A 56984-nucleotide genomic window follows, 5' to 3' on the forward strand; every position below is an offset into this window, starting at 1 on the left:
TCGGCATCAACGTCCCCATCCCCGTCCCCGTCGCCTACTACTCCTTCGGCGGCTGGAAAGACTCCGCCTTCGGCGACTCCAAGGCCTACGGCCTCCAGGGCTTCCACTTCTACACCCGCGAGAAAGCCGTCACCAGCCGCTGGCTCGACCCCGCCAAGCACGGCGGCATCAACCTCGGCTTCCCCGAAAACGACTAGACAGCTCAGCACTACGAGCTGCCCCACCACGACCATTCACCAGAAAGACTCACGAGCAATGTCCTCACACACATCAGCTACCCCTCGGGACGCTGCGGAGAACACCTGGTTCAGGGCCCGCGGAGCCCTCTCGCGAGACGGCTGGGAGAGCGTTGTCGATGCGACGCTCCCCGGCTGGGAACACACGGGCATCCGAGTCGCAGACCTCTCCGATGGTGTGCGCCTCGAGCTGCCCGCAGGCGACATTGAGCGAATGGTCATCCCCCTCCGCGGAGACGCGTCCCTCGAGCTCGACGGGGCGGATGCGCCCGCATCCGTCGAGCTCGAGGGCCGTGCCTCGGTCTTCGACGGGCCCGCGGACGTCGCCTACCTCCCCGTCGGCACCAGCGCCGTGGTCACGGGACGCGGCAGGGTCGCGGTCGCCGAGGCGCCGACAACCCAGGTCTTCCCGTTCCAGGTGCTCCGCAGGAGCGACGTGCCGGTGGAGCTCCGCGGTGCCGGTCGTTCGAGCCGTCAGGTGCAGAACTTCGGCATCCCCGGCTCGCTGCAGGCTGCCAAGCTCATCGTGTGCGAGGTCATCACACCGGCCGAGAACTGGTCGTCGTACCCGCCCCACAAGCACGACGAGCACCACCCCGGCCACGAGAGCCGCCTCGAGGAGATCTACTACTTCGAGAGCGAGCCCACGAAGAACGCCACCGTGCCAGAGGGCGCTGACGCCTTCGGCATGTTCGCGACCTACACGTCGCCGGCGGGCGAGATCTCGATCAACGAGATCGTGCGCACAGGAGACATCGCCCTCGTCCCCTTCGGTTACCACGGCCCCGCCGTCGCGGCCCCCGGCTACGACCTGTACTACCTGAACGTCATGGCGGGCCCGGACGAGGCACGCGAATGGCTCATCAGCGACGACCCCGCCCACGGCTGGGTGCGCGAGCAGTGGACCTCCCAGGAGTTCGACTCCCGCCTGCCGTACGGCACCGAGTAACCCGCCAGGCTTCTCCAAGCAACCAGCTCCACCAAAAGGAAATGACGCAGATGTCAACCAAGCGAATGACCGTCGGCCAGGCCCTCGTCGAGTTCCTCGGCAAGCAGTACACCGTCGACGGCGACGTGCGTGAGCGCACGATCCCAGGCATGTTCGGAATCTTCGGCCACGGCAATGTCGCCGGCATCGGCCAGGCTCTCAAGCAGGCCAACGTCGAGGACCCGAGCCTCATGCCCTACTTCCAGGCGCGCAACGAGCAGGCGATGGTGCACCAGTCGGTGGGCTACGCGCGCATGCGCCGGCGCCGCGCGACGTACGCGAGCGCCGCATCCGTCGGACCCGGCGCCGCCAACATGCTCACGGGCGCCGCACTCGCCACCGCGAACCGCCTGCCCGCGCTGCTCCTGCCGAGCGACACGTTCGCGACGCGCGTCGCCGACCCCGTCCTGCAGCAGCTCGAGTTCCCGCACGACACGGGCATCCAGGTGACGGATGCGTTCCGTCCCCTCTCCCGCTTCTTCGACCGCGTGCAGCGCCCAGAGCAGCTGTACTCGATCGCGCTCGCCGCCATGCGCGTCCTCACGGACCCCGCCGAGACCGGTGCCGTGACGATCGCGCTGCCCGAGGACGTGCAGGCGGAGCTCATCGACGTGCCGCTTGCCTTCCTCGAGGAGCGCGAGTGGCACATCCGTCGCCCCCTCCCGGAGGCCGGCCCGCTCGCGCGCGCCGTCGAGGCGATCAGGAACGCGAAGAACCCGATCATCGTCGCCGGCGGAGGCGTCATCTACTCGGGTGCCGAGAACGAGCTGCGCGCCTTCGTCGAGGCCACCGGCATCCCCGTCGGCACGAGCCAGGCTGGCGGCGGCGCCCTCGACTGGGACCACCCGCAGTACCTGGGCGGCATCGGCGCGACCGGAACGACCGCCGCGAACCGCCTCGCCGCGCAGGCCGACGTCGTCATCGGCATCGGCACGCGCTACAGCGACTTCACGACGGCCAGCCGCACGGTCTTCCAGAACGACGGCGTGCGCTTCGTCAACATCAACGTCGCCGCGTTCGACGCCTACAAGCACGGCTCGCAGCTGCCCGTCATCGCGGATGCGCGCGAGACGCTCGTGAAGCTCATCGGGGCCCTCTCCGGCTTCCGCGTGAGCGACGACTACTCGCGTCAGATCGCGGGCCAGAAGACCGAGTGGGATGCGGCTGTCGACCTCGCGTTCGAGCCGAGCGGCCTCGAGCTGCCCGGCCAGTCCGAGATCATCGGCGCCGTGCAGGAGTCCAGCGACCCCCGCGATGTCATCGTCCAGGCGGCGGGATCGCTGCCGGGCGACCTCCACAAGCTGTGGCGCGTCCGCGACCCGCTCGGCTACCACGTCGAATACGCGTTCTCCTGCATGGGCTACGAGATCGCAGGAGGCATGGGCGTGCGGCGTGCTGCCCCTGACCGCGATGTCATCGTCATGGTCGGCGACGGCTCGTACCTCATGCTCCACACGGAGCTCGTCACCGCAGTCGCCGAGGGCATCAAGATCATCGTCGTGCTCATCCAGAACCACGGCTACGCCTCCATCGGACACCTCTCCGAGACGGTCGGCTCCGAGCGCTTCGGTACCTGGTACCGCGCCTTCGACGAGGCGGGCTCCAACTTCCAGGGCGAGCAGATCCTCCCGGTCGACCTCGCGGCGAACGCCCGCAGCTACGGGATCGACACGATTGAGATCGAGCCGAGCACGAACGCCATCGGCGAGCTGCGCGAGGCGATGGCGAAGGCCAAGGCGTCCGACACCTCCACGCTCATCCACATCAACAGCGACCCCCTCCTCTACGCCCCCGACGGCGAGGGATGGTGGGACGTACCGGTCGCCGAGACCTCCACGCTCGACTCCACGAAGAGCGCGCGTGAGGACTACCTGGAGCAGAAGGCCGCGCAGCGGCCGCTGCTCGGCTGACCGACCCGCCGCAAGCACTCCTCCAACCGCACACGAACGACCCTCTACAGAAAGCAGACGACGATGTCGCAGAGCATCCGAATCGGGACCGCACCTGACTCCTGGGGCATCTGGCTCCCCGACCACCCCGGCCAGATCCCGTGGCAGACGTTCCTCGACGAGGTCGTCAAGGCCGGCTACACGTGGATCGAGCTCGGCCCGTACGGCTACCTCCCCACCGACCCCGACCAGCTCTCCGATGAGCTCGAGTCGCGCGGCCTCAAGCTCTCCGCGGGAACCGTCTTCACGGGCTTCCACAACGAGGACGAGAGCCAGTGGCAGCGGGCCTGGGATCAGGCCATCGCCGTCGCGGGCCTCGCGTCGAAGCTCGGTGCCGAGCACCTCGTGACGATCCCCGACATGTGGCGCGACGACATCACGGGCCAGGCCAAGGAGGCACGCACGCTCGACGCCGAGCAGTGGAAGCGCCTCGCAGCCGGGCATGACCGTCTCGGCAAGGCGCTCCTCGAGGAGTACGGCGTCAAGCAGCAGTTCCACTCGCACGCGGACAGCCACGTGGGCACGTACCGCGAGGTCGAGCGGCTCCTCACCGAGACCGACGCCAGGTACACGAACCTCTGCCTCGACACGGGCCACTTCTCCTACTACGGCGGCGACAGCCTCCGTCTCATGAACGCGTACCCCGAGCGCATCGGCTACCTGCACCTCAAGCAGGTCGACCCGGACAAGCTCTTCGACGTGCTCAAGAACGACGTGTCGTGGGCAGAAGCAGCCGCCGACATGATCATGGTCGAGCCCCCCAACGGCATCCCGGAGCTCGGGCCCATCGTCGCCCGCGCCGCAGAGATCGACCCGAACATCTTCGGCATCGTCGAGCAGGACATGTTCGGCTGCTCGGCCGACCGCCCGTACCCGATCGCCGAGCGCACGCTCAAGCACATCTGCGGCTCCACGCCCGCGGCCCGCGCCAAGTAGCACCTGAAGAAGAGGAACCATCACCATGACTTCAACTGACCTCCGCGTCGGCGTCGTCGGCGCCGGCCTCATGGGCGCCGACCACATCGCCCGCATCACGAAGCGCATCAGCGGCGCGATCGTCTCCGCCGTCATCGAGCCCGATGAGGGACGCGGCACCGCAGCCCTCGAGAATGCCCCGGGTGCGCAGTGGTTCACGAGCATCGAAGACGCCATCGCGGCGAACGCCGTCGACGCCGTCGTCATCGCGACGCCGGGCAAGTTCCACGAGCCCGTCCTCCTGCCCGCCCTCGCGGCGAAGCTCCCCATCCTGTGCGAGAAGCCCCTGACCGCCGACTCCGCGTCCTCGCTCCGGGTCGTCGAGGCCGAGATGGCCGCATCCGACCGGCCCCTCATCCAGCTCGGCTTCATGCGTCGGTTCGACGCGGAGTACGCCCGCCTGCGCGAGATCATCGCCTCTGGCGAGGCCGGCGAGCTCCTCGCGCTTCGCGCGGTGCACCGCAACCCCGACGTGCCCGAGTCGTACACGCAGGACATGCTCATCAACGACTCGGTGGTGCACGAGCTCGACGTCATCCCGTGGCTCGCGGGCAGCGAGATCCGCAGCATCGAGATCAAGTACATGCGCCGCAACCCGAACTCGCCGGAGCGACTGCGGGAGCCGATCCTCGTGCTCCTGGAGCTCGAGAACGGCATCCTCGTCGACGTCGAGATGAACGTGAGCATCAAGTTCGGCTACCAGGTCGCGACCGAGGCCGTCTTCTCGAACGGCCTCGCGCGAATCGGCCAGGCCAACGGCGTGCAGACCTGGTCGGACGGCGCGTTCGCGAAGGAGGAGCACCGCTCGTTCGTGACCCGCTTCGCTGCGGCCTACGACGTGCAGATCCAGCGCTGGGTGGACGCGGTCGCCCGCGGCACCATCGACGGCCCTGACGCGTTCCACGGCTACCGCGTGGCCCTGGCCTGCGAGGCGGGCGTCAAGGCGTTCGACGGGGGCATCGTCGAGGTCCAGCAGGTCGAGCGCCCCGCGTTCTACGACAAGGCATAAGGAGTCATCATGGTTCGCATCGCCCTGGACCCGACGCCGTTCCACCACGACGCCGGCTTCCTCGACTTCCCGGATATCGCTGCCCGCCTGGGTTACGAGTACCTGCAGATCACGCCGCACCCCGACTTCTCGTGGTTCTTCCGCCACCCGTCGGCCGACGACGAGTACGCGCTGAAGTTCAAGAAGCGCGCAGCGGATGCCGGCGTCACGATCCCCGCCATCCTCCCGGTCCAGCGCATCTCGGGCCCAGAAGAGGCGGGTCGCCTCGCCGCGGTGCGCAACTTCACTCGCGTCATCGAGCTCGCCTCGATCCTGGAGATCCCCGTGATCAACACGGAGTTCAGCGGTGAGCCTGCACAGTTCAACGAGTCAGAGGACGCCTTCCACCGTTCGATGGAGACGCTCCTGCCGATCCTCGAGCGCGAGGGCATCCAGCTCAACATCGACCCGCACCCCAACGACTTCGTCGAGGACGGGCTCGAGGGGTGGCGCGTCATCCGCGGGCTCAACAGCAAGAACGTGGGCTTCGTGTACGTCGCCTCGCACACCTTCCACTACGGCGACCGCGCGACGACGCTGCTCCCCGAGCTGGGCGAGCGCCTGGGCGCCGTCTACACGGCGGACACGTTCGACCATCACCGCTCGCACGGGCTGCGCTACATCTCGAACCCTCCGGGCAACGAGGCGCGCATCCACCAGCACCTGCGCATCGGCGACGGCGATGTCGACTTCGCGGAGCTGTTCACGACGCTGAAGCAGATCGGCTACCTCGACCGTGAGGACGCGCTCATCGTCTCGAACGTCTTCGCGGAAGACGAACGGGCCGACGAGGTCTCGAAGTTCCAGCTCGAGAAGATCCGGGAGCTTGTCGCCTCCTCCTGACACCGTGTGGCCCCGCAGCTCTGAGCTGCGGGGCCACACGCTCTTGCAGAATATTTGTCAGGACATATTCACATCACGTCATTCTTCGGTTACCATCAAGACACGCGTTCGCAGAAAACGCGCCCCCGCAGCACCCCCGCACAACCCCGCTCCACCTCGCAGCATCCATGACAAGGACGTCCAAATGGCCTCATCGCACCCGGCGGGCCCCACCGCCGAGAAATCACTTCCGCCCCTCACAGCTGGGCCGCACCGTTCGCGGCTCGGGCTGATCTCGATCGTCGCGTGCTTCGGCGGTCTCCTCTTCGGCTACGACACGGGTGTCATCAACGGCGCACTGAACCCGATGACCGAGGAGCTCGGCCTCACGCCACTCACCGAGGGCGTCGTCACCAGCTCCCTGGTCTTCACAGCCGCCATCGGCGCCATCTTCTGCGGCCGCCTCTCCGATGGCTGGGGCCGCCGCAAGACGATCATCATGCTCGCCGTGCTCTTCTTCCTCGGCACCGTCGTCGTCGTCTTCACCCCGAACTTCGAAGTGCTCGTCGTCGGCCGCATCCTCCTCGGCCTCGCCGTCGGTGGCGCATCGACGGTCGTGCCGGTCTTCCTCGCCGAGCTCGCCCCGTACGAGATCCGCGGGTCCATCTCGGGTCGCAACGAAGCAGCCATCGTCATCGGCCAGCTCTCCGCGTTCGTCATCAACGCCATCCTCGGCAACACCCTCGGGCACCTCGACGGCGTCTGGCGCATCATGTTCGCCATCTGCGCCATCCCGGCGATCTGCCTGTTCTTCGGCATGCTGCGTATGCCGGAGTCGCCGCGCTGGCTCGTCGAGAAGGGCCGCGACGCCGAGGCCCTCGAGGTCCTCAAGACCGTCCGCTCCCCCGAGCGCGCCGAGGCTGAGCTCGCTCAGGTCGAGAAGGTCGCCCTCGAAGAGGGTCAGGAGAAGCAGGTCGGCTTCAAGGCCATCCTCGGCAACAAGTGGCTCCGCCGCATCCTGCTGGTCGGCATCGGGCTCGGTGTCGCGCAGCAGCTCACGGGCATCAACTCGATCATGTACTACGGCCAGATCGTGCTCATCGAGTCGGGCTTCGACTCGAGCGCGGCGCTCATCGCCAACATCGCCCCCGGCATCATCGCCGTCGTCGGTGCCTTCATCGCCCTCTCCTACATGGACAGGTTCGACCGCCGCAAGACGTTCATCATCGGCTTCTCGCTCACGACGGCCTGCCACCTGCTCATCGGCTTCTCGTCCATGATCCTCGAGCCGGGCAACCCGCTGCGCCCCTGGGTCATCCTGTTCCTCGTCGTCGCCTTCGTCGGCTCGATGCAGACGTTCCTCAACGTGGCCGTCTGGGTCTACCTCTCCGAGGTCTTCCCACTGCACATGCGCGGCATCGGCATGGGGGTCTCGATCTTCGCCCTCTGGGTCGCGAACGGCTTCATCTCGCTGTACTTCCCCTCCGTGGTGGATGCGCTCGGCATCACGGGCACGTTCTTCGTGTTCGCGGGAGTCGGCGTGCTCGCGCTCCTCTTCGTCGCGACGCAGATCCCCGAGACTCGTGGACGCACGCTCGAGGCGCTGGATGAGGACGTCACGACCGGAGCGATCTTCCTCCCGACCGCGAAGAAGTAGCACTCCCGCTGCACCATCGAGCGATGGGCTCGGCCGAATCGGCCGAGCCCATCGCTTGTCTCGTCGCGTGCGGCGCAGAGCCGAGAATTGTGTAACAATCAGCCCATGACACCGCTCCTGCTCGTCCTCTTCGCCGCGGTCTGCTTCGGCACGACCGGGACGGCGCAGGCACTCGGCGCGCCCGAGGTGAGCGCGTTCTCGCTGGGCTCCGCTCGCCTCGCGCTCGGCGGCACGCTCCTCGGCGCCTGGGCACTGTTCGCCGCGCTGCGCCGCCAGGGCGCCCACGGAGGCCCCCCGCAGCCCACGCCGGACTCCGCCCGGATCCGCCGCCCGAATCGTGCCCATCTCGGACTCATCGCCCTGGGCGCGCTCGGCGTGCTCCTCTACCAGCCGCTGTTCTTCGCTGGGACGGCGGGCAGCGGCGTCGCCGTCGGCACCGTCCTGGCGCTCGGATCAGCCCCGGTCATCACCGGCCTCCTGCAGTGGGGGCTCGAGCGCCGCTTCCCCGGCCTGAGCTGGGGCGTCGCGACCGCGATCGCCATCCTCGGCGTCGCCCTCATCGCTGCCGCCGGGGCAGGGGATGCCGGCGGCGCGAACCTCGGCGGCATCGCAGCGTCGGTCGGCGCCGGCGCGAGCTACAGCATCTACACCCTCTCGGCGAAGGCGCTCATGAACCGGGGAATGAGCTCCGGCAGCACCATGGGCATCGTCTTCGGCGTCGCTGGCGTCGCCAGCATCCCCCTGCTCCTCGTGAGCGGCGCCGAGTGGATGCTCACGCCGGCCGGCCTCGCGACCGCGGCGTGGCTGGGCGTCGTCACCACCACCGTCGCCTACCTCTGCTTCGGCGCCGGGCTCGCGAAGCTGCAGGCCGCGACCGTCTCGACACTGACGCTCGCGGAGCCACTGACCGCGAGCATCCTCGGGCTGCTCGTGCTGCGAGAGCAGCTCGCCGGTCTCGAAGCCCTCGGCCTCATCGTGCTCGCGGCGGGGATCGTGGTCCTCGTTTTCGGCGCGACTCGGGCTCGCACACGCAGTGGCGGTCCGCTGCCCGCACGTGCAACGGACGCGAGCCAGGACCCGGCGGGCCGACGCGCGCGATGAACCACCAGAAGCCCCATCCCGAGGCCGCCGCGCTCACGCCGCGGCCGACCGCGTCGGCGAAGCTCGCGGCGACCCTCCGCGACCGGATCCTCGAGGGAAGCTACGTCCGCGGCGAATCGCTGCGCGAGGAGCACCTCGCCGCCGAGTTCGGGCTCTCGCGGCACACGGTGCGAACGGCGCTGGCCACCCTCGCGTCCGAGCGCCTCGTCCACTCAGCTCCCTACAAGGGAGTCGAGGTCACGAACCTCGACGACGCCGAGATCCGCGCCATGCAGGATCTGCGCTGCGCGCTCGAATCCGAGGCCGTGCGCATCCTGAACTCCCGCCACCCGGACGGCTGGCCGGACGAGGTGCGGGCGCCGATCCTGGCTCAGATCGCCCGGCTGCGGGAGCTCGAGGTGACCGATGCACATTCGTGGCGGCAGCTTGAAGCAGCTCACGCGGCCGTGCACCAGGCGATCATCGATACGGCCGGGAGCCCCCGGATCAGCGAGACTGCGCGCTCGCTCGAGAGCGAGGTGAGGCTCCTGCTCGCGGGAGCGCACGAGCACTACGGCGCCAAGGGGCTGGCCGAGGACCACGAGCGCTACCTCACCCTGCTCGAGCACGATGGCCCAACGGCGGTGCGCGCCCACCTCGACGCCCTCACGGCACATCTGCTTGCTGGCTCCCCCATCTGAGGCGCCCTCCGACGCCGAACCACAGCGACATCCGCACGAGAAGGGCGCGCCCGTTCAGCGTCGACGCAGAATCCCCACGCGGATGCACACGGGGCACGCACGCGAGAGACGCCGAACGGGCGGGCCGATTGCTCGGACCGCCCGTTCGGGATGCTGCGTGTGAGGCGCTGACTACTGGCCGGAGGACCAGCTGGCGCGACGCGAACCGCCGCGCTCGCCACCACGCGAAGGCGCGGCCGGCGAGGAGGTGCCGGCACGACGCGGACGAGATTCTCCGCGACGCTGGCCCTGAGCTGCGCCTTCGCCTGCCTGTCCGCGCGCTGGACGCGACGCGGACGAGCCCTGCGAGGAGGACGAGGCTGCACGACCGCGGCCGCCGCCGTTGCCGGAGCCGCCACGAGCTGCGCCACCGCGAGCAGGAGCAGCGTCGCGCTTGCGACGAGCGTTCGCTCCCTGCGACGTGCCACGGCCCTGGCTGACCTCGACGTTGCCGGATCCCGGTCCGCCCGGAACGGGGCGCACGGTCGGCGCGACTTCGCCGATGAGCTCGTTCACGAACGGCGAGTTGACGTTCGCACGCTGCGGGGTGACGCCGATCTTGGCGCGACGCAGCAGCATCTCGGTGTCCTTGCGCTGGCTCGGGAGCATGAGCGTGACGACGTCACCCTCGGAGCCCGCGCGGGCGGTGCGGCCGGAGCGGTGCAGGTACGCCTTGTGCTCGGCGGGCGGGTCGACGTGGACGACGAGCTCGATGGCGTCGACGTGCACACCGCGGGCGGCGACGTCGGTCGCGACGAGCACGTTGACCTCGCCACCGGAGAAGGCCGCGAGGTTGCGGTCACGGGCGTTCTGCGACAGGTTGCCGTGCAGGTCGACGGCGGGGATGCCGGACGCGGTCAGCTGCTTCGCGAGCTTCTTCGCCTGGTGCTTGGTTCGCATGAACATGATGCGACGGCCCTTGCCGCTCGCCAGCGCGTGGACGAGGGCGGTCTTCGCCTCAGGCGTCTCCGCCTCGTACACGTGGTGCGTCATGGCGGCGACGTGCGAGTTCGACTCGTCGACCGAGTGGAGGATCGGGTCGCTCAGGAACTTCTTCACGAGCTTGTCCACGCCGTTGTCGAGCGTGGCGGAGAAGAGGAGACGCTGGCCGGACTGCGGCGTCGCGTTCATGATGCGCGTGACGACGGGCAGGAAGCCGAGGTCGGCCATGTGGTCGGCCTCGTCGAGCACGGTGACCTCGACGGCATCGAGGTTCACGATGCGCTGCTTCATGAGGTCGTCGAGGCGGCCGGGGCAGGCCACGACGATGTCGACGCCGTTGCGGAACGCGGTCTCCTGGGGGCGCTGCGAGACGCCGCCGAAGACGGTCGTCACGGTGAGGCCGGCGGCCTTCGCGAGCGGCTCGATGACCGCGGCGACCTGGGTCGCGAGTTCACGGGTCGGGAGCAGCACGAGGCCGAGCGGGCGGCCCGGGCGGCGCTTGCCGCCGGACACTGCACCGGCGAGGCGTGCGACGAGCGGGATGGCGAACGCGAGCGTCTTGCCGGAGCCCGTCTTTCCACGGCCGAGGACGTCGCGACCCGCGAGGGTGCTCGGAAGCGTGGACTGCTGGATGGGGAAGGCTTCGTGCTTGCCGGCTGCGTCGAGCACGGTCACGAGCGACTTGGGGACGCCGAGTTCGGCGAAAGTTGAGGTGGTTTCCGTCATATGGAGGTCATGCCTTTCAATCGGCACGCAGAGAACGCACAACACTCGTGTGCTGCGCTCTTGCGGCGATGATGCGGGCGAATGTGCCCGTTCGCCGCAACTCGTGAAATCGTGCCGAGGCAGAAAAGGTGCCCTCGAACAACAAACGGTACGACGATCGTGGGAAATAGGACCCACAAGCTGTCGACCCTAGCACGCCGAGCGCCTCCCGACCAGGGGGACGGCCCACTCGCGGGGGTTTCGGCGCTCGTCCAGGACGCATTTATTAGAATCACCGTGCGCATGCACAGGGGCGGACGCCCATTCGCCCATGCCTGAGAAACGGTGACGAGATGAGCAGAGACCTGACGACGATCGTGTGCGACGGCTTCCGAGCCGCGTTCGAGCGAGAGCCCCTCGGAGTCTGGTCGGCACCCGGCCGGGTCAGCATCATGGGCGACCACACCGACCTGCAGGATGGCGTCGGGTACGCCTGCGCGATCCCCCTGCGCTCCAGCGCGGCGATCGCGCCCCGCGACGACGGGCGCATCCGCATCGTCACCGACCTCTCGCCGGACGAGGCGGTCACCGACCTGCGATCGATCGCCTCGGAGATCCCCGCACGCGACTGGCGCGCCTACCCGCTCGGCGCGGTCGCCAGCATGCTCCGCTTCGCTCGCGAGAACCCGCCGGAGGGCACGCGCGGCGACGGCGACGAGACCGACCCCGGAGTTCCCTTCTTCCTGGGTACGGGCCTCGACATCTTCCTCACGACGGACGTGCCCGTCGGCGCCGGACTCGCCTCCTCGGCATCCGTCTGCGCGACCATCAGCACCGCACTCAACGACTTCTGGGGCCTCGGGATGAACGTCGAGGAGCTCGCCGAGATCGGGCGCCAGACGGAGGCGGACATCGTCGGCGCGCCCAGCGGCCTGAGCGACCACATCACCGTGCACGCCGCGCGGAGCAATGAAGACGTGTTCTTCGATGCTCGCGGCTCCGACGTCTCGATCCTGCCTGCGCCGAGCTCCGTCGATTCCGGCTTCGTGCGCGTGCTCATCGACACCAAGGAAGCGCACCGCAACTGGTCGGCCGAGTTCGCGCAGCGGGCAGACGACTGCGCCCGCGCGGCCGAGACCCTCGGGTTCCAGACGCTTCGCGAGGTGCGGCCCGCGGAGCTTGACGCAGCGGCCGAGCGGCTCGACGACACCGTGTTCAGGCGCGCACGGCATGTGGTGTCCGAGATCGCCCGCACGCTCGAGTTCACGAAGCTCATGCGTACCGGAGAGGCGCCCGAATCCCGGAACCATCTCCTTGCAGAATCGCAGGTGTCGCTTCGCGAGGACTTCGAGGTCTCGACGCCGCGCATCGACTTCACCGTCGAGCTGGCCACCTACCTGGGCGCGGCGAGCGCCCGCATGACCGGCACGGGCCTCGGCGGCTCGGTGTTCGTCATGCATCCCGCAGACAAGTTCGACGAGCTGCGCGAGAGCGTCTTGGGAGCGTACGCCGAGCAGGGGTGGGAAGAGCCGCTCGTGCTGGCTTTCGAACCCGCTGCTGGGGCGCGTCGAGACCGCTGAGTCACAGCCGCCTGGCACTCGTGCTGGCTCGTAGCTGGAGAACCGGTGGCGGCCTCAGGTGTTCGTGGCGGTCGCCGCGGTCGCCGTCGAGCCGCGCACGGTGAGCGTTGGCTGGATGACCTTCCGGGCCGCCCGAGACGGAACCCCTGCCGCCCCGTCGCGTGCAGCCGTCCGCACCCCCTCGATGCGGGCGAGCAGGAGCTCAGCCGCGGCCCGACCGACCTCGGCGCTTCGGTCATCGACCGAGGTGAGCGAGAGGTGGTCGAAGCCCGCGAGGTGCGAATCGTCGTAGCCCACGATCGACACGTCCGAGGGAACGCGCAGGCCGAGCTCATCAAGGGTTCCGAGCACACCGAGCGCCATGACGTCGTTCGCCGCGAAGACGGCGCTCGTGGCGGGCCAACGCTCGAAGAGCTCTCGTGATGCGCGGCGCCCCTCGCCCTGGTCGGTTGCTCCCGAGCCGCCGATGACACGCGGCTCGAGCCCCGCGTCGCGCATGGCGCGCTCGTAGGAGCGCCGCCGGAGCTCGGCGGCGCGGCCGGTTCCCGTGACATGGCCGATCTGCGTGTGCCCGAGGTCGCGAAGGTGCTCGACGGCGAGCCGCGCGCCGGCTTCGTCGTCGTTCGCGACGAGGTCGGCGCCCGCCGGCACGATGGCACGATTGCCGGCGACGACCGTCGGCACGGGGAACCCCTCGGCGGGAACCGCGTCGACGTCGCCGCCGATGACGAGCCCCTCGACACCCGCCGCCAGGAAGCCGCTGATGGGCGACTGCTCGAGGTGCGCGTTGAGGTTCGCGTCGGCGACGGTGACGTGGAAGCCCGGCGCGTCGAGCACCGCCTGCATCCCCTCGAGCAGATCGACGAACCAGGGGTTCCGGAAGTCGTCGATCATGACGCCGATGGCACGTGTGCGGTTTCCGGCGAGTGCCGTGGCGGCCCGGCTCGGCAGGTACCCGAGCTCCTGGATCGCCGCGCGCACCGCTGCTCGCTTCTCGTCGCTGACGCGAGTCGAGTTCTGCAGCACGAGCGAGACGAGAGATTTCGAGACTCCGGCGCGTTCGGCGACGTCGTAGATCGTCGGGCGCTTCTGGCGCGGGGAAGGGGGCATTCGACACTCCGGACGACGATCGTTTGACAGGACATTGTTTCATGACCTACCTTCCAGTGTAGCGCTCCAACACCGTCGTCGGTCGCCTGCGCTCACCCAACACAGCTCTCGCAGAAACACAGGAGAACCAATGACAAAGCCACTGGGCGTCGCCGTCATCGGCGCAGGCATGGCGGGCCGCGCACACGCCGCCGCCTACCGCGTCGCATCCACCCTCTACAGCCCCACGCTGCCGGAGATCCGCCTCGTCTCGATCGGAGACGTCAACCCGGAGTTCGGCGCACTCGCCGCCAAACGCTTCGGCTACGAGCGCACCGACTCCTCCTGGCAGGCCATCGCGGCAGCCGACGACATTGACGTCGTCAGCGTCGTCATCGCGAACTCGCTGCACCGCGAGGTCGTCGAGGGGCTCCTCGCCGCCGGCAAGCACGTGCTCTGCGAGAAGCCGCTCAGCGACTCGATCGAGGACGCCCACGCCATGGCAGCAGCCGCCGAGCGCGCGGACTCCATCGCCCGCATCGGCTTCACCTATCGCCGCTCCCCCGGCATCGCGTACATCCGCCAGCTCATCCAGGACGGAACACTCGGCAAGCTCCTGCACTTCAGCGGTCGCTACTGGACCGACTACGCGTGCAGCCCGACCGCGCCCATGAGCTGGCGCTTCAAGGGCGGCCCCGGCAGCGGCGCCCTCGCCGATGTCGGAAGCCACATGACCTATATCGCGGAGTTCCTCGGCGGCGAGATCCAGGAAGTCAGCGGCGGCACCCTCAGCACGGTCATCCACGAGCGGCCACTCCCGCTCGGCGCGGTGCTCGGGCACGACCACGCAGCGGTCAGCGACACGTTCGAACCCGTCGAGAACGACGACTACGCGGCGTTTTCGCTCAAGTTCACCCAGGGTGCCGGAGCCATCGAGGTCTCCCGAGTCGCCCGAGGCCACGCGAACAGCCTCATCTTCGAGGTGTTCTGCGAGAACGGCGCCGCCCGCTACGACCAGCGCCGCCCCTCCGAGATCGAGCTCTTCCTCAACGACGCCCCATCCGCCCAGAACGGGTACCGCCAGATCATCCTCGGCCCGGAGCATCCCTATATCGCCGGCGGTCTCGCGATGGACGCCCCCAGCGTCGGCTTCGGCCAGAACGAGGCCTTCTCCTACCAGGCACGCTCCTTCCTCGAGGAGGTGGCGGGGATCTCAGAAGAGGACTCACTCCCCCGCTGCGCGAGCTTCGAGGAGGGAATCCACAACATGGAGCTTCTCCACGCCGTCGCCGAGTCGGCCGCGGCGGACGGCGCAGCCGTCCGCATCTCCCCCACCAGCACACGCAAGAACGGAGCATGACATGCGTCTCGGCGTCTACAACGCGATCCTCCACGACCGCTCGCTCCCCGAGGCGATCACGGTCATCTCCGAGCTGGGCCTCACCGGCATCGAGCTCAATTCGGGCGGGTTCCTCCCCGCCACGCACATCCCGAACTTCGACGAGATCCTCGAGAGCGACGAGGCCAGGGACGCGTTCCTCGCGCAGTTCGAGGGCACCGGCGTCTCGATCGCCGGCCTCAACTGCAACGGCAACCCGCTGCATCCTGACCGCGCGATCGGCGAGCAGCACGCCGAGGACATCCGTCGCTCGATCCGCCTGGCCGCTCGACTCGGACAGGACCGGGTCGTCACGATGTCGGGACTGCCCGGTGGTGAGCCCAGCGCGACCACCGTCAACTGGGTGGTCAACGCCTGGAACTCGGCGGCGCTCGACGTCATCGACTACCAGCTGGACGTGGCCGCAGAGTTCTGGGCTGAGATCGACGAGCTCGCTCGCGAGCACGGCGTGAAGGTCGCCCTCGAGCTGCACCCGCAGAACGTGGTGTTCAACCCTGCGAACTTCCGCGAGCTGATCAAGCGCGCTGGCACGACGAACATCGGCGTCGAGCTCGATGCCTCGCACCTCTTCTGGCAGCAGATGGACCCGGTGGCCGTCGTCCGCGACCTCGGCGAGTGGGTCTTCCATGCCGCAGCGAAGGACGTCCGCGTCAACCCGGCGGCTGCGATCTACGGCGTGCTCGACAACCAGTTCCGCAAGCTCTCGGCGGACGAGCCGCGCACCAACCTGGGCGGCGACGAGTGGGCGAACGAATGGCCGAAGAACTCCGCGTGGGATTTCGTCGCGCTCGGGCGCGGCCACGACACCGCGTTCTGGACGGAGTTCCTTCGTGCGCTGCACGAGGTCGACCCGGAGATGTGGGTCAACATCGAGCACGAGGACACCTCGCTCGGCCGCATCGAGGGCCTCGAGGTCGCCGCGAAGGTACTCACCGACGCGGAAGCCGCTCTCGAGGCATCGCTCTGACCTCAGACTCGGGTGCGACTCTTCTGCGAGAGCTCCGTACCTGACCACACGGGCCGCATCCGCTTGGATGCGGCCCTTCGTGGTCTCGGTGCGCGCCTCCTATTTGTTAGGACATTAGGACTTTTGGCGTTAGAATCAGAGCGCAGACAACACACGTCGTCTCCCCCTCGACCTCAAGGACACCGCACCATGCCTCTCGTACGCATCGACGTCAACGCCGGCCGCAGCCCCGAGCAGATCTCGTCCATCGCCGACGCCATCCACGACGCCATCGTCGCCGAGTACGGGATTCCCCCTCGCGACCGATTCCAGATCATCACCGAGCACCAGAGCGGGCAGATCATCGCCCAGGACGCCGGCCTCGGCTTCGAGCGCTCGTCAGGTGTCGTCATGATCCAGATCTTCACGCAGCGCGGACGCACGCCCGAGGCGAAGCAGTCCCTCTACGCCCGCATCGCCGAGGCGCTGGGCGAGCGCGGCGTCGAAGGCAACGACGTCTTCATCGGCTACGTCGAGAACGGACCGGAGGACTGGACCTTCGGCTTCGGCCGCGCCCAGTACCTCACGGGTGAGCTCGCGGTGCCGAACCGCGCATAGCGCACCCCGAGGCTAGCGCCCCCGAGGCTCCATGGAGAACGCCCACGGCTCAGCCGTGGGCGTTCTCCGTGCAGCAGCCGAGCCAGGTCAGCGCTCGACGAGCGTGATCTCGAACGTATAGAGGTCGGGACGATAGCAGTGACGGCCGTACTCGACCGCGCGGCCCGTAGCGTCGAAGGCGACGCGCGACATCGTGAGCACCGCGGCACCACCGGAGAGATCGAGCAGGCGCTCTTCCTCACGCGAAGCCGTGCGCGCACCGATGCGCTGCTTGGCGATGCGCATCGTCACGCCGCGGGCCCGCAGGAGCTGGTAGAGCCCATGCTGGACGAGCTCGTCCTCCGTCAGCTCGACGAACGGCTCCGGCAGCACGTTGTCGAGGATCGCCAGCGGCACCCCGTCCGCACTCCGAAGGCGCGAGATGTGCAGCGTCGGGCTTCCGACCTCGATGCCGAGGGTCTCGGCGAGCTCGGGGGTCGCGTCCTCCACCCGCCGCGAGAGGAGCGTCGTGGTGGGCTTCTGCGCCGAGCGCTCGAGGTCCTCGAAGAGGCTCGTCAGCTCGACGTTGCGGGTCACGGGGCCGTGCACGACCTGGGTGCCGACGCCCCGGCGGCGCACGAGCAGGCCCTTGTCGACGAGCTCCTGGATGGCACGCCGGACCGTCGGGCGGGACAGACCGAGGCGATGCCCGAGCGAGATCTCGTTCTCGAGCTTGGATCCGGCCGGAAGCGTGTCGTCCCTGATGGCCTTCTCGATGCGCTCCGACACCTGGTGGTACAGGGGCACAGGGCTCGAACGGTCGATGCCGACGAACAGCCCGAGTGGGAGTCGGGCCTCGCCTGTTGCTGCAGCTTCATTGCTCAATGGCGCACTCCTCGGACGACTTGATGACGTGACAATGCTACTCGGGCTACGGAGAGTTCTCTCCGTCGCCCGCGGCGAGGCGGACACGCCGCCCCGAGAGCTTGTCGCTAGCCGCGCCCCAGGTACTTCTGGAGCTGCTCGAGCTCGGCCTCGTTCGGCTGGCCGTCACCGGCCGCCTGGCGCCCGAAGCCCGCGCCACCGAACGCGCCGCCTGGACGCTTCGGAGCCGAAGCTTCCTCGATGGCCTGCTGAGCGCGCTTGGCCGGGTTGCCGCTGCGCTTGCCCTGCTGCTTCTTCTTCCCGCCCTTCGCGGGAGCCTTGCGTCCGCCGTGCTGGCCCGGAATCGGACCCATGCCCGGGATCTGCGGGGTGCCGCCGCGGGCGACGGTCTTCATCATCTTCGCCGCCTGCTCGAAGCGCTTGACGAGCTCGTTGACGTCGGTGACGGTGCGGCCGGAACCGCGGGCGATGCGAGCACGACGCGAGCCGTTCAGCAGCTTCGGGGTCTGGCGCTCGGCCTTGGTCATCGACTGGATGATCGCCTCGGTGCGGACCAGCTCGCGCTCGTCGAAATTCTCGAGCGCCTCCTTCATCTGGCCCATGCCCGGGAGCATGCCCATCATCTTCTTGAAGTTGCCGGCCTTGCGCAGCTGCTGCATCTGCTTCAGGAAGTCGTCGAGCGTGAAGTTCTCGGTCGCGAGCTTCCCGGCGATCTCCATCGCCTCGTCCTCGTCGAAGGCCTTCTGGGCCTGCTCGATGAGGCTGAGGATGTCACCCATGTCGAGGATGCGCTTCGCCATGCGGTCGGGGTGGAAGACCTCGAAGTCGTCGAGTCCCTCACCGGTCGACGCGTACATGATGGGGCGCCCGGTGAGCTGCGCAACCGAGAGGGCGGCACCTCCGCGGGCGTCTCCGTCGAGCTTCGAGAGCACGACACCCGTGAAGTCGACGCCCTCCTGGAAGGCCTTGGCCGTGGCGACGGCGTCCTGGCCGATCATGGCGTCGATGACGAAGAGCACTTCGTCGGGACTCGTGGCGCGGCGGATGTCGGCCGCCTGCTTCATGAGCTCCTGGTCGACGCCGAGGCGCCCGGCCGTGTCGATGATGACGACGTCGTGCAGCTTGTCCTTCGCGAAGCGGACGGCATCCGTCGCGACGCGAACCGGGTCGCCGACGCCGTTGCCCGGCTCGGGAGCGTAGACCTGCACGCCGGCCTGCTGGCCGACGACCTGCAGCTGCGTGACGGCGTTCGGGCGCTGCAGGTCGGCGGCGACGAGCAGCGGCGTGTGCTTCTCGCCCGCGAGTCGCTTCGCGAGCTTGCCCGCGAGCGTCGTCTTGCCTGCACCCTGCAGACCGGCGAGCATGATGACCGTCGGCGGCTGCTTCGCGTACTCGATCTGGCGGGTGTCGCCGCCGAGGATGCGCACGAGCTCCTCGTTGACGATCTGCACGACCTGCTGCGCGGGGTTGAGGGCGCGATTGACCTCGTCGCCGAGGGCGCGCTCGCGCACGTGCGCGGCGAAGTCCTTGACCACGGGAAGCGCGACGTCGGCTTCGAGCAGGGCGCGACGGATCTCGCGCACGGTGCCGTCGACGTCGGCGGGCGTGAGCTTGCCCTTGGAGCGGAGGCCGGCGAGCGTCTGCGTCAGCCGGTCAGAGAGGTTCCCGAAAATGGCCATAGTCCACCCATTTTAGCTGAGGCCGGGGAGTCTGGTGTGCGGGGTGGCCTGAGAGAAGCACAACTGGGATCATCGGAGCATGACCAGCGCTGCTCCCCTGATCCTCCCCTTCGAGGGCAAGACCCCCCGCATCCACGAGACCGCCTGGATCGCGCCTGGCGCCGTCATCATCGGCGACGTCGAGATCGGCCCCGATTCCTCGGTCTGGTACGGCTGCGTCCTGCGAGCGGATGTGGGCGGCCGCATCGTCATCGGCGCACGGTCGAACCTGCAGGACGGCACGGTGGTGCACGTCGAGCACGACGTCGACACGATCATCGGGGACGACGTGACGGCGGGCCACCAGGCGCTCCTCCACGGCACGAGGATCGCGAACGGATCCCTCATCGGCATGAAGGCGGCGTGCCTGTCCCGCTCGGTGATCGGCACCGGGGCGCTGGTGGCTGCCGGCGCCGTCGTCCTCGAGGGTGCGAGCATCCCCGACCGCGTGCTCGCCGCCGGCGTGCCCGCGAAGGTGCGACGCGAGCTCACACCGGAGGAGAGCCAGGCGTTCATCCCGCACGCCGCCGGCTATGTCACCCTCGCGAAGCGCCAGAGTCCCGCGAGCGCGGCCGTGACGCTCGGCGAGGCGCGCGGCGCCGAGGAGGCGTCGACGCGCCAATAGGCTGGGGGCATGGTCTTCCTCGCAAGCATCGCGCTCCTCGTCGGCGCCGTCTTCAACGTCGTCGTCTGGCCCTCGTTCTACCGGCGAGTCTCGAACGACCCGCGGGCTCGCGACGAGAACGGACGCCCGACGCGGTTCCTCACGGTGCACGCCGTACTGGTGCTCGCGGCTCTTGTCATCGGCATCGCCCAGGCGCTGCTCGGCATCCTCCTGCTGACGAACTGACGAACTGACGAACTGATCAGGTGAGCGGACACCGGAAACCGCTGACTCGCTTCGCCGCTCGCGGACCGGGGCCCAACGGGCACGGAGCGCCAGCACAGGCTGCTCGGCTTGACTGGTGGCATCCCTCGTCGACCGATTGGCCACCGTCATGACCAAGCGCACCGCTCCCCTGCTCGCCCTCGCCGCCGTCGCCGCGCTGACGCTCGCCGGATGCGCGCCGACGCCTGAGCAAGCCGAGCCGAGCGCGTCGGCGAGCCCGCCGCCAGCATCCACGGCCCAGTCGCCCACGACACCCGAGGCGGCCGGCGAAGAGGCCGGCCCCGTCGCCCCCGTCGGCGACCCCCGAGTGGTCACGACCGGGCTCCAGGCGCCCTGGTCGGTCGTCGAACTCGAGACGGGCGACTTCCTCGTGAGCGAGCGCGACACCGGGCAGATCCTCGAGGTGTCCGCCGACGGCTCGAACCCCAACCGCGTCGTCACGACCATCGCCGACGTCGAGGCCGGAGGCGAGGGCGGCCTGCTCGGCCTCGCCCTCGCAGGCACGAGCGACGACGAGGCGCAGTGGCTCTACGCGTTCTACACGGCAGCTTCGGACAACCGCATCGTGCGCTTCCCCCTCACCTGGGAAGGCGGCGTCGGCGTCGGCAGCCCTGAAGTCGTCGTGGAGGGCATCACGAAAGCCGGCAACCACAACGGGGGCAGGTTGGCCATCGGGCCGGACGGCTACCTGTACGCGGCGACCGGCGACGCATCCCAGACCGAGCTGGCGCAGGACCAGAACTCGCTCAACGGCAAGATCCTGCGCATGGAGCTCGACGGCTCCCCCGTCGCCGACAACCCCTTCGGCAACCGCGTCTACTCGATGGGTCACCGCAACCCGCAGGGCCTCGCGTTCGATGACTCCGGGGTGCTGTGGGCGAGCGAGTTCGGGCAGAACACCTGGGATGAGCTGAACAAGATCACGGCGGGCGGCAACTACGGCTGGCCCATCGTCGAGGGGCAGGGCGACGACGCCACATTCGTGAACCCCGTGCTGCAGTGGTCGACGAACGAGGCAAGCCCGAGCGGCCTCGCCTACTCGCGCGACACCCTCTTCATGGCGGGACTGGGCGGCGAGCGGCTCTGGAAGATCGCCATTCCGGAGGCGTCGGAGGCGAGCGACGAAGCGCTCTACGTCGACGAGTTCGGCCGGCTCCGCGACGCCGTCGTGACCTCCTCCGGGAGCCTGCTCGTGCTCACGAACAACACCGACGGGCGCGGATCACCGCGCGACGGTGACGACACCCTCTTGGAGTTCACGCTCGACGCATCCTGACCCGCTCCGCGCCGGGGCACGATCAGCTCGCCGCGGGCGCAGGCTCCGTCTTCGGGTTGCGCACGCCGAGCCACGAGCTGAGCGCGCCGGCGAACAGCAGGCCCGCCGTGACGAACATGAGCGGCTGGAAGCTGTCCACGTCGATCGTGCCCCCGGCGATGACGCCGATCATGGCGATCGCGACGAGCCCGGCCACGCGGGAGATGGCGTTGTTCGTCGCCGAGCCGATGCCCGACTGCGTCGTCGGCACGGAGCCGAGGATGGCGGACGTGAGCGGTGCAACCGTCATCGAGAGGCCGACGGAGAAGACGAGCACGCCAGGCAGCACCTGAGTCCAGTAGTTCACCTCGGCGCCAAGCCCCGAGTACAGGAGGGTGCCGACACCCGCCAGGATCGGCCCGACCGTCATGAAGAGGCGCGGCCCGAAGCGCCCGCTCAGCGAACCGAACCACGACGAGAGGGCAACGTTCGCGATCGAGGTCGGCAGCGTCGCCAGCGCCGCGAAGGTCGCGCTGAACCCAGCGACCTGCTGCAGGAAGATGGCGAGCACGAACCCGCCGAGCGACAGCGCCGCGTAGACGAAGACCGTGGCGATGTTGCCGGCCCAGAAGTTGCGGATGCGGAACAGCCCGAGCGGCAGCATCGGATGGGGCGCGCGAGCCTGCCAGACGAGGAACGCCGCGAAGCTCAGCAGACCGAGGACCAGCGGCAGGAGCACGACGGGACTCCCCCACCCGTAGTTGCCCTGCTCGATGAGCGCGAACACCGGCCCGCCGAGGCCCAGGAACCCGAGGACCGCGCCGAGCACGTCGATGCGGCCACCCGAAGGCGCATCGAAGCCGGCGCCGAGGCGGGTGAGCATCCACAGCGTCACGAGGATCGGGATGACGTTGATGCCGAACACGAGCCGCCACGTCAGGTAGTCGGCGGCGAGGCCACCCAGGAACGGGCCGGCGAGGAATGCCGCACCCGTCCACGCCGTCCAGGTGCCGATCGCCTTCGCCTGGGCCGCGTCCCGGAATGCCGAGATGATGAGCGCCAGCGAACTCGGAACGAGCAGCGCCCCCGCGACCCCCTGCAGCGCCCGCGCGACGATGACGAACTCGGGAGTCGGCGACAGCGCGATGGCGACGCTCGTCACCCCGAAGCCGATGAGCCCGAACCGCAGAACCGAGATGCGCCCGAACACGTCGGACAGGGAACCCGCTAGGAGGATGAGCGAGCCGAGGGTGATGAGGTACGCGTCCACGATCCACTGCTGCGTGCCGAGGCCACCGCCGAGCTCCGAGACCATCGCGGGCAGCGCGACGTTCGTCACCGACCCGTCGAGGAAGGCGACGAAGGACGAGAGGATCGCGATGACGAGGATCTGGCGTTGCTGGCGGGTCACGAGGCAGGCAACCCGTCCCGGCCGCCATTCCTTCCGCGATCCCGAGAATTCGAGGATTTGTCTCGCGGCATGGGAAAACCGAGCGCGTTACACGCTTCGGGCATCTTCTGGATGGCCCGCACCGTCCGAGTCCCGCTCTGCATCAGCTGCCATGCGGCGCAGGATCGACGGCCGCAGCAGCTCGAAGCGCAGCAGCTCCGGCAGGGGCTCGTCGCGGAACACCGGGAGGCTCTTCCACCGCAGCGCGCTGGCGACGGCGTTGGCGGCGACCGCGACGACGACGTAGATGGCGCTTATCCAGGTGAGCGACGGGAAGGCGAAGGACACCAGCAGCCCAGCACCGATGAGACTCGCCATGGCGAAGGCCTTCACCGGCCACGAGGTCACGGGCACCGTCCCGAGCGCGAGGAACACGCCGCCGCCGCCCGCGAGCACCACCGCGAGCGCGTAGGCAAGGAACACGAACAGCCCATCCGTCATCATGAGCGACCTCCTCGGCACGTGGCCTGAAGCGTACTCCCAAGGGCCGACAAGCCGGTGAGCGTCTGTGCCGCCGAGCTCTCGGTGAGGCGCAGCGCGGCGCGCAAGCGGACCCGCGCTAGCGCCTCGGACCCCGCTGCCGCCGAGCGTCGGGGTCGGCGCCGCGACCGCCCTGCCTGCGGAGCCGCTCGTCCTCCAGCTGCACCGCATCCGCGCCCATCCGCCGCAGGATGTCCGGGCGCAACAGGACAAGCCGGAACAGCTCAGGCAGCCGGGCCCCGCTCAGCTGCGGGAGCCTCCTCCACCGGAGCGCGCTTGTCACCGCGTTCGCGACGACGACGACCAGCGCGAAGACCAGGCCGATCCACGGCGGCGAAACCAGGTCGGACAAGATCAGCAGCACCCCGCCGAGCATGCTCACCATCGCGAGCACCGTCACCGGCCACGACCGGACCGGCACCCCGCCGACTCCGAGCAGGACTCCGCCGGCTCCCGCGAGGGCCACCGCGAGCGCGGACGAGAGGACAGCGATCACTCCGTCAGGTTCCACAGCAGCCTCCTCCTTCTCCTCCGCGAAGGGAGTCCACCAGACTCCCTCCCCTCATCGATCAGCAGCGGTCAGCCGACGAGCTTCTCCGCGAACACGTGCGGAGTGAAGCCGGCGAGGTCGTTGATGCCCTCACCCTGGCCGATGAGCTTGATGGGCAGGCCCGTGCGCTCCTGCACGGCCAGCACGAAGCCGCCCTTGGCGGAGCCGTCGAGCTTCGTCACAACGAGGCCCGTCACGCCAGCGTGCTGGATGAAGGCCTCGGCCTGCGCGACACCGTTCTGCCCCGTCGTCGCGTCCAGGACGAGCAGCACCTCGGAGATGGGGGCGAGCTTCTCGACCACGCGGCGGATCTTCGACAGCTCGTCCATGAGGCCGCTCTTCGTCTGCAGGCGGCCAGCCGTGTCGATGACCACCATCTCGAGTCCCTCGCGCATGGCGATCTCCACCGCCTGGTAGGCGACGGAGGCCGGATCCTGGCCGTGCTGCTGCGGGCGCACGATGCCCGCGCCGGCGCGCTGCGCCCACGTCGCGAGCTGGTCCACGGCGGCCGCGCGGAACGTGTCGGCCGCCGCGACGACCACCGTGCGGCCGTTGATGCGGAGGAAGTTGGCGAACTTGCCGATCGTCGTCGTCTTGCCGACGCCGTTCACCCCGACCACGAGCGTCACCGCAGGACGCTCCCGGAGGTTCAGCGTCGTGTCGAACTTCGACAGGCGCTCCTCGATGAGCTCGCGGAGCATCCGCTTCAGGTCCTTGGGGTCCTCCGTGTGGAACCGAGCGACCTGGTCGCGCAGCTGCTCGACGATCTCGTCGGTGATGTCGGGCCCGAAATCGGCCGTGATCAGCGCCTCCTCGAGGTCGTCCCACGTCGTCTCATCGATCTTCTGCCTGCCGAACATGCCGCGCAGAGCGCCGGACAGTGACCAGGGAGTGCGTTCAGCCATGTGCCAAGCGTAGTCAGCGCTCTGACACCATGGGAGTTCGCCCCTCAGCCAAAGGCAGAATCCTGAACAGGCAGCGGGCGGAATTCTCGAATGGAGCACTATGCGCATCGGCCTCATCCGCCACGGCGAAACCGACTGGAACGCGACCGGACTCCTGCAAGGAGCCACCGACATCCCGCTGAACTCCCGGGGCCTCGACCAGGCGAACGACGCTGCCGGGCTGCTCGTCGGCCAGGGCTGGAGCCACCTCTACAGCTCCCCGCTGTCGCGTGCGCGAACCACGGCCGAGATCATCGGCCAGGGCACGGGCCTCGGAGCCCCCACGCTGCTGCCCGGCATCATCGAGCGCAGCTTCGGGGAGCTCGAGGGGCAGAAGTACTGGATGCCGGACGGCACTCGCCGTCCACTCGACCACCCGAGCATCGAGCCGACCGGCGTCGTCGTCGAGCGGTCGCTGGCCGCCATCGCGGAAGTCGCAGCAGCGCACCCCGACGAGGACTCGCTCATCGTCTGCCACGGCAGCGTCATCCGCCTCGTGCTCACCTCGATCCTCGGCGTCCAGGCCCCCCACATCGGCAACCTCGCTCTCAGCATCCTGCGACCCGGCGCCGACGGGGCCCTCGTCGTCACCCTCCTGAACGGCTACCCGCTCGTCCCGACCCCGTAGCTGCACCCGGGCCTTCGCTCACAGCTTCGATCCCGCCCCTGGTGCCACCCCTCCCGCGGTGTACTATGAGCTTCGTTGAAGGGGAGTATTCCTCCTGCGGCGCGCTCGTCATCACGGCGACTGTCATCAGTCACCCGGGCGCGTCGGTCGGTTTCTGCCGACGGAAGAGACCTTCGGCCGATTCGCCGAACTCACCCCTCCGGAGGACCCGTGGACGTTCCCATTTGGATCTGGGCGGTGACCATTGCCGTGGTCATCGGCTTCTTCGTATTCGACTTCTTCACGCACGTGAAGACGCCGCACGAACCGAGCCTCAAGGAAGCCGGCTGGTGGTCGATCTTCTACATCGCGCTCGCCGTCGTCTTCATGGTCGCGCTCGGCTTCGTGTGGGACTGGCAGCACGCGGGCGAGTTCATCGCCGGCTACACTACTGAGAAGGCGCTGTCTGTCGACAACCTCTTCATCTTCCTCATCATCATGACGAGCTTCAAGGTGCCGAAGATCGCGCAGCAGAAGGCGCTGCTCATCGGCATCGCCATCGCGCTCGTCATGCGCTTCGCCTTCATCATCGCGGGCGCCGCGATCCTCGAAGCCTGGGTCTCCGTCTTCTACATCTTCGCCGCCTGGCTGCTCTACATGGCCGTCAAGCAGGCCATCGACTCCTTCAAGGACGAAGAGCCCGAGATGCCCAAGTGGGTCGGCCTCGTGCGCAAGATCATCCCCGCCAGCGAGCACTACGACGGCGACAAGTGGAAGATCCTCGAGAACGGCAAGAAGGTCTGGACGCCGCTCATCCTGGTCATCGTGGCCCTCGGCTTCACCGACCTGCTCTTCGCGCTCGACTCCATCCCCGCCATCTTCGGCATCACGCAGGAGCCCTACCTCGTCTTCATGGCGAACGCGTTCGCGCTCATGGGCCTTCGCCAGCTGTACTTCCTCATCGGCGGACTCCTCGAGCGTCTCGTCTTCCTCGACCTCGGCCTCGCGTTCATCCTCGGCTTCATCGGCGTGAAGCTCATGTTCCACGCCCTCCACGAGAACGAGCTGCCGTTCATCAACGGCGGCGAACCGCTCCTCTGGATCCCCGAGATCCCGATCTGGCTGTCGCTCACGTTCATCTTCGGCGTGCTCATCGTCGCCACGATCGCGAGCATCATCTACACCCGCGCCAAGGGCGACGACGCACCGAGCACCGTCGGCTCGGCGGCTGGCGGCCCAGAGGCCGCTGCTGCAGGCGTCGAGGGCACCACGCCAGACGCTGCGGAGGCCACGGACGCGGCCCCCGTCACGAGTCACGAGCCCGACCGACGCTAGCCGGAGCCCGACAGACACCAGCAACGCCGAAACCGGATGCACGCGCCAGTCGCGAGCATCCGGTTTCGTCGTTCGTGCTGAGGGGAGCGTCTGTGCGGAAGGGAGCGAGGAGCCGCGAGAGCGGGGACCTGTGCGCCCTCCGGTGCCCTGCTGCACACCAGGGGTCCGCGCATCCGCGTGCCCAGCTGTGGGTGCGTGACCACCAGGTCTGCGGACGCACTGGCACAGACCTGTGGCACACGCACCTGGCCCCGGCCAGCCGCCTGCACAACCCCTAGGTCTGCAGAAGGCAGCAGCACAGACCTGTGGCACAGGCACCTGGCCCCGGTCAGGCACCTGCACAACCCCCAGGTCTGCAGAAGGCTGCAGCGCAAACCTGTGGCGCAGACACCTGAGCTTGGCCAGGCGCGTGCCCAACCCCCAGGTCTGCGGACGCACTGGCACAGACCCGTGGCACAGGCACCTGACGCAGACCGGAAGCCTGCGCAAGCCCCAGGCCTGCAGACGCGCGAGCACAGACCTGTGGCACAAGCACCCGGCCTCGACCAGGCGCGTGCACAAGCCCCAGGTCTGCAGAAGGCTGCAGCACAGACCTGTGGCACAAGCACCGGAGCTCGGTCAAGCGGGTGCGCAACCCCCAGGTCTGCGGACGCACTGGCACAGACCTGTGGCACACGCACCTGAGCTCAGCCAGGCGCGTGCGCAAGCCCCCGGTCTGCAGACGCGCCGGCACAGACCTGTGGCACACGCACCTGACCCCGGGCAGGCACCTGCACAACCCCCAGGTCTACGGAAGGCCCCCGCGCAAACCTGTGGCGCAGACACCTGAGCTTGGCCGGGCGCGTGCACAACCCCCAGGTCTGCAGACGCGCGGGCACAGACCTGTGGCGCACGCACCTGGCCCCGGCCACGTGCCTGCGCAAGTCCCAGGTCTGCAGATGCACTGGCACAGACCTGTGGCGCACGCACCGGAACTCGGTCAAGCGGGTGCACAAGCCCCAGGTCTGCGGAACGTCCCGGAGGACACCCCTGGCGTGTGGCCGGAGTGCCGCCGCGCTTGGCAGGCGGCGCCCAGCAGGCAGCGCCCGGCGCGCGGCCTAGAGCCGCGTGACCTCGGTGACACGCACGATGGCCTCGCCCGCCTCGTGCGACTCGGCGAGGTCCACCTCGGCGCGGATGCGCCAGTCGTGGTCGCCCGCCGGGTCGTCGATGATCTGCTCCACGCGCCACACGCCGCTCCAGAGGCCGCCGGACTGGCGCCCCTCGGAGTCGTCGATCGTGAGGAGCTTCGGTGACCTGGCCGCCGCATCCACCCCCATCGTGTCGTGGTCGGCGAAGTAGTCGTCGAGGGCCTTCGACCAGTCGACGTCAGGATCGAGCTCGCTGAGCGCCTCGTCTCGCTCGAGGGCCGCGAGCTGCACGCGGCGGAACATCTCGTTGCGCACGAGCACCGTGAAGGCGCGACGGTTGCCGACGACACTGGGCGGCGCGGGAGGCACGACCGGTTCGTCGCTCGCGGCCTGCTGCTCCGGATCGACGAGGGAAGCCCATTCGTCGATGAGGCTCGAGTCGACCTGCCGAACAAGCTCGCCGAGCCACTCGATGATGTCGAGCAGCTCCTCGGTCTTCGCCTCATCAGGCACCGTCTGGCGGATCGCCTTGTACGCGTCGCTCAGGTAGCGGAGCACGAGCCCCTCGCTGCGCATGAGCTGGTAGAAGTTCACGTACTCCGCGAAGCTCATGGCCCGCTCGAACATGTCGCGCACCACAGACTTCGGCGAGAGCTCGAAGTCGCGCACCCACGGCTCGTGCTGCGCGAACAGCTCGAACGACTGGGCAAGCAGGCCCTCGAGCGGCTTCGGGTGCGTGACCTCCTCGAGTCGCTCCATGCGCTCGTCGTACTCGATGCCGTCGGCCTTCATCTGCGCGACCGCCTCGCCTCGCGCCTTGAACTGCTGCTGCGAGAGCACGGGACGCGGGTCGTCGAGGGTGGCCTCGATGATGCTGACCACGTCGAGCGCGTAGTGGCCGGAGCCGACGGCACCCTCGCCGCTCGTGTTCTCCTCGGAGCCGCGGTCGCCGGGGGCAGCCTCGGCCTCCGGGTCGAGCAGCTCGATGGCGGCGAGCGCAAACGGCGACAGGGGCTGGTTGAGGGCGAAGTTCGCCTGCAGATCGACGGTGAGCGTGATGCGACCCTGCCGGCCGATCTCCACGATGCCGGCCGTCACGAGCGTGCGGAAGATGCCGATCGCGCGCAACGCCAGCTCCCGCTGACGGGCAGGCTTCTCGTGGTTATCGTAGACGAGCCTCTTGGCGTTGCCGAAGACGTCTCCCCCGCGAGCGATGACGTTGATGATCATCGACGCCGTGATGTGCATGTGCGAGGTGAGCGGCTCAGGCTCGGCCGACACGAGCTTCTCGAACGACTTCTCACCCCACGAGACGAAGCCCTGCGGCGCCTTCTTCTTGACGATGCGCTTGCGCTTCTTCTCGTCGTCTCCGGCCTTGCGCACGGCTGCGGCATTCTCGATCTCGTGCTCGGGCGCCTCGACGACGACCGTGCCGGCCGTGTCGTAGCCCGCGCGTCCGGCACGCCCCGCGATCTGGTGGAACTCGCGCGCCGAGAGGTGCCGCATCCGCTGCCCGTCGAACTTCGCGAGCGCCGTGATGAGCACCGTGCGGATGGGCACGTTGATGCCGACGCCGAGGGTGTCGGTTCCGCAGATGACCCGCAGGAGCCCCTTCTGCGCGAGCGTCTCGACGAGGCGTCGATAGCGGGGCAACATGCCCGCGTGATGCACGCCGATGCCGGCGCGCACATACCGGGACAGCACCTTGCCGAACGCGGTCGTGAAGCGGAAGCCGCCGATCGCATCGGCGATGGCATCGCGTCCGGCGCGGTCGACGACCTTCAGGCTCGACAGCGCCTGCGCGCGTTCGATGGCAGCGGCCTGCGAGAAGTGCACGATGTAGATGGGCGTCTTGCGCTCCTCCACGAGCTTCTCGACGGTCTCGTGCGTCGGCGCGACCACGTACGAGAAGTCGAGCGGCACTGGGCGCTCGACGCCCGTCACGAGGGACACGTCACGCTGCGTGCGCCGCTCGAGGTCCTCGACGATCTCGGTGACGTCGCCGAGGGTCGCCGACATGAGCAGGAACTGCACGTCCGGCAACATGAGCAGCGGCAGCTGCCACGCCCACCCGCGGTCGGGGTCGCCGTAGTAGTGGAACTCGTCCATGACGACCTGGTCGACGTCGGCGTCGGAGCCTTGGCGCAGGGCGAGGTTCGCGAGGATCTCGGCGGTGCAGCAGATGATGGGCGCATCCGGGTTCACGGAGCTGTCGCCCGTGACCATGCCCACGTTCGCGGCGCCGAAGATCTCGACGAGGGCGAAGAACTTCTCGCTCACGAGCGCCTTGATCGGCGCCGTGTAGTAGCTGCGGCCGCCCTGCGCGAGGCAGGCGGCATGGGCCGCGATCGCGACCAGCGACTTGCCCGTGCCCGTCGGCGTCGAGAGGATCACGTGCGCCTCGGAGACGAGCTCCATGACGGCTTCCTCCTGCGCCGGGTACATCGTGATGCCGCGGCTCGTCGTCCACAGCTCGAACGCCTCGAACATGGAGTCCGCGTCGTACGGGTCGGGCAGGAGCGTCACGAGGCCCAGCTTGGGCTCTGGGATGGCGGGGGCTGGGGCGGGGGTGCCGTCGACGGAAGTCATTGCGTCCATCGTCCCACGCCGGGCGTGCCGCGGGCTGCGGGGATGCGGGCGGCGCGGGCGCGGGCGGGCTGTGTGCGGGCGGGGGCTGCGGCCACCTGGCAGCGCGGGGAACGCCCACCGCCTTGTGAACACCGCCAGCCAAACGCTGCCAGCCAAACGACCCCTGCCGCCCCTGCACCTAGATCGCTGCCAGCCAAATGCCCCCTCAGGCCCCAGGCCTGAGGGCACATTGACCGGCAGCGATTCCAGCGGGGCGGGGCGGGTCGGCGCGGGGCGGCAAGGGCGAGGCAAGCAGGCGGGGCCGCGGGCGGCGCTCAGGCGGCGGGCTGGTCCTCGGTGCGCTGGATGCGCTGACCCACGACGGCAGACACGCCGTCCTGCCGCATCGAGACGCCGTAGAGGGCGTCGGCGATCTCCATCGTGCGCTTCTGGTGGGTGATGACGATGAGCTGGCTCGACGCGCGGAGCTCCTCGAAGACCGCGAGGAGTCGACCGAGGTTGGCGTCGTCGAGGGCGGCCTCGACCTCATCCATGATGTAGAACGGGCTGGGCCTGGCCTTGAAGATGGACACGAGGATCGCGACCGCCGCGAGCGAGCGCTCGCCGCCGGAGAGCAGCGAGAGGCGCTCGATCTTCTTGCCGGCCGGCCGCACCGAGACCTCGATGCCGGTCGTGAGCATGTCGTCGGGGGCGGTGAGCGTGATGTCGCCGGAGCCGCCGGGGAAGAGGATCGGGAAGACCGTGTGGAACGCGGCCCGGGTGTCCTCGAAGGCGGCCTCGAAGACGGTGCGCATGCGCTCGTCGATGTCGCCCACGATGCGCAGCAGGTCGGCCTTCGTCGCGGCGAGGTCGTCGAGCTGGTCGGCGAGGAACGCGTGCCGCTGCTCGAGCGCCGCGAACTCCTCGAGCGCCAGGGGGTTGATGCGGCCGAGCGTGGACATCTTGCGCTCTGCGGCGGCGAGGCGCGCCTGCTGCTCCGCGCGAACGAACGGCACGCCCACGAACTCCTCCTCGGCGTCCTCCTCGAGGGTTGCGGCGAGGTCGTCGTCGAGCTGCTCCGCGAGCGCGGGGACAACCCCGGCCGAGATCGCTGCCGCGGCCTGGGCAGCGGTGCTGCTCTCGGCGCTGCCGTCGGCCTGCTCGGCGGTGGTGCCGGAGCGCTCAGCGCTGTCGGCGTCGGCTGCGGTGTCTGCGGCGCTGGCGGCCCTGGACACACTCGGCTGGCCGGCTGCGTCAGCCGCCTCGCCCTCGCTCACGGCCTCGACCACGCCGCTCGCCGCCACCGGTTCTTCGGCTTCGGCGGCCGCCTCGCCCTCGGCCGCGACCTCGTGCCTGGCTCGCTGCTCGGCGAGCGCGGAGGCGATGCGCTCGGCCTTGGCGCGCAGCGCGTCGTCGTCCGCTGGCACGAGCTGGTCGGGACCGTACTCGGCGACGAGGACCGCCTCGGCGAGGCGCAGCTCGCTCGCTGCCCGCTCGAGGGTGGAGCGTAGGGAGCTCTTCTTCTCGTAGATCTGCAGCTCGATCGAGTGCACGTCCTCGGTGATCTCGCTGAGGCGCGCTCGCAGCTGCTGCTCCGTCTGGCGGAGCTGGCCGAGCTCCTCGTGCTGGGCGGCGCGTTCGCGCTCGGCTTCGGCGAGCTGCTGCTGGGCTTCGGCGAGCGACGCCTGGACGGCGGCGGTGAGGCTCGGTATGGCGGCGAGCACGCGTTCGGTCTGGGCGAGTTCGGCACGGCGCACGACCGTCTCCCTGGCGGCCTTGTCGGCAGCCTGACGGTCGGCTTCGAGCTGACGGACAAGGGATTCGGCGCGGAGCCGCTCGCTTCGGGACCGCTCGCGCAGCGTCTCGAGCTGGAGTCGGGCCTCGACCTCGGCTTCGCGGGCACGCTCGACGGCGGCATTGGCGTCGACGCGCGCTGAGGAGTCGAGCTCGGGGCGCGGCAGGGCCTCGTGCTCGCCGAGCGCCGCCTTCGCCGCGAGCGCCGCCTGCTCTGCGGCTTCGACGCCACTCGAGGCGAGGTCGAAGGCCTTCGCAGCGCGCGCGAGCTCGGCGCTGCCCGCATCCACTCGCGCGCTTGCCCGGTTGAGCTGCTCTCGCTCGGCGGCGAGGGCGCCGTCGAAGGCGCGGAGGGCGTCGAGCGTGCGCTTCGCCTCGGCTTTCGCCGCCTGCGACGCGGCCCGGTGCTCGGCGAGCGCAAGCGCGGCCTGGTCGAGTTCGTCGGTGACGACGGCGAGGCGAGCGGATGCTCGGTCGCGGGCGGCGAGCAGCTCGAGTCGGCTGGTGCCCTCCTCCGCGAACCCGCCGCGGAGCGAGGTGCTCGTGACGACCTCGCCTGCTCTGGTGACGACGGTGAGCCCTGCGCCTGCGGGAGCCGACGAGGCCGAGGACGCGAGCGCGGCCATCGCCGCGCGTGCCTCGTCGAGCGTCTCGCTGACGTGCACGTGGGCGAGCAGGGCGGTGATGGCGGGTGGCCCCTGCACCAGCTCTGCCGCGGGGCGGAGCCCCTCTGGCAGCGTCGGGTTCGCGGAGCCCGACTGGAGGGGCCCGCCCTCGCCGAGCTCGGCGACGATCTCGACGAGCCCGAGCTTCTCCCCCGTGGCGTGCGCGAGCACGCGGAACGCGGCATCGGCGTCGCTCGCGAGCACCGCGTCAGCCGTCGAGCCGAGGGCGGCGGCGATGGCGGCCTCGTAGCCCTCGTCGATGCGGAGGTGCTCGGCGACGGGGCCTTCGACCCCCTCGAGGCGTGCGGCGAGCAGCGCGGCGGTGCCGTCTTTCGCGGCTGTCGCGAGGGTGAGCGCCTGCACGCGCGCCTGGAGGGCGTCGCGCTCTCGCTCGAGCTCGTGGGCGCGGGTGCGTCCGGCGTCGAGTGCCTGCTCCGCTTCACGCTGTGCCGCCTCGGCGCGCTTGTAGGCGGCGTCGAGCTCGCTCGAGTCGGAGGCGCTCTGGACTGCGGTCGCGTCGAGCTGCTCCTTCGCCTTCGTCGCCTGCGCGAGGCGGTCGCTTGCCGCGTCGCGTGCGTTGCGCTGCCTGAGCACCTCGCCCCGCACGGATGCCAGCTTCGACGCGGCCGTGTCGGCGGCGCCGCGCAGCTCGCTGCGGCTGAGGTCGTAGGCGGAGATCCGTGTCGCCTGGGCCTGGATCTCCACGTCGATGCGGTCGAGGGCGGCACGCGCATCCTGCGTGGCGAGCTTCGTCGCCTCCCAGAGAGCTTCGGCCTCGGCGGCGCGCCCCGCGAGCGCCTCCGTCTCGCGACGGGCTGCGTCCACCGCCTCGAGGGTCACGCTCGGCACGAACGCGGGCGATTCGAGGCGCGAGACGAGGAGCCCCTTGCGCTGCGAGGCGAGCGCGTTGAGGTTCTGGATGCGTTCGCGCACGCTCTCGAGGTCGAACACGACCCGGCGCGCACCGTCGGCAGCGTCTCCGCGGTTCTCGGCGGCGAGCAGCTCGGCTCGGTTGAGGGCGGCCGTGAGCTTCTCCTGCAGCACGACCCGCTCCTCGGAGCGCTCCTGCTCGATGCCGGTCGCGAGCCGCAGGGCTGCGCGCAGCTGCACGACGTCGTCGGCGAGCAGGCGTGCCTTGGCGTCGCGGGCGATGGCCTGGATGCCCTGCGCTCGCCTCGCGATGTCTGCCTGCCGGGAGAGGGGCTTCAGCTGTCGGCGCACCTCGTTCGTGAGGTCTCGCAGGCGGGTGAGGTTGGCCTCCATGGCCTCGAGCTTGCGCACCGTCTTCTCCTTGCGGCGGCGGTGCTTGAGGATCCCGGCTGCTTCCTCGATGAAGCCTCGGCGCTCCTCGGGCGTCGCGCGGAGCACGGCGTCGAGGCGCCCCTGCCCCACGATGACGTGCATCTCCTTGCCGAGACCGGTGTCGCTCAGCAGCTCCTGCACGTCGAGGAGCCGTACGCCGTCGCCGTTGATGGCGTACTCGGAGCCGCCGTTGCGGAACAGGGTGCGACGGATCGTCACCTCGCTGTACTCGATGGGCAGCATCCCGTCGGCGTTGTCGATCGTGAGCGTCACCTCGGCGCGGCCCAGCGGCCCGCGCGTCGCGGTTCCGGCGAAGATGACGTCCTCCATCTTGCCGCCGCGGAGGCTCTTCGCGCCCTGCTCGCCCATTACCCAGGCGAGCGCATCCACGACGTTCGACTTGCCTGAGCCGTTCGGCCCGACGACGCACGTGACCCCGGGTTCGAGCGCAAGCGTCGTCGGCTGCGCGAACGACTTGAAGCCCTTCATCGTGAGGCTCTTCAGGTGCATGCGCGCTCGCTGGCCTCTCGCTGGTGGTCGGACTTCGCTCGTGGGTCGGTCTGGGTTGGTGGTCGGGCTCGGTCGGTCGAGCTGGTCGGGCGGGATGGGCTGGTCGCTCACTCCCTCACGGGTGCGCCCTGGATCGGCGCGCTGGCAGGCCTGTCGAGGCCGTGACCTGACAGCTACGGTACCGGAGTGGACTACTTCATTCGGGAGCTCACGCCTCCAGATCCAGCGTCGGACCGAGACGCTGAGGCCTGGGGCCCGCTCGAGCGCTTCGCCGGCATCGTCAACCGCGGCTCCGCGGACACCTACGGCGAGGGGCGGCTGCTCGAGACGAGCCAGCGAGTTCTCGCCGACTGGACCATGCCAGGGCAGGTCACCACTCGCCTCTTCCTCGCGTTCCCGCACGGCGCGCGGGACCTCGAGGCTGAGCGTACCGTCGCCGCCGCGAAGCTCATGGTCTCGCCCCGCGATTCCCCGTCGCTGGCCTACCCTCACGTCGTCGTGGATGCGCCCCACCGGCGGCGCGGCATCGGCACCTTCGTCGCGGCCCACCTCGAGGACCTCGCCCGGGCCGATGGGCGCACGTCCCTGCAGGCCTGGGTGGAGCATCCGACGGGTGGCGGAGAACGGGTGCTCGCGCCGACGGGTCATGGCAGCGTCTCGGCGGCGGACCCGGCGGCGCGCTTCCTCTGGAAGCACGGGTGGGAGCTGGGGCAGGTCGAGCGCATCAGCGAGCTGCGCCTGCCCGTGCCGGCAGGAAGTCTGCGTGCGCACGTCGAAGCTGCGGAGGCACGGGCTGGTGCGGCCTACCGTGTGCTGACCTGGGAGGGCGAGAGCGACCCCGAGTACCTCGACGACCTGGCGCGGCTCAACGGCGACATGTCGATCGACGCGCCGGCGGGCGACCTCGAGGTCGATGAGGAGCAGTGGGACGCCGAACGCGTCTCGCAGATGGAGCGCCGAGCACTCGCCGCCGGATCCACGTTCCTCAACGCAGCCGTGCTGCATGTCCCGAGCGGCACCCTCGTGGCCCAGTCCATGCTGCAGCTCGACCTCGACGACACCACGCGGCCGGCGCAGCAGGACAACACGCTGGTCACGTCGACGCACCGTGGCAGGCGACTCGGGATGCTCGTGAAGGCCGCGAACCTCGTGCAGCTCGCCGAGCGCTACCCGGAGTGCACCGGAGTGTTCACCTGGAACGCTGAAGAGAACGCCCACATGCTGCGAGTCAACGAGGCGCTCGGCTTCGTTCCCCTCGCGCCGGAAGGCGGCTGGCAGAAGCGGCTGTGAGGCTGCGTGGCTGCGTGGAGAAACGAGCCCAAGGAGTCGAACGCCCCGCGTTTGCGGTTCTCGCAAACACGGTTGCGGATCTTTGGTCCGGTGCGCAGGCTGAGCGCATGACCTCGCACAACCACCACGCCACCAAAGGCTCGAGCCCCGACGAGCCTGGCGCCGGAGCGACCGCCCAGCCGCCGCTCGAGTTCTGGGACGAGCTCTACGCGGCAAAGCCCGCCGTCTGGTCCGGTCGCGTAAACGCGAACCTCGCAAGTGTCGCCGGCGCGCTCACACCAGGCCGTGCGCTCGACCTCGGATGCGGCGAGGGCGGCGACGCGATCTGGCTCGCTCAGCAGGGCTGGCGGGTCACCGGCATCGACATCTCGACGGTCGCCATCGAGCGAGCACGCGCCGCAGCCGTCGATGCTGGCGTCGGCGCTGAACTGCTCGACTTCGCGACGGGCGACCTCGAGACCTGGTCCCCGGACGGTGAGCTCGACCTCATCACGGCGAGCTTCTTCCAGTCGCCGGTCCACCTGTCTCGTGCGGAGATCCTCAGGAAGGCCGCTCTCATGCTCGCACCCGGCGGACACCTCCTGACCGTCGCGCACGCCGGAGTGCCGTCGTGGGTGGAGAACTCGGAGCATCCCGCGCACCTCTTCGTGCAGCCGGACCGGGAGATCGCCGGGCTGGCGCTGCCCGCCGGAGTGTGGGAGACGGTGATCGCCGAGTCGCGGACCCGCGACGTCACCTCTCCAGATGGCGCTCCCGGCACGCTCGAGGACAGCGTGGTGCTCCTGCGCCGAATGGGCTGAGTCTCGGCACCCGACTACTCTTGCGTGGTCGGCGACGGAGATGAGGGACGCACGTGAGTGATGTTGTGATGTACACGGATGGCGCCTGCAAGGGCAACCCTGGCCCCGGCGGCTGGGGAGTCTGGCTGCGGTCGGGCGACCACGAGCGGGAGCTGTTCGGCGGCGAGCTGAACACCACCAACAACCGCATGGAGCTCAAGGCCGTCATCGAGGGGCTCGGCGCACTCAAGAAGCCCTGCAGCGTCGCCCTCTACCTGGACAGCCAGTACGTTCGCAAGGGCATCACGGAGTGGATCACGGGGTGGAAGGCGAAGGGGTGGAAGACCGCCTCGAAGCAGCCCGTCAAGAACGCGGAGCTCTGGAAGGAGCTCGACGCGCTCGTCGAGGACAGCGGACACACCATCGAGTGGCGGTGGGTGAAGGGCCACTCGGGTGATGTCGGCAACGAGCGCGCCGACATGCTCGCGAACAAGGGCGTCGACCAGGCGCTGGGTCGCGGCTAGCAGTACAGCTAGCGACGCTCGGTCAGAGGCGGTAGGCGACGTCGCCGAGCGGGATGAGCTGCGGGTTCTGCGTCACCCAGGTGACGGCCACGGACCGCATCAGCTCGTCCCACGAGGCGTCCTCGAATCCGCGACGCGTGGCGAGATGCTCCTGGATCTCGAGCACGCAGTCCCACCCCGAGCCGCTGATGCCGTTGTCGAGTCCGGTCTCGAGGTAGCCGCGCCAGGCGCGTGCGAGATCGACGTGCGCCTCGGCGAAGTCGAGGCCGTCGTTGCCGCGGATCTCGGTGAGGATGACGTCGACGATGCGGACGACCTCCCCCTGCACGGTCGTTGCTCGACCGACCTCGGGAACCAGCTGGCCACGCAGGTTCGCGAACCGCTCCGCGTCCGTGTCCCCGACCGCGCGGGCCAGGGAGGCGCTCGGCGCGGTGATCCGCTCGGCTGGCTGAGCGCCCGTGAGCTCGCAGAGGCGCGCGAGCGCGGCATCCTGAGTCGCGGCGTCCTGCTCCGAGAGCAGGATGCGCCTCGCCTCGCTCGAACGCGCCACGAGCGTGATGTCGGCGCGCACCTGGTCGGTGACGGGAGAGCCTGCCGCGACGAGGAGCTCGACGAGCTGCGTGAGGGTGAGGAGATCGTCGAGGCCGTCGCCGACGACGCCACGGCTCGCGGCCAGCTCGAGCGCCAGGAGCGGCGTCGGCGCCTGGCTCGTGCCGGTGCCCGCCGAACCGGTGCGGGCACCCGGCAGCACACGTTGCGCGCTGACCTCGCCACCGGCCCGCAGGAGGAGGCGGACGTTCTCGACGTGGAGCCCGTTGGCTGCGTGGTGGAGCGGCCGGTAGCCCTTGCTGTCGGTGCGCTCGGTGTCGGCGCCGAGGCCCAGGATGGCGGCGATCGGGTGACCGACGCGGGCGTGGTTGCCGAGCACCGTGAAGCGGCTGGCCGTCTCGGTCTCCTCGAGGTCGAGGCCCGCCGCGACCAGCTGCAGGATCTCCTGCTGCGTGGTCCTGAGCTTGTCGGCGACCGTTCCCTCTGCGGCGCGCGGCAGCACCACCGGTCTCGCCGAGAGGTGAGGCTGCTCGGCGTAGGTCTCGACCAGGCCTCGCAGCCAGGCGGCGTCGAGACCCGCGTCGTCGAGCCCGCGGTCGAGCACTACCCGACGCACTCCCCCGTGATCGATCTCGTCGGCCACCTGCTGGAGCGTCGCGGTGACGAAGCGCGGCGCTGGTCCGGGCGTGCCGAGCGCGGCTCGCCTGGACGTCGTGAAGGCGAACAGGGTCGGCACTCCGTCGGTCTCGGAGATCGCGAGCCGGGACGTGCTGGGGTCGAGCGGCACCACCCAGGTGCCGCGCGCCATGGCTCGCGCCCAGTAGCCGTGGAAGGCCGCGGAGTCCGCCGGATGCTCGCGGTACTGCTGCGCGAGCAGCGACAGGGTCGCGAGCTCCCGCGGGCTCGGCTGCTCGGCACGCTGCCGGCTGCGCTCGCGCGCGGCGAGCGTCTCCGACATCGGGCGCGACAGGACGAGGTCGCGGAACCGGACGAAGTCCGAGAAGCTGCCGGAGAGGGCCTGCCGGAGCTCGGCGGCGTCGCCGACCCAGGCCGTGTCCTCGAGGTCATCGAGCGCCTCTCGCGGGTGGTTCTCGGCGGGGACGATGTACGTCGGGCTCCCCTGGGGGTTGACGATGAGGAAGCCCGCCGCGACGCAGAGCTCGAAGATGAAGCCAAGCTCAGCCGCTGAGAGCGTGGCGTGGAAGATGCCGCCCGCGAGCGGTGCCTCCTGCTCGGGCGGGTCGAGGTAGAGATCGGACCAGTTCCCGTCGAAGGCGAGCGGCTGCCCTCCGGTGTCGAGGAGCGCCCCCGTGCTCTCGTCGGGGACGACGCGCAGTCCCCGGGTGGCCAGGAACGCCGCGAGTTCGCGCCGGTCCGCATCGAGGTGCTCGCCACCCTCGACGCGCATGAAGTTCAGCGAGTAGCCCATGACAACGACCCTAGCCGCGGGCGCTGATGGCGCGAACGATGCCCGCGAGTCCGTAACGCCAGGCCTCGTCGATGTCTCCGCCGAGGTTGAAGCCTCGGTTCAGCTCCATGCTGACGAAGCCGGCTGCCCACGCAGTCAGGGTGCGGGCCGCCTCGAGCGCTCGCTCCTCACCAGCGAGCTCGCCCGCGAGGCGCAGGATGCTCGCGCTCGCGTCTGCACCGAATTCCGGCCGTGCTGCGGGAGTTCCGGCCCCCGGTGTCATCACGAGCTGGAACGCGGCCGGGCGCTCGTGCCCGAACGCCCGGAACGCATCCGCGAGGTGCTCGAGATCGCTCGCGGCGTCCAGCCGCTCTCCGAGCTCGACGAGGGTCGCCTCGGCCACGAGCTGGATGAGCTCCTCACGATTCGCCACCCGCTTGTAAAGCGACGGTGCACGGACTCCCACCCGGACGGCGACCGCCTGCATGCTCAGCCCCGGAAGCCCCTCGCTCTCCAGGAGGTCGCGGGCGGCGAGCACGATCGCGTCGAGGGAGGTCCTGTCCGGAGTAGGCATGCCCCCACTATAGCTATTGACAGTAGCCATGATGGCTACGTACCATAGCCTTCATGAGACTCGACGCTTCCCTCCACCGCATCGGCAACGACATCGTCGCGGCCTACCTCGTCACCACCCCGGAGGGCGTGACCGTCATCGATGCCGGCCTCGCGGGCCACTGGCGCGAGCTCGTCGCCGAGCTCGCATCCATCGGACGCTCGGTCGACGACATCAAGGGCGTGATCCTCACCCACGGCGACTCCGATCACGTCGGCTTCGCCGAGCGGCTGCGACGCGACCACGGCGTTCCCGTCTACGTGCATGCGGATGACGCCGCCCGCGCGAAGGGCGGGCCGAAGCCCTCGAACGCCAGGCAATCGATGAAGATCGGCCCCCTGCTCGCCTTCGCCGCCTACACGCTGCGCAAGGGCGGAGCGCGAACCACGTGGCTCACCGAGGTCGTCGAGGTGCAGCACGGAGCGACGCTCGACCTCCCGGGCTCGCCACAGATCATCGGCATGCCCGGCCACTCGCCGGGCAGCATCGCGGTCTTCGTCCCCGCTGTCGACGCCGTCTTCGTCGGGGATGCGCTCACGACCCGCCACGTGCTCACCGGGCAGGTGGGCCCACAAGCGGCCCCGTTCACCGACGAGCCAGCACAGGCCATGACGTCGCTCCGCGCCATCGTCGACACGAAGGCGAAGTGGGTGCTGCCAGGACACGGAGCGCCCTGGAGCTCAGGGGTGGAGGCGGCGGTCGCGGCGGTCACGGACTCCATGCACCGGCGATGACCGAGTTCGGGCACAGCACCTCGATCCCGCACCTCGAGGCACGACGCTCCGCGCAGGAGAACTCCTGCTATCGAGCGCACACCCACGATTCGTTCTCCATCGGACTCATCGACTCCGGGGCGTCGAGATTCGCGGGCCTCCTCTCGGGGCCGGTCCGGCTCGACGCGGGCGACGTCATCCTCATCCCCGCCGGTCGCGTCCACTCCTGCAACCCGCTCGACGGGCGCTGGCAATACCAGATGATCCACGCAGACCAAGCCTGGCTGACCTCGCTCGTGCCGCCCGAGACTGCGGCGTCCCTCTCGGACTCGATCACCATCATCCGCGATCCCCTGCTGCGAGCGGCAGTCGCCGAGGCCTTCAGCGCGATCTTCGCCGACCATCCCGCCCCACGGCTCCGCGCCACCTTCTCCACCCTGCTGCGCCAGCTGGATGGGACCCATGCGGAGCTGGTGATCGCTGGCACCATGGAGCCGCAACTGCTCACCGCCCTGGCCCCCGCCATGGAGCGCCTCCAGGGCGACGCCTCGAACCCGCGACTGGATGAGCTCGGCGAGCTCGTCGGCATGGATCGCTTCCAGTTCATCCGCGAGATGAAGCGGGCAACCGGGCTCTCGCCGCTCGCCTGGCGCCAGAACGCGCGCGTCCTCCAAGCACGGCGGATGCTGCGCGCCGGGGAGAGCATCGCCTACACCGCGCACTCGCTCGGCTTCGTCGACCAGAGCCACTTCCATCGTGTCTTCCGGGCCCACGTCGCCGCCTCGCCCGGCACCTATCGCCGTCGGCGCAATTTCATACAAGACCCGCCAACCCCCTGATCCGCACACTGGGCGAGTACTGCTCACTCCCCCAGGAAGCCCATGGATCAATTTCTCGCCGTCGCCGTCGCCCACTTCCTCGCGCTCCTGATCCCGGGGGTCGACTTCTTCCTCATCGTGCGCAGCACCCTCGCCGACGGATGGAAGGTGGCCAGCGGTGTCTGCGTCGGAATCGCTGCCGCCAACAGCACCCTCATCGGGGCGGCCTTCTCGGGCGTTGCGCTCATCTCCCAGCCGGAAGTCCTCTGGACACTGCAGGGGGTCGGCGGCGCGTTCCTCACCTATGTCGGGTGGGTCTTCCTTCGAAGCACGCCCGTCGCGGAGCTCGGTGCGGGCACGCCTCGGAGCCCGAGCGCGAGCCCCGCTAACGCCTCGTGGACACGCAACCTCTGGCTGGGGGCCGCGTCCGGGCTCCTGAACCCGAAGAACGTGCTCTTCTACGTCAGCCTTGCCGCCGCGCTCGCGTCCGCACGCCCTGCGACCCTCGTGCTCTACGGGGCGTGGATGGTCCTGGTCGTGCTCGCGTGGGACCTCTTCGTCGCGATCGTGCTCGGCTCCGGACGTGGGCTGGCGAAGCTCTCGAGGTTCATCCCGCTGCTCTCGAAGGCGGCGGGTGTGTTCCTCGCCGTGTTCGGCCTGTCGATGCTCGTGACCTTGGGACTGGAGCTCTCCGGACGGGCCGTCACCGGCTGAGGCGTCACCGCTCGCGCTGGCACTTCTCGCAGAAGTGCGAGCCCCGGTTCTGGAACTTCTCGCGAACGATCGGCCGCCCGCATCTCGGGCACGGCTTCCCCTGGCGCCCGTACACGTTGAGCGAATGCGCAAAGTACCCGGCCTGCCCGTTGACGTTCACGTACTGCGCGTCGAAGGAGGTGCCACCCTCGGCGAGCGCCTTCGCGAACACCTCGCGCACGTGCAGCAGCAGCTCCCTCGCTTTCGACGGCGACAGCCCTGAGGTGACGCGCCCGTAGTGCAGCCTCGCCCGCCACAGCGCTTCGTCGGCGTAGATGTTGCCGATGCCCGAGATGAGCGTCTGGTCGAGGAGCGCCGACTTCACGCCCGTCTTGCGGCGCAGCAGCGCCGCCACCCACGCATCGTCGTCGAAGTTCGGGTCGAGCGGGTCGCGTGCGATGTGCGCCACCTGCGACGGCACACGCTCACCCTCGACGTCCGCCGTCGGCACGAGGCGGTCGACGGCCAGTGAGCCGAAGACGCGCTGGTCGGCGAAGGCCACGACAAGATCGCCAGCGGGACCGTCGACGCGGATGCGCGCTCGCAGGTGCCGGTCGTCGGGCGCATCCGAGGTGCGGAGCAGCATCTGACCGCTCATGCCGAGGTGCGCCGTCAGCGCCTCCTCGCGGCCCGCGAGCGGCAGCCACAGGAACTTCCCGCGCCGCGACACGCTCGAGATCCTCGCCCCTTCGAGCGCGCCGACGAACTCGGCCGAGTCGCCAGCATGTCGACGCAGCGAGCGCTCGTCGAGCACCTCGACGGCAGACACGACGGCACCCGTGACCGCGGGTTCGAGACCGAGGCGCACGACCTCGACTTCAGGCAGCTCCGGCACGGCTAGGAGCCCGCGGGGGCGCCGTCGCCGCCATCGTTCAGCTGATGCCACGCGGCAAGCGCGCCAGCGACCTCCGCCTGCTTCTTGCTCGTGCCCACGCCCTGCGCCTGCGCGAGGATGCGCTTCTTCTTCAGCACCGTGACCGTCGCCGTGAAGCTGCGGTCGTGCTCGAGGCCGGACCCCTCCACCTCGTAGCGCGGCGGCTCGGCGCCCTGCGTGTCTGCGAGCTCCTGCAGCGCGGTCTTCGGGTCCTGCTCGGCCCCGAGACGCCACACCACAGCCAGCTTCGGCTCGACGAGGCGCAGGACGAGCTCGGTCGCGACCTCGACCCCAGCCGAGAGGTACGCGGCACCGATGACCGCCTCCACCGTGTCGGCCAGGACTGAATCCTTCTTGTTGCCGCCCGTGAGGTGCTCGCCGCGACCGAGGTGCAGGTAGGCGCCGAGGCCGAGGCCCCGCGCAATCTCCGCCAACGCCACCGTCGAGACCAGGGATGCGCGCAGACGCGACAGCTGCCCCTCCGAGTAGTCGGGGTACGTCCGGTACAGCATGACCGTGACGGCCTGTCCGAGGATCGAGTCGCCGAGGAACTCGAGGCGCTGATTGTCGGGGATGCCGCCGTTCTCGACCGCGTACGACCTGTGGGTCAACGCGAGCTCGAGAAGCGAGGGAACGAAGTCGACCCCGAGGCCGCGTGCCAGCTCAGCTGACGGTGCGGCGTCGGGGTCGATGATCTTCACGTCGTGCATGACGCGAGGATCAGACGTCTGCGACCTTGCGGCCCTTGTACTCGAAGAACAGCGGAGTGCCGGCTGCGTCCTCGACAACCTTCGCGCGGTGCGGGAGGCTGTAGGTGACCTTGCCGTTCTCGACGGTCTTGACGAGGGTCGGCACGGAGGCCTTCCACTGCGAACGGCGCGAACGCGTGTTCGAGCGGCTCATCTTGCGCTTGGGGAGAGCCATCGGCGTCTACCTTTCATCTTTCATCGTGCAGGGAGGCGGGCTCAGTGCTGGCCCGGCTCCCCCTTGTAATCATGGTTGCGCGCATCCTCAGGAGAAACTGTTTCACGAGGACCCGCGGCTTCCTCGGAACCCGTAGCTGGTTCCTCGGGTGCTTCTGTTGAAGCGTCAAACCCTGCCAACGCCGCCCAACGCGGGTCAACCGCTGGTGCCTGCTCTTCGAGCGGCTCCACCAGCTTCTCGCCGGTTTCAGGATCTAGGCCGAGGCAGTCCGGCCGACAAACCGGCTGGAATGGCAGTGCGAGCACTACCGCATCGCGAACGGGCGGTTCAAGGTCGACAATGTCGTCGTGAACCTCGTACTCGAGGGCTTCGTCGCGAGCATACGCGAAAAGCTCTGCGAAATCGACCCGGAGCGGCTCGTCCAGCGGTGTCAGGCACCTGCTGCACTCCCCGACCATCCTCGATTCGAGGCCGACCGTCGCGAGGATGCCGTCGTGCAGCACCTCGAGGCGAACGTCGAGTTCGACCGGCGTGCCCTTCTCGATGTAGCCGAGCCCCTCGCCGATGCGCTCAGGCGCATCGAAGTCGAGTTCGAGCTCGCGCATCGTGCCGGGCTTGCCCACGACGGTCGCAATGTTCACGAAGTACGGAGAGGAAGTCACCGGGAGATTGTACGCCCTCGTCGCGGAGTGTATCCCGAGCCACCTACTCGATGGAGGTGTCGGTGTCGCCCTGCAGGTACTCGTAGACGACACGAGGCACATACGGCGAGACGTCTCCGCCGAGCGAGGCGACCTGGCGCACCAGCGAGCTCGAGACGTGCGCGTGGCTCGGGTCGGGCAGCATGAACATCGTCTCGACTCGAGCGAGGTTGCGATTCACGATCGCCATCGGCGTCTCGTAGGTCACATCGGCCTGCGACCGGATGCCCTTCACGATGACCTTCGCGCCGACATCGGTGCAGTAGTCGACGAGCAGGCCCACGCTCCACGACGCGACGCGGACGTTGCCGCGGATGCCGGTCGCCGACACTGCCTGCTCGATGAGCTCCACGCGGCGCGAGATGGGCAGGAGCGCGTGCTTGTCGGGATTGTGCACAACCACGACGTGCACTTCCTCGAAGACCGTGGCGGCACGCTGGATGACATCGAGGTGGCCAAGGGTAACCGGATCGAACGAGCCGGGAACGACAGCGATTCTGCTCATGGCGACAAGACTACGGGGCGCTCCCTGCACGTCGCGCGCACGGAGCCCTCATCGCGTGATCAGGACGAGGGGAGCAGGCGTGACAGGGTCGGATACGAGCTAGACGCGGGTGGGCGTGTCGTCGTCTCCATCGGCCAGCGGCTCCTCGGGCTTCGGCGTGCTGCTCGCCTCGAGGTCCGCGGCCTTGCGCCGGAAGAGGATGAACGAGACGAACACCACGGCCACACCGGCGAGCCCCATGAGCACCCAGGCCCACGGCGGGATCCCAGAGGCTGCGGCGGTCGACTGGGACGCCTCGTCCGACGTTCCCGCGTCGCTGTTCGTGATCGCGGCACCCTCCGTGTTCTCGGCGGCACCGAAACCGGCGGAGGCGGATGCTGACGGCGCGGCGTCCTCAGCCGGCGCCACGCCGACGGACACCGTGAACGGGATCGTGCCGGAGATCGGGTGGCCGTCAGAGGAGACGACCTGCCAGTTCAGGGCGTATTCCCCCGCCGCGAGCTGCGGGAGCGCCTGCGTCACGACCGAGCCGTCGGCCGTGGCCGCCGACTCCAGCTCGAGGGCCGTCTGCTCCACGGCGGTCACCGCGAACAGCTCGACCTGCGGGCCGAGCGTGCCTTCCGACTGCACCTCCGCGGAGAACGTCATGGTGGCGCTCTCCGGAGCCACATCGACCGACTCGTCGGCGGCCGGGCTCGACTCGATCAGCTGGTCGTGCGCGGAAGCGAACTGCGAGCCGAGGCCGAGCGCGAGGGCCAGGAACGCCAGCATGGCGGCCAGCATGAGGCGGGAGGCGATGCGGAGCGCGTGTGCGGAGGAGGAAGAGGTCACCCGCCCATCGTAGGCCAGGGGATGCTCGCCGACCGAGGCACTGGAGCCGTCAGGACTTGCCGAGGAACTCCCGCTCCTCGAAGCTGTGCCGGCCGATGGCCGCCTTGAGGTCAGGCCACCGCTTGAGGCTCCAGTCGTCGTTGATGAGCAGCGCCGCCTCGTCCCTGGCGGAGCGGATCAGCTCGGTGTCCTCGATGACGCGCAGCAGCTTGAGGGACGTGCGTCCCCCCGACTGCGCCGTGCCGAGCACGTCGCCCTCGCGTCGCAGCTCGAGGTCGCGCTCGGCGAGCTCGAACCCGTCGAGCGTCTCGGCGACCGCGTTGATCCGCTCCCGAGCGGTGGACTCCTCCTCGGTGTTCGAGACGAGCAGGCAGAGGCCTGCGTGCTCTCCTCGTCCGACGCGGCCCCGCAGCTGGTGGAGCTGGGAGACCCCGAATCGGTCGGCATCCATGACGATCATGACCGAGGCGTTCGGCACGTTGACGCCGACCTCGATGACGGTCGTCGCAACCAGCACATCGATCTTGCCGTCGGCGAAGGCCCGCATGGCGGCATCCTTCTCGTCGCTCGGCATCGCCCCGTGCACGGCGGCGACGCGCTTGCCCGCGAAGAGGGGATGCACGGCGAGCGTCGGGGCGAGCTCCATCACGGCGGTCACGGGCTGGGCCGACTCCTCGCCATCGACCGGCTCTGTGGGCTCGGCGGGCTCGATGGCGGGGCACACGACAAACGCCTGCCGCCCGCGGTCGACTTCCTCGGCGACGCGCTGCCAGGCACGCTCCAGCCAGTGCGGATGCTCGCGAGTGGCGACGACGAACGTCTCGATCTTCTGCCGCCCCTTCGGCATGGTCACGATGCTCGAGATATCGAGGTCGCCGAAGACCGTCATGGCGACCGTGCGCGGAATGGGAGTGGCCGTCAGAACCAGCAGGTGCGGAGGCTGGGCGCCCTTCGCGCGCAGCGACTCGCGCTGCTCCACCCCGAAGCGGTGCTGCTCGTCGACGATCACGAGGCCGAGGTCGTCGAACATCACGTCGTCGCTCAGAAGCGCGTGGGTGCCCACCACGATCTTCGCCTCGCCGGCGACGACGCGCAGCGCGGCGCGCTTGCGCTCCGTCTTCGTCATGCTGCCGGTGATGAGGGTCGGCATGAGCTTCGCGGAGAGCTCCGGACCAAGGGAGTCGATGATCGATCGGTGGTGCTGGGAGGCGAGGACCTCGGTCGGCGCGAGCATGGCCGACTGCCCGCCCGCGTCGGCGACCTGCAGCATGGCGCGCAGGGCCACGAGGGTCTTGCCGGAGCCGACCTCGCCCTGGACGAGACGGTGCATGGGCACGCCGCGGGCGAGGTCCTTCGCGATCTGCCGCCCGACCGTCTTCTGGTCGGGCGTGAGCTCGAACGGCACGAGTCGGTCGAAGGCCTCGAGCATCGGCCCGACCGTGTCGGTTCTCGCTCTCGCCGCGACGAGCTCGGAGATCGCCCGGCGCTGGAGCAGCGCCGCCTGGAGGACGTACGCCTCGGTGAAGCGCAGCGATTCCCGCGCCCGCTCGAGCAGCTTGAATGTCTCGGGCTGGTGGATGGCGCGCATCGCCTCGTCGTAGCTGTACATCCCGAACATGGCGCGCGTCTCCACCGGCACGGGGTCGCGGAGGAACGGCACGGCGTCGAGAACCGCCTGGACGGCCGCCGCAACCTTCCAGGTCGGCAGATTGGCGGTGGCCGGGTAGATCGGAATGGGCTCCTTGAGCCACTGGTCGCGTCGTTCCGAGAGGGCCTCGAGGGGCGCGTTCTCGAAGAGCTCGTACTCGGGGTGGGCGAGCTGGATGGCTCCCCGGTACGCGGATGCCTTGCCAGAGAAGATGCCGGTCACTCCCGGCTGCAGCTGCTTGGCACGCCAGCTCTGGTTGAAGAACGTCAGCGAGACGATGCCCTTCTCGTCGGTGATCTCCACTTCGACGATCGACCCTCGTCGTGCGCGCATCTGTCGCTCGTTGACGCGCAGCACCCGTGCGACGAGCGTGACGTGCTCGCCGAGCGGCAGCGACTCGATGGCGGTCATCTCGCCTCGACGTGCGTAGCGGCGAGGGTAGTGCTCGAGCATGCCCGCGACGGTGGTCACGTCGAGCTGCTTCGCGAGCTGCTGCGCGTCGCGCTTGCCGAGGACGTCCTCGAGCGGCGTATCGAGACCGATGTCCTCCATCAGCGCCTTCCTGACAGGGATGCTGGCGCGAGCACCGCCCGGCGTCGCGCTGCGGACGAGGCGGATGCGCGAAGCGCGGAGCGAACCAGGAGGACGTCGTTCCAGACGCCTTCCCGCTCGTGCTGGCTCAGCACGTGCGACGCACCGGGGTCCGAGAACGCTGCGTGCTCGTGCTCGATCCGGAGGCGCTCGAGGGCGCTTCGCGCGTCAGCGACGCGTTGGGCGGTGGCGGCGGGGACCGCGGCGCTGGCGCCGTCGCCCGTCGCGCGCTCGGGCGCTTCGAAGCCGGCGGCGATGGCCACGACGACGGCTGCTGGCGTGAGGCCGGTGCCGAGCGGCACCCCGTAGTCGACGGCGCTCTCTGACACCTCCTGCCAGGCGGCGTTGCCGGGACTCGGATGCTGAGGCGGCGAGCCTGCCAGTACCGCGACGCGACGCGCGCGGCGCCTGGCGCCCCGCAGGAAGGCGGGGATGAGCAGGAGCGCGACGAGGGCGAGCACGCCGCCCACGACGGCGAGGGTGACGAAGAGGGCCGTGAGGTCGACGGCTCCGCTCTCGCCATCCTGCTCGCCTGCCCCTTCGGCGCCCTGTGTCGGGGTCGGGGTCGGCGTCTCGGTCTCAGGCGGCACGGTCGGCGCGGCGGTGCTCTCGGTCTCGACGGGCGACGGCGAGGCCGATGGGGCGACCTCTGGCGTCATCGTCGGTGCCGTCGTCTCGCCGGGGCCGGGTGCGACGAGGTTGCCGAGCGCGCCGGCCGGCGTCGTCTCGAACATGACCCAGCCGTGGCCGGGCAGGTAGAGCTCGGCCCACGCGTGGAGCTGGTTGCTCGTCACGGTGTAGACGGGCTGGCCCTCCGCGTTGAGCTCTCCGGCGGAGCCGGGCGTGAAGCCGACCCCGATCCGGGACGGGATGCCGATCATGCGCGCCATGACGGCCATCGACGATGCGTAGTGCACGCAGTAGCCGGCGCGCGCTTCCAGGAACTGCGCGATGACGTCGAGGCTCGTGCCGTCGTACCCCTGCTGAACAGGCGCTGTCTCGGAGTAGGCGAACCCGTCGGCGAAGAACGACTGGAGCTGCAGGGCCTGTGTACCGGCGGGCGCGTCCTCGTCGACGATCTCGCCGACCACGTCGCGGATGCGGTCGGTGCTCGGCCCCTCCGGCACCTGCGTGAGGGCCTCGAGACCCGCCGGCACCTCGGCGTCGAGCTGTGAGATGGCCTCGAAGCTTGGGGTCGGCACCACGGTCTGGATCTCGTAGTTCTGCGCGAGTGCCTCGTCACCGGCGCTGCGGACGTCGCCCGTCTGCTCGTCGAGGAGGAAATCTCCCTGCAGGTCGATGATGTTGGCCGCGAACCCCGGGCGCGGGAGGAAGGAGCTGACGCCGTCGTTGAGGACGATGCGAGTGGTGAACTCGCTCGACTCAGCCCCGGCCGAGACACCGGCGGGCAGCGGCAGGTCACCGCCGTCGACGCTCAGGTTGCCGTCGAAGTCGCCGGGCATCCAGTCGTCCTCGCCGCTGAGGTCGCTGAGGGTCTGGAGCGTGAGGTACGGGAGCGAGCCCTGGTCGGTGGTCGTGGCGTAGCGCAGCACCTCGACCGGGTTGTTGCGCCGCAGGTCCTCACCCAGGTCGATGATGGGATTCGCGCGGTTGGTGGACAGGCCAGAGGTCGACGTCTGCCGGATGGCATCGATGCCGGTCGGCGCTGGAACGACCGTGGAGGCCACGAGCACGGCGACGAGCGAGACGGCGGTGACCGCAAGGGCCCCGCCGAGGCCGGCCATGCCCCGGCTGTCGACCAGGAACCCCTGGTAGGAGAGCTCCTCGTCGTGCACACGCTGGTGCCAGCTCGAGACGGCGTAGAGGAACACCGCGAGGGCCAGTGCCGCGAAGACGTACGACCAGCCGTTGAAGGCATCGATGCCGAGCGCCATCGGGATCAGGGGGAAGGCAAGCAGGGGCAGCGTCGCGAGCGAGCGGCCCCTGATGCCGAACACGAAGAAGTCGCAGAGCACGACGATCACGGCGACGCCGATGAGCACGAGCATGGTCATCGCCTCGGTCTCGCGGAGCGGGGCGGCGTCCGAGCGCAGCTGCTCGACGAGCTGCTCGGCGAGAACCCCCCAGCCCTCGACCGTGGCACGCGGCGAGCCCCGCCCGGTGAAGCCGACGAGGACAACCGCGCCGCCCACTATCGAGGCGACGAGCGCCCACAGCTGCGAGCCCGTGAAGGTGCGCACGAGGGCGGCGACCCCGAGCATGATCGTGACGAGCACGATCGCCTTCGCCGACCACGTGTTCGTGTCGAAGATCGGCCAGAGGAGGTTCGTCGCACTGAAGATCAGGACCGCGAGGGAGACGGTGACGACCCAGGAGCCGTTGGCTCCCGGAGTCCCCTTCCAGCCCTGCCGACGACGCATCTGCGCGGTCGTGGTCGCTTGCGAGCTCATGCGGTGGCCTCCAGTTCGAGCAGCGGCGTGAAGGGCTTGGCTCTGGCGGGCGAGTAGACGGCGACGTTCCAGCCGGCATCGGTGAACGACGTCAGGGTGGCACGCGGTACCGGCTTCGCGGAGACGATGAGCGCGAGGGCCGGGGCGGCCATGGCCGACAGCGAGCGGATCGCGGTCAGCCCGTCACCGGCCAGGTTCCGGTGCACGTACACGACCGGCGTACGCGCCACGCGGGAGATGTCGTCGACGACCTCGGCGCAGGCCTCTCGCCGCTCCCCCGCTGTCGAGTCGGGCTGCGTCAGCATGAGCCTGCGCATGACCGACTCGAGCGCTTCCTCGGAGGGGGTGCGCGTGCTCTCCGTGTCGCCGTCAAGGCCCGCGTGCGTCTCGAACAGCTCGGTCTCATAGCCGAAGCGATGGAAGCGAGCGAGCACGGAGGCGGCAAGCGAGACGGCGAGCTCGAACTCCGCGTCGATGGCATGCGCGGGTGCTGCCTGCTCGTTCATGAGGTCGACGAGGGTCAGCGGTGCCTTCGGCTCCTCAGCGGCGGCCGTCCCGCTCGTGTCGAGGATGACCACCGAGGTGTCTTCTGCGTGGTGCTCTTCCTGTCGCACGCGCAGTTCACCCGCATGCGCCGTTGCACGCCAGTGGATGCGCCTGAGCGGGTCGCCGCGACGGTAGTCGCGGGTGAGGACGTCGTCGGAGTCCCCGGATTGTGCGACTCCGGCCTCGACTTCGCCCCCGCTCTTGCCGCTTGGCACGGACATGGCGGGCAGCTCTGCCACCCGGGGCCACACCTCGACCTCGGTGGCCTCGCCGATCTTGAGGACTCGCCTCGTCAGACCGAGGCCGTCGGCGTTGTCGAAGAAGAGCGGGCCGACCTCGTGGACGCCGCGGCGCATCGAGTCGACACCGTAGGCGACACGACGTCGGCGCTTGTCCTCGTTGCGGTTGAGTCGCGAGCCGATAGCGGGCAGCACCCCGCCGATGCTGGATGGCTCCGCACCGGGCAGGAGATCGAGGTAGGAGCTGGGCTCGAGCGCGATGAGCGAACGGTTGCGCACCTCGGTCACGACCCGCATCCGGTCGCCAACGGCAAGCGTGGTCGGGTAGATCGTGCGCACAGCCTCGAGCCGAGGTCGCCAGATGAGGCGCAGCACGAAGGCGACGAGCGGCAGGGCGACGAGGAACCCGCCGAGCGCAAGCAGCTCGCCCCGGCCGAACACCACGGCGGCTGCGGCCAGCAGCACGCCGACCACCACCAGGCCGATGGCTCGGCTGGTGGGTCGCAGCCGCCTCTCGATGCGCCTCGTCGCCACGCGCTACGCGGTCGCCGCGCTCGTTGGGACGGCGATCTGCTGGCAGATCTGGTCGATGATGCGGGCGGCAGACGCCGACGCCGCCGTTCCCCGAGAGCCGCGGGCGCTGAGCACGAGCCGGTGCGCGAAGACCGGGCCGACGAGCTTGGAGACGTCGTCCGGCACCACGAAGTCGCGACCGGCGACCGCGGCGGCCGCCCTCGAGGCGCGCACGAGGTGCAGGGTCGCGCGCGGGCTCACACCGACACGGACGTCGGCGTGCTCGCGGGTGGCACGGGCGAGATCGACGATGTACTGCTTGATGGCAGGCGCGACGTAGATGCGCGAGGTCTGCTCGATCATGCTGGAGACGTCACTCGCGGAGAGCGAGGCACGGACGCTCGACAAGGGGTCGCTCGAGTCGCGCCGATCGACCATCGCGAGCTCGTCGTCGCGCTCGGGGTATCCCATCGACATGCGCGCCATGAAGCGGTCGCGCTGCGCCTCCGGCAGCGCGTACGTGCCCTCCATCTCGGAGGGGTTCTGGGTCGCGAAGACGGTGAAGGGCACTGGCAGCCGGTGCGTGACGCCATCGACCGTGACCTGCCCCTCCTCCATGCACTCCAGCAGCGCCGACTGCGTCTTCGGAGAGGCGCGGTTGATCTCATCGCCGATGACGACGTTCGCGAACACCGGGCCCTGCTGGAACTCGAAGCGCCGCTCGACCTGGTCGTAGATCGCGACGCCCGTGACATCCGAGGGCAGCAGGTCCGGAGTGAACTGGATGCGGCTCACACTCGAGTCCATGGCCGCCGCCAGCGTCTTGGCGAGGACCGTCTTGCCAACCCCGGGGACGTCCTCCACCAGGAGGTGACCGCCGGCGAGGAGCACGACGACCGCGAGGTGCACCTGCTCGTCTTTTCCTGAGATGACCGATGCGACGCTCTCGCGGATCTGCCGCGCGCCGTCCTGCAGTGCGACCGCCGTGCTCGATGCGCGCTCGCGCCCAGCTGGCTCTGCGGGCAGAGCCCTCGCCGCCGCGGTTTCCGCGCCGTTGCCGTATTCCATGGCCACCTCCGAATTCAAGTGCCCATCATTCCACGCACCCCCGACAAGTTCGGCCAGCTTCTGTGCGCAGTGGATGGGCCGACGCGGTCGCGGCTACGATCGCAGCGTGACACGCATCATCGCCGGAGCCGCCAAGGGCCACTCGCTCGCCGTCCCGAAGAGCGGCACACGTCCGACGAGCGACCGAGTCCGCGAGGCCATGTTCTCCTCGCTCGAATCGCTGCTCGACCTGGGCGGCGCCGCTGTGCTCGACCTCTACGCGGGCTCGGGTGCGCTCGCGTTCGAGGCGCTCAGTCGGGGCGCATCCAGCGCCGTGCTTGTCGAGCAGTCCAAGTCGGCCGCCAACGTGCTGCGCGCCAACGCTGAGCTTCTGGCGCGCGTGACCCGCGAGCGGGGTCGCCGGGCCGTCGCCTCCCGCGTCGCGCAGAACTCCGTCGACAGCTTCCTGCGGACGACCCCTGGTCAGCTCTTCGAGCTCGCCTTCGTCGACCCGCCATACGAGCTCGGCGAAGCGGAGCTCACCGGGGCGCTCGAGGCCCTGGTGCCGCACCTGGCACCTGAGGCCGTCGTCATCGTCGAGCGGGGGTCGCGCTCCCCAGCCCCCACGGTGCCCGAGTCCTTCGAGCTGCTGCGCCGGAAGTCCTACGGCGAGACCATCGTCTTCAGCTACGAGGTGAGCCCCGTCGACGAGCCAGGGGCCGAGAAGTCCCAGGCGTAGGGGTCCCAGCCGCAAGCGGGCCGGCCAGCGCCGTCGACGAGCACGGGGGGAACCGGCCCGTCGTCGTGCGGATGCACGCGGCCGATGGCCCTGAACCCTTCCGGCAGCGTCGTCCCAGCCGGAAAGGTGGTGAGCAGGCCGTGATCCTCCCCGCCGACCACCACGAGGTCAACGGCTCGTGCGTGCAGCTCGCCGGCCTCGACCCCGGGCAGGGCGGCTCGCAGCGCCGCCTCGACCGCGGCGATGTCGACGGCGAGGGACGATGTCTCGACCTCGACCCGGACGCCGCTGGCCCTCGCCAGGCGCGAGGCGTCGAGGAGCAGGCCGTCGGACACATCCATCATGGCCGTCGCCCCGGCAGCTCTCGCCGCGAGGCCGAGGGAGGCGTTGATCGTCGGCGCGAGGTGCCAGTCGACGACTGAGCGCACGGCGTCGCCGCGCGACCGCAGGGCCTCGATTCCCTCGGCGAGCGCCTCCCCGCGCGCATCCCTCGCGAGGGAGTAGAGCAGCGAGAGGCCAGCACCGCTGCGCCCCGCCGGGCCGCTGAGCGCCAGCACGTCGCCCGGCTGGGCTCCGGATCGCCGCACCGGGTCTCCCCCGCGCAGGTCGCCGAAGGCGGTGATCGCGATCGTCAGCTGCTCGCTCGTCGACAGGTCACCGCCGACCACGCCGCACCCAGGAGCCATGTCGGCAAGCGCGGCCGCGAACCCGTCCGCGAGCTCCTCGACCCAGGAGACCGGAGTCGAAGAGGGCAATGCGAGCGCCACCGTGATCGCCGTCGGGGCGGCGCCCATCGCGGCGACATCCGCGAGGTTGGATGCGCACGCCTTGCGTGCGACGTCGCGAGCCATCGACCAGGCCGAGCGGAAGTCGGGGCCCTCGATCATGAGATCCGTCGTGATGACGAGCCGCCCATCGCCCGCCGTCAGCACCGCGGCGTCATCGCCGGCCCCGAGCACCGCCTCATCGGCGGCTGGGACCCGCGCGAGGATGCGCTGGAGCAGATCGGCCTCGCCGCACGCGCCGACCGTGAGCACGTCAGCGGGGGTTCGGCGGATGGCGTCGTCGGGAAGAGCAGGCACCCGCTCACGATAGCCTGGGAGCAAATGTCTCGAACCTTCCGCTCCGCCTCGCGCATCGGCTCCGCCGTGATCGCGACCGCCGCATCCGTCGTCCTGCTCACCGCCTGCAACAGCGCGAGCGTTCCCATGGAACCGGCTCCTGACGCGGCCGCCCCGGAGTGCGCCGAAGTCTCGGTCCGCCTGCCCTCGACGGTCGACGGGCTCGAGCTTCGCCTCACCAACGCGCAGGCGACGGGGGCCTGGGGCAGCCCGGCCGGTGTGCTGCTCCGCTGCGGGGTCCCGACGCCGGGGCCGACCTCCGAGCAGTGCGTCAGCCTGAGCGGCATCGACTGGATCGTCGACGACAGCCAGGCGCCCACGTACCGCTTCACGAGCTACGGGCGCACGCCAGCTGTGGAGGTCGTCGTCGATTCCGACGTCGCATCAGGCACCACCGTGCTCGTCGACCTCGACGATGCCGTCTCCAAGCTGCCGAAGACCGGTGCCTGCGTCGGCGCCGACGACGTCCTCGGCTAGCGCCACCCCGGAGGGCGCCGCAGGGCGAGCTGCCACACCGCGGGACCCCTAGCGCGTGAGGCGCGCCTCGCGCGCGGCTGCGTGGGCGCTCGCGACCTCGATGAGCTCGGTGATGAGCTGCGGGTAGCTCATGCCGCTCGCCTGCCAGCACTTCGGGAACATCGAGATGGGCGTGAATCCCGGCATGGTGTTGATCTCGTTGACGACGAACCCGTCGTCCGTCAGGAAGAAGTCGACGCGGGCCAGGCCGGAGGCGCCGAGCGCCTCGAAGGCACGTACGCCGAGCTCCGCCATCTCCGCGAGCAGCTCGTCGCTCAGCTCGGCGGGGCACCGCAGCTCGACCCCGGAGTCATCGAGGTACTTCGCCTCGAAGTCGTAGAACTCCGCCTTCGTCATGACGATCTCGCCGGCGACCGAGGCGCGAGCCCGCTCTCCCGGCCGCGACTCGAGCACGGCGATCTCGACCTCGCGGCCCACGACCGCTGCCTCGACGAGCACGTGGTCGTCCTCCGCGAGGGCCGTCGTCATGGCGGCTGCGAACTCGTCGAGCACGGCGACCTTGCTGACGCCGACGCTCGAGCCCGCGCGGGCGGGCTTGACGAACACCGGCAGCCCGAGCCGGTCGACGGCCTCTGAGGCCAGCGACGCACCCCGCGTGTCCCACTGGTGCTGCGAGATCGTGACGCCGTCAGCGACCTGCAGGCCCGCGTCCCTGAGCACGATCTTCGTGTAGTGCTTGTCCATGCCGACGCTCGCGGCGAGCACCGACGAGCCGACGAACGGCAGTCCGACGAGCTCGAGCATGCCCTGCACGGTGCCGTCCTCGCCGAAGGGGCCGTGGAGGATCGGGAACACCAGGTCGACCTCGCCGAGCGACGTGCGCTCGGTTCGCTCGGCTCCCGCTTCGGCGCCGTGGGCGTCGCCCTCGACGCGCGAGACCGTCACCTCCCGGTGCTTGGCCGAATCTGGCAGGTGGATGCGTGTGCCGTTGTCGACGACCTCCGGCAGGTTCTCGGGGTCGAGCGCGAACTTGTCTGCGTCGTCGTCCTCGAGCACCCAGGCGCCGTCGCGCGTGATGCCGATGGGCAGCACGCGGTACTTCTCACGGTCGATGGCTCCGAGGACACCGCTCGCCGTCGCGCACGAGATGGCGTGCTCGCTCGAACGGCCGCCGAAGACGACGGCGATGAGCGGCCGCGCATCTTCAGCGGCGGTTGAGCTGGCGGAGGCGTTCAGCTGAGCTGTCGACATGAGGTTTCCTTCCACGAGCGACTCTTCGCTCACCGCACAAGGGTACGGGGTCGCCCGAGCGGCACCGGGCGCTACTCGCCGCTCGGACCCTCGTCGGTCGCGAGGTGGGGGGCGAGGTCCGCGGGGCTCATCCGGCCGTGCAGCACGTCGTCGATCTGCTTCGCGATGGGCATCTCCACGCCGTGGCGCTCGGCCAGCTCGAGGATCGCGCCCACGGAGCGGAGCCCCTCGGCGGTCTGCTGCATCTGGGCGACGACGTCGTCGTAGACGTAGCCCTGCCCGAG

The 56984-nt window shown here is 69.6% G+C and carries 50 protein-coding genes and 1 pseudogene (1 of these 51 running past the window's edge); 26 read left to right on the plus strand and 25 right to left on the minus strand.

Translation table 11 applies throughout. The features are described from left to right. The 9 genes and pseudogenes from ITJ67_RS13020 to ITJ67_RS13060 form a co-directional block, all read left to right on the plus strand. Nucleotides 1-197: pseudogene (locus ITJ67_RS13020) on the plus strand (methylmalonate-semialdehyde dehydrogenase (CoA acylating)); the annotation flags it as partial. A gap of 58 nt (nt 198-255) precedes the next feature. Next, complete coding sequence (gene iolB, locus ITJ67_RS13025) at nt 256-1185, plus strand: 5-deoxy-glucuronate isomerase (RefSeq protein WP_194677942.1); 930 nt, start codon at nt 256-258, stop codon at nt 1183-1185. Between the two features lie 50 nt (nt 1186-1235). Further along, complete coding sequence (gene iolD, locus ITJ67_RS13030; RefSeq protein ID WP_228502823.1) at nt 1236-3134, plus strand: 3D-(3,5/4)-trihydroxycyclohexane-1,2-dione acylhydrolase (decyclizing); 1899 nt, start codon at nt 1236-1238, stop codon at nt 3132-3134. Nucleotides 3135-3197: 63 nt separating this feature from the next. Then, nucleotides 3198-4109 (plus strand): sugar phosphate isomerase/epimerase family protein, encoded by a 912-nt coding sequence (locus tag ITJ67_RS13035; protein WP_104240651.1) that lies wholly within the window; start codon nt 3198-3200, stop codon nt 4107-4109. 25 nt (nt 4110-4134) lie between these two features. Next, nucleotides 4135-5157, plus strand: coding sequence for a Gfo/Idh/MocA family protein (locus tag ITJ67_RS13040; protein ID WP_104341549.1), 1023 nt, complete (start codon nt 4135-4137; stop codon nt 5155-5157). A gap of 9 nt (nt 5158-5166) precedes the next feature. Continuing rightward, nucleotides 5167-6039 (plus strand): sugar phosphate isomerase/epimerase family protein, encoded by an 873-nt coding sequence (locus tag ITJ67_RS13045; protein ID WP_104332248.1) that lies wholly within the window; start codon nt 5167-5169, stop codon nt 6037-6039. A gap of 163 nt (nt 6040-6202) precedes the next feature. Next, nucleotides 6203-7675, plus strand: a complete 1473-nt coding sequence (locus ITJ67_RS13050) for a sugar porter family MFS transporter (protein ID WP_194677996.1) — start codon at nt 6203-6205, stop codon at nt 7673-7675. Between the two features lie 105 nt (nt 7676-7780). Further along, nucleotides 7781-8776 carry a DMT family transporter gene (locus ITJ67_RS13055; RefSeq protein WP_194677944.1) on the plus strand — a complete coding sequence of 332 codons (996 nt, stop codon included), beginning with the start codon at nt 7781-7783 and terminating at the stop codon, nt 8774-8776. After that, a complete protein-coding gene (locus ITJ67_RS13060; protein WP_194677945.1) occupies nt 8773-9456 on the plus strand; it encodes a GntR family transcriptional regulator in 684 nt (227 codons plus the stop codon). The genes ITJ67_RS13055 and ITJ67_RS13060 overlap by 4 nt, the downstream gene beginning before the upstream one ends. A 171-nt stretch (nt 9457-9627) precedes the next feature. Here ITJ67_RS13060 and ITJ67_RS13065 read toward each other — a convergent pair whose 3' ends face one another. After that, entirely contained in the window at nt 9628-11163 is a 1536-nt protein-coding gene (locus tag ITJ67_RS13065) for a DEAD/DEAH box helicase (protein WP_104298495.1), read from the minus strand. 332 nt (nt 11164-11495) lie between these two features. On the opposite strand from ITJ67_RS13065, the gene ITJ67_RS13070 reads away from it, so the two are divergent. Next, a complete protein-coding gene (locus ITJ67_RS13070) occupies nt 11496-12722 on the plus strand; it encodes a galactokinase (RefSeq protein ID WP_194677946.1) in 1227 nt (408 codons plus the stop codon). Between the two features lie 54 nt (nt 12723-12776). On the opposite strand, the gene ITJ67_RS13075 is transcribed toward ITJ67_RS13070, so the two are convergent. Then, nucleotides 12777-13832 carry a LacI family DNA-binding transcriptional regulator gene (locus ITJ67_RS13075; RefSeq protein ID WP_194677947.1) on the minus strand — a complete coding sequence of 352 codons (1056 nt, stop codon included), beginning with the start codon at nt 13830-13832 and terminating at the stop codon, nt 12777-12779. A gap of 130 nt (nt 13833-13962) precedes the next feature. Between ITJ67_RS13075 and ITJ67_RS13080 the strand changes: the two genes are divergently transcribed. The 3 genes from ITJ67_RS13080 (at nt 13963) to ITJ67_RS13090 (ending at nt 16774) form a co-directional block, all read left to right on the plus strand. Continuing rightward, nucleotides 13963-15171, plus strand: coding sequence for a Gfo/Idh/MocA family protein (locus tag ITJ67_RS13080; RefSeq protein ID WP_194677948.1), 1209 nt, complete (start codon nt 13963-13965; stop codon nt 15169-15171). Between the two features lies 1 nt (nt 15172). Next, entirely contained in the window at nt 15173-16177 is a 1005-nt protein-coding gene (locus ITJ67_RS13085; protein ID WP_194677949.1) for a sugar phosphate isomerase/epimerase family protein, read from the plus strand. 189 nt (nt 16178-16366) lie between these two features. Continuing rightward, complete coding sequence (locus tag ITJ67_RS13090; protein WP_160070636.1) at nt 16367-16774, plus strand: tautomerase family protein; 408 nt, start codon at nt 16367-16369, stop codon at nt 16772-16774. An 87-nt stretch (nt 16775-16861) separates the two neighbouring features. Here the strand turns inward: ITJ67_RS13090 and ITJ67_RS13095 are convergent, their stop codons facing one another. After that, a complete protein-coding gene (locus tag ITJ67_RS13095; protein WP_104240639.1) occupies nt 16862-17638 on the minus strand; it encodes a GntR family transcriptional regulator in 777 nt (258 codons plus the stop codon). Between the two features lie 107 nt (nt 17639-17745). After that, nucleotides 17746-19317, minus strand: coding sequence for a signal recognition particle protein (gene ffh / locus ITJ67_RS13100; RefSeq protein WP_104240638.1), 1572 nt, complete (start codon nt 19315-19317; stop codon nt 17746-17748). A 79-nt stretch (nt 19318-19396) separates the two neighbouring features. On the opposite strand from ffh, the gene ITJ67_RS13105 reads away from it, so the two are divergent. From ITJ67_RS13105 to ITJ67_RS13115, 3 genes are all read left to right on the plus strand, one after another. Next, a complete protein-coding gene (locus ITJ67_RS13105; RefSeq protein ID WP_194677950.1) occupies nt 19397-19981 on the plus strand; it encodes a gamma carbonic anhydrase family protein in 585 nt (194 codons plus the stop codon). Nucleotides 19982-19990: 9 nt separating this feature from the next. Continuing rightward, on the plus strand, nt 19991-20206 hold the full coding sequence (locus ITJ67_RS13110) for an SCO4848 family membrane protein (protein ID WP_104240636.1): 216 nt from the start codon (nt 19991-19993) through the stop codon (nt 20204-20206). Nucleotides 20207-20354: 148 nt separating this feature from the next. Beyond that, entirely contained in the window at nt 20355-21521 is a 1167-nt protein-coding gene (locus tag ITJ67_RS13115; protein WP_194677951.1) for a PQQ-dependent sugar dehydrogenase, read from the plus strand. A 22-nt stretch (nt 21522-21543) separates the two neighbouring features. Here the strand turns inward: ITJ67_RS13115 and ITJ67_RS13120 are convergent, their stop codons facing one another. From ITJ67_RS13120 to ftsY, 4 genes are all read right to left on the minus strand, one after another. Next, entirely contained in the window at nt 21544-22911 is a 1368-nt protein-coding gene (locus ITJ67_RS13120; RefSeq protein ID WP_160070634.1) for an MFS transporter, read from the minus strand. 87 nt (nt 22912-22998) lie between these two features. Next, the gene (locus tag ITJ67_RS13125; RefSeq protein WP_194677952.1) at nt 22999-23394 is read right to left on the minus strand and encodes a hypothetical protein; all 396 of its coding nucleotides are present in this window, start codon (nt 23392-23394) and stop codon (nt 22999-23001) included. A 115-nt stretch (nt 23395-23509) separates the two neighbouring features. After that, nucleotides 23510-23941 carry a hypothetical protein gene (locus ITJ67_RS13130; protein ID WP_160070632.1) on the minus strand — a complete coding sequence of 144 codons (432 nt, stop codon included), beginning with the start codon at nt 23939-23941 and terminating at the stop codon, nt 23510-23512. A 68-nt stretch (nt 23942-24009) separates the two neighbouring features. Continuing rightward, nucleotides 24010-24885 (minus strand): signal recognition particle-docking protein FtsY, encoded by an 876-nt coding sequence (gene ftsY, locus ITJ67_RS13135; RefSeq protein ID WP_104332234.1) that lies wholly within the window; start codon nt 24883-24885, stop codon nt 24010-24012. A 100-nt stretch (nt 24886-24985) separates the two neighbouring features. On the opposite strand from ftsY, the gene ITJ67_RS13140 reads away from it, so the two are divergent. Together ITJ67_RS13140 and ITJ67_RS13145 are read left to right on the plus strand one after the other, a co-directional pair. Beyond that, nucleotides 24986-25552 (plus strand): histidine phosphatase family protein, encoded by a 567-nt coding sequence (locus ITJ67_RS13140; RefSeq protein WP_160070631.1) that lies wholly within the window; start codon nt 24986-24988, stop codon nt 25550-25552. A 210-nt stretch (nt 25553-25762) separates the two neighbouring features. Further along, complete coding sequence (locus ITJ67_RS13145) at nt 25763-26866, plus strand: TerC/Alx family metal homeostasis membrane protein (RefSeq protein ID WP_160070630.1); 1104 nt, start codon at nt 25763-25765, stop codon at nt 26864-26866. Between the two features lie 1097 nt (nt 26867-27963). Here ITJ67_RS13145 and ITJ67_RS13150 read toward each other — a convergent pair. Next, a complete protein-coding gene (locus ITJ67_RS13150) occupies nt 27964-30585 on the minus strand; it encodes a DEAD/DEAH box helicase (protein WP_194677953.1) in 2622 nt (873 codons plus the stop codon). A 314-nt stretch (nt 30586-30899) separates the two neighbouring features. Further along, nucleotides 30900-34835 carry an AAA family ATPase gene (locus ITJ67_RS13155; protein ID WP_194677954.1) on the minus strand — a complete coding sequence of 1312 codons (3936 nt, stop codon included), beginning with the start codon at nt 34833-34835 and terminating at the stop codon, nt 30900-30902. 186 nt (nt 34836-35021) lie between these two features. On the opposite strand from ITJ67_RS13155, the gene ITJ67_RS13160 reads away from it, so the two are divergent. The 3 genes from ITJ67_RS13160 to rnhA all read left to right on the plus strand — a co-directional run bounded on the left by ITJ67_RS13160 (nt 35022) and on the right by rnhA (nt 37428). Beyond that, a complete protein-coding gene (locus ITJ67_RS13160; RefSeq protein ID WP_194677955.1) occupies nt 35022-36125 on the plus strand; it encodes a GNAT family N-acetyltransferase in 1104 nt (367 codons plus the stop codon). Nucleotides 36126-36232: 107 nt separating this feature from the next. Next, nucleotides 36233-36925 (plus strand): class I SAM-dependent methyltransferase, encoded by a 693-nt coding sequence (locus ITJ67_RS13165; protein ID WP_194677956.1) that lies wholly within the window; start codon nt 36233-36235, stop codon nt 36923-36925. 53 nt (nt 36926-36978) lie between these two features. Next, a complete protein-coding gene (gene rnhA / locus ITJ67_RS13170; RefSeq protein WP_194677957.1) occupies nt 36979-37428 on the plus strand; it encodes a ribonuclease HI in 450 nt (149 codons plus the stop codon). A 22-nt stretch (nt 37429-37450) separates the two neighbouring features. Here the strand turns inward: rnhA and ITJ67_RS13175 are convergent, their stop codons facing one another. Both ITJ67_RS13175 and ITJ67_RS13180 read right to left on the minus strand, forming a co-directional pair. Then, nucleotides 37451-39406 (minus strand): ankyrin repeat domain-containing protein, encoded by a 1956-nt coding sequence (locus tag ITJ67_RS13175; protein ID WP_194677958.1) that lies wholly within the window; start codon nt 39404-39406, stop codon nt 37451-37453. Nucleotides 39407-39416: 10 nt separating this feature from the next. Beyond that, on the minus strand, nt 39417-39959 hold the full coding sequence (locus ITJ67_RS13180; protein ID WP_194677959.1) for a TetR/AcrR family transcriptional regulator: 543 nt from the start codon (nt 39957-39959) through the stop codon (nt 39417-39419). 53 nt (nt 39960-40012) lie between these two features. Here ITJ67_RS13180 and ITJ67_RS13185 point away from each other — a divergent pair, with 53 nt between their 5' ends. From ITJ67_RS13185 to ITJ67_RS13195, 3 genes are read left to right on the plus strand one after another with little or no spacing between them, the layout of a single operon-like run. Next, nucleotides 40013-40732 carry an MBL fold metallo-hydrolase gene (locus ITJ67_RS13185; RefSeq protein WP_194677960.1) on the plus strand — a complete coding sequence of 240 codons (720 nt, stop codon included), beginning with the start codon at nt 40013-40015 and terminating at the stop codon, nt 40730-40732. Next, the gene (locus tag ITJ67_RS13190) at nt 40729-41550 is read left to right on the plus strand and encodes a helix-turn-helix domain-containing protein (protein WP_194677961.1); all 822 of its coding nucleotides are present in this window, start codon (nt 40729-40731) and stop codon (nt 41548-41550) included. The genes ITJ67_RS13185 and ITJ67_RS13190 overlap by 4 nt, the downstream gene beginning before the upstream one ends. Nucleotides 41551-41592: 42 nt before the next feature. Continuing rightward, nucleotides 41593-42243: a LysE family translocator gene (locus ITJ67_RS13195; RefSeq protein WP_194677962.1), complete on the plus strand. Its 651-nt coding sequence runs from the start codon at nt 41593-41595 to the stop codon at nt 42241-42243. A gap of 4 nt (nt 42244-42247) precedes the next feature. Here the strand turns inward: ITJ67_RS13195 and mutM are convergent, their stop codons facing one another. The 10 genes from mutM to ITJ67_RS13245 all read right to left on the minus strand — a co-directional run bounded on the left by mutM (nt 42248) and on the right by ITJ67_RS13245 (nt 53133). Continuing rightward, a complete protein-coding gene (gene mutM, locus ITJ67_RS13200; protein ID WP_160072533.1) occupies nt 42248-43117 on the minus strand; it encodes a bifunctional DNA-formamidopyrimidine glycosylase/DNA-(apurinic or apyrimidinic site) lyase in 870 nt (289 codons plus the stop codon). A gap of 2 nt (nt 43118-43119) precedes the next feature. Further along, the gene (rnc, locus tag ITJ67_RS13205) at nt 43120-43866 is read right to left on the minus strand and encodes a ribonuclease III (RefSeq protein ID WP_160072535.1); all 747 of its coding nucleotides are present in this window, start codon (nt 43864-43866) and stop codon (nt 43120-43122) included. Nucleotides 43867-43876: 10 nt separating this feature from the next. Next, entirely contained in the window at nt 43877-44080 is a 204-nt protein-coding gene (rpmF, locus tag ITJ67_RS13210) for a 50S ribosomal protein L32 (protein WP_068484295.1), read from the minus strand. 41 nt (nt 44081-44121) lie between these two features. Beyond that, nucleotides 44122-44742 carry a YceD family protein gene (locus ITJ67_RS13215; RefSeq protein WP_323741460.1) on the minus strand — a complete coding sequence of 207 codons (621 nt, stop codon included), beginning with the start codon at nt 44740-44742 and terminating at the stop codon, nt 44122-44124. Between the two features lie 43 nt (nt 44743-44785). Next, on the minus strand, nt 44786-45286 hold the full coding sequence (coaD, locus tag ITJ67_RS13220; protein WP_104240619.1) for a pantetheine-phosphate adenylyltransferase: 501 nt from the start codon (nt 45284-45286) through the stop codon (nt 44786-44788). A gap of 99 nt (nt 45287-45385) precedes the next feature. Beyond that, nucleotides 45386-46117 (minus strand): copper resistance CopC family protein, encoded by a 732-nt coding sequence (locus ITJ67_RS13225; protein WP_194677963.1) that lies wholly within the window; start codon nt 46115-46117, stop codon nt 45386-45388. 49 nt (nt 46118-46166) lie between these two features. Next, complete coding sequence (locus ITJ67_RS13230; protein ID WP_194677964.1) at nt 46167-48317, minus strand: ATP-dependent DNA helicase RecG; 2151 nt, start codon at nt 48315-48317, stop codon at nt 46167-46169. After that, nucleotides 48317-50767: a transglutaminaseTgpA domain-containing protein gene (locus ITJ67_RS13235; RefSeq protein ID WP_194677965.1), complete on the minus strand. Its 2451-nt coding sequence runs from the start codon at nt 50765-50767 to the stop codon at nt 48317-48319. The genes ITJ67_RS13230 and ITJ67_RS13235 overlap by 1 nt, the downstream gene beginning before the upstream one ends. Continuing rightward, nucleotides 50764-52086: a DUF58 domain-containing protein gene (locus tag ITJ67_RS20290; RefSeq protein WP_160072545.1), complete on the minus strand. Its 1323-nt coding sequence runs from the start codon at nt 52084-52086 to the stop codon at nt 50764-50766. The genes ITJ67_RS13235 and ITJ67_RS20290 overlap by 4 nt, the downstream gene beginning before the upstream one ends. A 3-nt stretch (nt 52087-52089) precedes the next feature. Beyond that, on the minus strand, nt 52090-53133 hold the full coding sequence (locus tag ITJ67_RS13245; protein ID WP_104240614.1) for an AAA family ATPase: 1044 nt from the start codon (nt 53131-53133) through the stop codon (nt 52090-52092). 106 nt (nt 53134-53239) lie between these two features. Between ITJ67_RS13245 and rsmD the strand changes: the two genes are divergently transcribed. Continuing rightward, entirely contained in the window at nt 53240-53851 is a 612-nt protein-coding gene (rsmD, locus tag ITJ67_RS13250) for a 16S rRNA (guanine(966)-N(2))-methyltransferase RsmD (RefSeq protein WP_194677966.1), read from the plus strand. On the opposite strand, the gene thiL is transcribed toward rsmD, so the two are convergent. Next, on the minus strand, nt 53800-54933 hold the full coding sequence (thiL, locus tag ITJ67_RS13255; protein WP_323741461.1) for a thiamine-phosphate kinase: 1134 nt from the start codon (nt 54931-54933) through the stop codon (nt 53800-53802). The genes rsmD and thiL overlap by 52 nt on opposite strands. 24 nt (nt 54934-54957) lie before the next feature. Between thiL and ITJ67_RS13260 the strand changes: the two genes are divergently transcribed. Then, nucleotides 54958-55449, plus strand: coding sequence for a DUF3515 domain-containing protein (locus ITJ67_RS13260; RefSeq protein ID WP_160072549.1), 492 nt, complete (start codon nt 54958-54960; stop codon nt 55447-55449). A 48-nt stretch (nt 55450-55497) separates the two neighbouring features. On the opposite strand, the gene ITJ67_RS13265 is transcribed toward ITJ67_RS13260, so the two are convergent. Next, complete coding sequence (locus ITJ67_RS13265; protein ID WP_160074224.1) at nt 55498-56700, minus strand: D-alanine--D-alanine ligase family protein; 1203 nt, start codon at nt 56698-56700, stop codon at nt 55498-55500. Between the two features lie 71 nt (nt 56701-56771). Then, nucleotides 56772-56984 carry the end of an NAD(P)H-dependent glycerol-3-phosphate dehydrogenase gene (locus tag ITJ67_RS13270; RefSeq protein ID WP_160072551.1) on the minus strand. It continues 795 nt past the right edge of the window, so only the last 213 of its 1008 coding nucleotides appear in the window; the start codon falls outside the window, past its right edge; the stop codon is at nt 56772-56774.

Source organism: Pseudoclavibacter sp. VKM Ac-2867 (assembly GCF_015351275.1).
Classification (GTDB): domain Bacteria; phylum Actinomycetota; class Actinomycetes; order Actinomycetales; family Microbacteriaceae; genus Pseudoclavibacter.

Bases quoted from the DNA above. Each gene is read 5' to 3' on its own strand.
- ITJ67_RS13065 (WP_104298495.1), bottom strand. From the start codon at position 11,163: ATGACGGAAACCACCTCAACTTTCGCCGAACTCGGCGTCCCCAAGTCG.
- ITJ67_RS13085 (WP_194677949.1), top strand. From the start codon at position 15,173: ATGCGTCTCGGCGTCTACAACGCGATCCTCCACGACCGCTCGCTCCCC.
- ITJ67_RS13045 (WP_104332248.1), top strand. From the start codon at position 5,167: ATGGTTCGCATCGCCCTGGACCCGACGCCGTTCCACCACGACGCCGGC.
- ITJ67_RS13035 (WP_104240651.1), top strand. From the start codon at position 3,198: ATGTCGCAGAGCATCCGAATCGGGACCGCACCTGACTCCTGGGGCATC.
- ITJ67_RS13070 (WP_194677946.1), top strand. From the start codon at position 11,496: ATGAGCAGAGACCTGACGACGATCGTGTGCGACGGCTTCCGAGCCGCG.
- rpmF (WP_068484295.1), bottom strand. From the start codon at position 44,080: ATGGCTCTCCCCAAGCGCAAGATGAGCCGCTCGAACACGCGTTCGCGC.
- ITJ67_RS13165 (WP_194677956.1), top strand. From the start codon at position 36,233: ATGACCTCGCACAACCACCACGCCACCAAAGGCTCGAGCCCCGACGAG.
- ITJ67_RS13260 (WP_160072549.1), top strand. From the start codon at position 54,958: ATGTCTCGAACCTTCCGCTCCGCCTCGCGCATCGGCTCCGCCGTGATC.
- rnc (WP_160072535.1), bottom strand. From the start codon at position 43,866: ATGCACGACGTGAAGATCATCGACCCCGACGCCGCACCGTCAGCTGAG.
- iolD (WP_228502823.1), top strand. From the start codon at position 1,236: ATGTCAACCAAGCGAATGACCGTCGGCCAGGCCCTCGTCGAGTTCCTC.
- ITJ67_RS13055 (WP_194677944.1), top strand. From the start codon at position 7,781: ATGACACCGCTCCTGCTCGTCCTCTTCGCCGCGGTCTGCTTCGGCACG.
- ITJ67_RS13180 (WP_194677959.1), bottom strand. From the start codon at position 39,959: ATGCCTACTCCGGACAGGACCTCCCTCGACGCGATCGTGCTCGCCGCC.
- ITJ67_RS13155 (WP_194677954.1), bottom strand. From the start codon at position 34,835: ATGCACCTGAAGAGCCTCACGATGAAGGGCTTCAAGTCGTTCGCGCAG.
- ITJ67_RS13185 (WP_194677960.1), top strand. From the start codon at position 40,013: ATGAGACTCGACGCTTCCCTCCACCGCATCGGCAACGACATCGTCGCG.
- ITJ67_RS13265 (WP_160074224.1), bottom strand. From the start codon at position 56,700: ATGTCGACAGCTCAGCTGAACGCCTCCGCCAGCTCAACCGCCGCTGAA.
- ITJ67_RS13230 (WP_194677964.1), bottom strand. From the start codon at position 48,317: ATGGAGGACATCGGTCTCGATACGCCGCTCGAGGACGTCCTCGGCAAG.
- ftsY (WP_104332234.1), bottom strand. From the start codon at position 24,885: ATGGCTGAACGCACTCCCTGGTCACTGTCCGGCGCTCTGCGCGGCATG.
- ITJ67_RS13075 (WP_194677947.1), bottom strand. From the start codon at position 13,832: ATGCCCCCTTCCCCGCGCCAGAAGCGCCCGACGATCTACGACGTCGCC.
- ITJ67_RS13245 (WP_104240614.1), bottom strand. From the start codon at position 53,133: ATGGAATACGGCAACGGCGCGGAAACCGCGGCGGCGAGGGCTCTGCCC.
- ITJ67_RS13040 (WP_104341549.1), top strand. From the start codon at position 4,135: ATGACTTCAACTGACCTCCGCGTCGGCGTCGTCGGCGCCGGCCTCATG.
- ITJ67_RS13140 (WP_160070631.1), top strand. From the start codon at position 24,986: ATGCGCATCGGCCTCATCCGCCACGGCGAAACCGACTGGAACGCGACC.
- ITJ67_RS13090 (WP_160070636.1), top strand. From the start codon at position 16,367: ATGCCTCTCGTACGCATCGACGTCAACGCCGGCCGCAGCCCCGAGCAG.
- ITJ67_RS13110 (WP_104240636.1), top strand. From the start codon at position 19,991: ATGGTCTTCCTCGCAAGCATCGCGCTCCTCGTCGGCGCCGTCTTCAAC.
- iolB (WP_194677942.1), top strand. From the start codon at position 256: ATGTCCTCACACACATCAGCTACCCCTCGGGACGCTGCGGAGAACACC.
- ITJ67_RS13060 (WP_194677945.1), top strand. From the start codon at position 8,773: ATGAACCACCAGAAGCCCCATCCCGAGGCCGCCGCGCTCACGCCGCGG.
- ITJ67_RS13080 (WP_194677948.1), top strand. From the start codon at position 13,963: ATGACAAAGCCACTGGGCGTCGCCGTCATCGGCGCAGGCATGGCGGGC.
- ITJ67_RS13150 (WP_194677953.1), bottom strand. From the start codon at position 30,585: ATGACTTCCGTCGACGGCACCCCCGCCCCAGCCCCCGCCATCCCAGAG.
- ITJ67_RS13115 (WP_194677951.1), top strand. From the start codon at position 20,355: ATGACCAAGCGCACCGCTCCCCTGCTCGCCCTCGCCGCCGTCGCCGCG.
- ITJ67_RS13175 (WP_194677958.1), bottom strand. From the start codon at position 39,406: ATGGGCTACTCGCTGAACTTCATGCGCGTCGAGGGTGGCGAGCACCTC.
- ITJ67_RS13125 (WP_194677952.1), bottom strand. From the start codon at position 23,394: ATGATGACGGATGGGCTGTTCGTGTTCCTTGCCTACGCGCTCGCGGTG.
- coaD (WP_104240619.1), bottom strand. From the start codon at position 45,286: ATGAGCAGAATCGCTGTCGTTCCCGGCTCGTTCGATCCGGTTACCCTT.
- ITJ67_RS13195 (WP_194677962.1), top strand. From the start codon at position 41,593: ATGGATCAATTTCTCGCCGTCGCCGTCGCCCACTTCCTCGCGCTCCTG.
- ITJ67_RS13190 (WP_194677961.1), top strand. From the start codon at position 40,729: ATGACCGAGTTCGGGCACAGCACCTCGATCCCGCACCTCGAGGCACGA.
- ITJ67_RS13105 (WP_194677950.1), top strand. From the start codon at position 19,397: ATGACCAGCGCTGCTCCCCTGATCCTCCCCTTCGAGGGCAAGACCCCC.
- ffh (WP_104240638.1), bottom strand. From the start codon at position 19,317: ATGGCCATTTTCGGGAACCTCTCTGACCGGCTGACGCAGACGCTCGCC.
- ITJ67_RS13235 (WP_194677965.1), bottom strand. From the start codon at position 50,767: ATGAGCTCGCAAGCGACCACGACCGCGCAGATGCGTCGTCGGCAGGGC.